This window comes from Rheinheimera muenzenbergensis (genome assembly GCF_036984005.1).
In the GTDB taxonomy this organism is placed as follows: Bacteria; Pseudomonadota; Gammaproteobacteria; order Enterobacterales; family Alteromonadaceae; genus Alishewanella; species Alishewanella muenzenbergensis.
The window spans coordinates 1-52133 of record NZ_JALAAR010000023.1 but is presented as its reverse complement, the minus strand read 5'-3'; the positions used below and the strand labels follow the sequence as shown (position 1 = coordinate 52133).

At 49.8% G+C, this 52133-nt stretch carries 42 protein-coding genes and 4 tRNA genes; 30 read left to right on the top strand and 16 right to left on the bottom strand.

What is annotated here, in order from left to right:
- Positions 1-115: 115 nt before the first annotated feature.
- A complete protein-coding gene (locus MN202_RS18940) occupies positions 116-859 on the bottom strand; it encodes a YciK family oxidoreductase (RefSeq protein WP_335737711.1) in 744 nt (247 codons plus the stop codon).
- Between the two features lie 225 nt (positions 860-1084).
- Between MN202_RS18940 and MN202_RS18935 the strand changes: the two genes are divergently transcribed.
- The 3 genes from MN202_RS18935 (at position 1085) to MN202_RS18925 (ending at position 5171) form a co-directional block, all read left to right on the top strand.
- Complete coding sequence (locus MN202_RS18935) at positions 1085-3430, top strand: VolA/Pla-1 family phospholipase (RefSeq protein ID WP_335737710.1); 2346 nt, start codon at positions 1085-1087, stop codon at positions 3428-3430.
- Positions 3431-3528: 98 nt separating this feature from the next.
- On the top strand, positions 3529-4524 hold the full coding sequence (gene sohB / locus MN202_RS18930) for a protease SohB (protein ID WP_335737709.1): 996 nt from the start codon (positions 3529-3531) through the stop codon (positions 4522-4524).
- Positions 4485-5171: a thiopurine S-methyltransferase gene (locus MN202_RS18925; RefSeq protein WP_335737708.1), complete on the top strand. Its 687-nt coding sequence runs from the start codon at positions 4485-4487 to the stop codon at positions 5169-5171. Before sohB ends, MN202_RS18925 begins: the two co-directional genes overlap by 40 nt.
- 18 nt (positions 5172-5189) lie before the next feature.
- Here MN202_RS18925 and MN202_RS18920 read toward each other — a convergent pair whose 3' ends face one another.
- On the bottom strand, positions 5190-6524 hold the full coding sequence (locus MN202_RS18920) for a dicarboxylate/amino acid:cation symporter (RefSeq protein WP_335737707.1): 1335 nt from the start codon (positions 6522-6524) through the stop codon (positions 5190-5192).
- Positions 6525-6696: 172 nt separating this feature from the next.
- Between MN202_RS18920 and MN202_RS18915 the strand changes: the two genes are divergently transcribed.
- The gene (locus MN202_RS18915) at positions 6697-8940 is read left to right on the top strand and encodes an Ig-like domain-containing protein (RefSeq protein ID WP_335737706.1); all 2244 of its coding nucleotides are present in this window, start codon (positions 6697-6699) and stop codon (positions 8938-8940) included.
- Between the two features lie 61 nt (positions 8941-9001).
- Here MN202_RS18915 and astB read toward each other — a convergent pair whose 3' ends face one another.
- Complete coding sequence (gene astB / locus MN202_RS18910) at positions 9002-10345, bottom strand: N-succinylarginine dihydrolase (protein ID WP_335737705.1); 1344 nt, start codon at positions 10343-10345, stop codon at positions 9002-9004.
- Positions 10346-10570: 225 nt separating this feature from the next.
- Here astB and topA point away from each other — a divergent pair, with 225 nt between their 5' ends.
- On the top strand, positions 10571-13153 hold the full coding sequence (gene topA, locus MN202_RS18905; RefSeq protein ID WP_335737704.1) for a type I DNA topoisomerase: 2583 nt from the start codon (positions 10571-10573) through the stop codon (positions 13151-13153).
- 53 nt (positions 13154-13206) lie between these two features.
- Here the strand turns inward: topA and MN202_RS18900 are convergent, their stop codons facing one another.
- Positions 13207-13971, bottom strand: a complete 765-nt coding sequence (locus MN202_RS18900) for a hypothetical protein (protein WP_335737703.1) — start codon at positions 13969-13971, stop codon at positions 13207-13209.
- A gap of 75 nt (positions 13972-14046) precedes the next feature.
- On the bottom strand, positions 14047-14739 hold the full coding sequence (locus MN202_RS18895; protein ID WP_335737702.1) for a sensor histidine kinase: 693 nt from the start codon (positions 14737-14739) through the stop codon (positions 14047-14049).
- 166 nt (positions 14740-14905) lie between these two features.
- Between MN202_RS18895 and cysB the strand changes: the two genes are divergently transcribed.
- From cysB to purF, 13 genes are all read left to right on the top strand, one after another.
- Positions 14906-15883 (top strand): HTH-type transcriptional regulator CysB, encoded by a 978-nt coding sequence (gene cysB, locus MN202_RS18890; RefSeq protein ID WP_335737701.1) that lies wholly within the window; start codon positions 14906-14908, stop codon positions 15881-15883.
- 107 nt (positions 15884-15990) lie between these two features.
- Complete coding sequence (locus MN202_RS18885; RefSeq protein WP_335737700.1) at positions 15991-16620, top strand: PepSY-associated TM helix domain-containing protein; 630 nt, start codon at positions 15991-15993, stop codon at positions 16618-16620.
- A 34-nt stretch (positions 16621-16654) separates the two neighbouring features.
- A complete protein-coding gene (locus MN202_RS18880) occupies positions 16655-17140 on the top strand; it encodes a DUF2271 domain-containing protein (protein ID WP_335737699.1) in 486 nt (161 codons plus the stop codon).
- Between the two features lie 44 nt (positions 17141-17184).
- Entirely contained in the window at positions 17185-17985 is an 801-nt protein-coding gene (locus MN202_RS18875) for a DUF4198 domain-containing protein (protein WP_335737698.1), read from the top strand.
- A 104-nt stretch (positions 17986-18089) separates the two neighbouring features.
- Positions 18090-19211, top strand: a complete 1122-nt coding sequence (locus MN202_RS18870; protein ID WP_335737697.1) for a 4-phosphoerythronate dehydrogenase — start codon at positions 18090-18092, stop codon at positions 19209-19211.
- 14 nt (positions 19212-19225) lie between these two features.
- Complete coding sequence (locus MN202_RS18865) at positions 19226-20245, top strand: aspartate-semialdehyde dehydrogenase (protein ID WP_335737696.1); 1020 nt, start codon at positions 19226-19228, stop codon at positions 20243-20245.
- A gap of 351 nt (positions 20246-20596) precedes the next feature.
- Positions 20597-23173 (top strand): FimV/HubP family polar landmark protein, encoded by a 2577-nt coding sequence (locus tag MN202_RS18860; RefSeq protein WP_335737695.1) that lies wholly within the window; start codon positions 20597-20599, stop codon positions 23171-23173.
- Between the two features lie 60 nt (positions 23174-23233).
- The gene (gene truA, locus MN202_RS18855) at positions 23234-24019 is read left to right on the top strand and encodes a tRNA pseudouridine(38-40) synthase TruA (protein WP_335737694.1); all 786 of its coding nucleotides are present in this window, start codon (positions 23234-23236) and stop codon (positions 24017-24019) included.
- Between the two features lie 141 nt (positions 24020-24160).
- On the top strand, positions 24161-25036 hold the full coding sequence (gene accD / locus MN202_RS18850) for an acetyl-CoA carboxylase, carboxyltransferase subunit beta (RefSeq protein ID WP_335737693.1): 876 nt from the start codon (positions 24161-24163) through the stop codon (positions 25034-25036).
- A gap of 7 nt (positions 25037-25043) precedes the next feature.
- Positions 25044-26321: a bifunctional tetrahydrofolate synthase/dihydrofolate synthase gene (gene folC, locus MN202_RS18845; protein WP_335737692.1), complete on the top strand. Its 1278-nt coding sequence runs from the start codon at positions 25044-25046 to the stop codon at positions 26319-26321.
- Entirely contained in the window at positions 26318-26908 is a 591-nt protein-coding gene (locus MN202_RS18840) for an SPOR domain-containing protein (protein WP_335737691.1), read from the top strand. Before folC ends, MN202_RS18840 begins: the two co-directional genes overlap by 4 nt.
- 59 nt (positions 26909-26967) lie before the next feature.
- Complete coding sequence (locus tag MN202_RS18835; RefSeq protein ID WP_335737690.1) at positions 26968-27456, top strand: CvpA family protein; 489 nt, start codon at positions 26968-26970, stop codon at positions 27454-27456.
- 21 nt (positions 27457-27477) lie between these two features.
- Positions 27478-28989 (top strand): amidophosphoribosyltransferase, encoded by a 1512-nt coding sequence (purF, locus tag MN202_RS18830; RefSeq protein WP_335737689.1) that lies wholly within the window; start codon positions 27478-27480, stop codon positions 28987-28989.
- Between the two features lie 53 nt (positions 28990-29042).
- On the opposite strand, the gene MN202_RS18825 is transcribed toward purF, so the two are convergent.
- Positions 29043-29642 carry a Yip1 family protein gene (locus MN202_RS18825; RefSeq protein ID WP_335737688.1) on the bottom strand — a complete coding sequence of 200 codons (600 nt, stop codon included), beginning with the start codon at positions 29640-29642 and terminating at the stop codon, positions 29043-29045.
- A gap of 199 nt (positions 29643-29841) precedes the next feature.
- On the opposite strand from MN202_RS18825, the gene miaE reads away from it, so the two are divergent.
- On the top strand, positions 29842-30612 hold the full coding sequence (gene miaE / locus MN202_RS18820) for a tRNA isopentenyl-2-thiomethyl-A-37 hydroxylase MiaE (protein WP_335737687.1): 771 nt from the start codon (positions 29842-29844) through the stop codon (positions 30610-30612).
- A 46-nt stretch (positions 30613-30658) separates the two neighbouring features.
- Here the strand turns inward: miaE and MN202_RS18815 are convergent, their stop codons facing one another.
- The 5 genes from MN202_RS18815 to MN202_RS18795 all read right to left on the bottom strand — a co-directional run bounded on the left by MN202_RS18815 (position 30659) and on the right by MN202_RS18795 (position 37477).
- Positions 30659-33805 (bottom strand): efflux RND transporter permease subunit, encoded by a 3147-nt coding sequence (locus tag MN202_RS18815; RefSeq protein ID WP_335737686.1) that lies wholly within the window; start codon positions 33803-33805, stop codon positions 30659-30661.
- Between the two features lie 9 nt (positions 33806-33814).
- Complete coding sequence (locus tag MN202_RS18810) at positions 33815-34759, bottom strand: efflux RND transporter periplasmic adaptor subunit (protein WP_335737685.1); 945 nt, start codon at positions 34757-34759, stop codon at positions 33815-33817.
- Positions 34752-36044 (bottom strand): TolC family protein, encoded by a 1293-nt coding sequence (locus MN202_RS18805; protein ID WP_335737684.1) that lies wholly within the window; start codon positions 36042-36044, stop codon positions 34752-34754. Before MN202_RS18805 ends, MN202_RS18810 begins: the two co-directional genes overlap by 8 nt.
- A gap of 52 nt (positions 36045-36096) precedes the next feature.
- Entirely contained in the window at positions 36097-36444 is a 348-nt protein-coding gene (locus MN202_RS18800) for a cobalt transporter (protein WP_335737683.1), read from the bottom strand.
- A gap of 97 nt (positions 36445-36541) precedes the next feature.
- The gene (locus MN202_RS18795; protein ID WP_335737682.1) at positions 36542-37477 is read right to left on the bottom strand and encodes a GGDEF domain-containing protein; all 936 of its coding nucleotides are present in this window, start codon (positions 37475-37477) and stop codon (positions 36542-36544) included.
- Between MN202_RS18795 and MN202_RS18790 the strand changes: the two genes are divergently transcribed.
- Positions 37476-39278, top strand: a complete 1803-nt coding sequence (locus tag MN202_RS18790; protein WP_335737681.1) for a lipase family alpha/beta hydrolase — start codon at positions 37476-37478, stop codon at positions 39276-39278. The genes MN202_RS18795 and MN202_RS18790 overlap by 2 nt on opposite strands.
- A 39-nt stretch (positions 39279-39317) precedes the next feature.
- Here MN202_RS18790 and MN202_RS18785 read toward each other — a convergent pair whose 3' ends face one another.
- Positions 39318-40319, bottom strand: coding sequence for a LacI family DNA-binding transcriptional regulator (locus tag MN202_RS18785; protein WP_335737680.1), 1002 nt, complete (start codon positions 40317-40319; stop codon positions 39318-39320).
- A gap of 127 nt (positions 40320-40446) precedes the next feature.
- Here MN202_RS18785 and MN202_RS18780 point away from each other — a divergent pair, with 127 nt between their 5' ends.
- From MN202_RS18780 to MN202_RS18770, 3 genes are all read left to right on the top strand, one after another.
- Positions 40447-40968 carry a gluconokinase gene (locus tag MN202_RS18780; protein ID WP_335737679.1) on the top strand — a complete coding sequence of 174 codons (522 nt, stop codon included), beginning with the start codon at positions 40447-40449 and terminating at the stop codon, positions 40966-40968.
- Positions 40969-41032: 64 nt separating this feature from the next.
- A complete protein-coding gene (locus MN202_RS18775; protein ID WP_335737678.1) occupies positions 41033-42457 on the top strand; it encodes an MFS transporter in 1425 nt (474 codons plus the stop codon).
- A 20-nt stretch (positions 42458-42477) separates the two neighbouring features.
- Positions 42478-44874, top strand: a complete 2397-nt coding sequence (locus MN202_RS18770; RefSeq protein WP_335737677.1) for a GH36-type glycosyl hydrolase domain-containing protein — start codon at positions 42478-42480, stop codon at positions 44872-44874.
- Positions 44875-44919: 45 nt separating this feature from the next.
- Here the strand turns inward: MN202_RS18770 and MN202_RS18765 are convergent, their stop codons facing one another.
- On the bottom strand, positions 44920-45678 hold the full coding sequence (locus MN202_RS18765; RefSeq protein ID WP_335737676.1) for a UDP-2,3-diacylglucosamine diphosphatase: 759 nt from the start codon (positions 45676-45678) through the stop codon (positions 44920-44922).
- Positions 45679-45699: 21 nt separating this feature from the next.
- Positions 45700-46194 carry a peptidylprolyl isomerase gene (locus MN202_RS18760; protein ID WP_335737675.1) on the bottom strand — a complete coding sequence of 165 codons (495 nt, stop codon included), beginning with the start codon at positions 46192-46194 and terminating at the stop codon, positions 45700-45702.
- Between the two features lie 153 nt (positions 46195-46347).
- Here MN202_RS18760 and cysS point away from each other — a divergent pair, with 153 nt between their 5' ends.
- The 3 genes from cysS (at position 46348) to MN202_RS18745 (ending at position 50089) form a co-directional block, all read left to right on the top strand.
- The gene (cysS, locus tag MN202_RS18755) at positions 46348-47727 is read left to right on the top strand and encodes a cysteine--tRNA ligase (protein WP_335737674.1); all 1380 of its coding nucleotides are present in this window, start codon (positions 46348-46350) and stop codon (positions 47725-47727) included.
- A 482-nt stretch (positions 47728-48209) separates the two neighbouring features.
- Positions 48210-48932, top strand: coding sequence for a DUF6795 domain-containing protein (locus MN202_RS18750; RefSeq protein WP_335737673.1), 723 nt, complete (start codon positions 48210-48212; stop codon positions 48930-48932).
- Positions 48929-50089 (top strand): lipase family protein, encoded by a 1161-nt coding sequence (locus MN202_RS18745; protein WP_335737672.1) that lies wholly within the window; start codon positions 48929-48931, stop codon positions 50087-50089. Before MN202_RS18750 ends, MN202_RS18745 begins: the two co-directional genes overlap by 4 nt.
- A 121-nt stretch (positions 50090-50210) precedes the next feature.
- Here the strand turns inward: MN202_RS18745 and MN202_RS18740 are convergent, their stop codons facing one another.
- Both MN202_RS18740 and folD read right to left on the bottom strand, forming a co-directional pair.
- Complete coding sequence (locus tag MN202_RS18740; protein ID WP_335737671.1) at positions 50211-50561, bottom strand: hypothetical protein; 351 nt, start codon at positions 50559-50561, stop codon at positions 50211-50213.
- Between the two features lie 60 nt (positions 50562-50621).
- Positions 50622-51482 (bottom strand): bifunctional methylenetetrahydrofolate dehydrogenase/methenyltetrahydrofolate cyclohydrolase FolD, encoded by an 861-nt coding sequence (gene folD / locus MN202_RS18735; protein ID WP_335737670.1) that lies wholly within the window; start codon positions 51480-51482, stop codon positions 50622-50624.
- 189 nt (positions 51483-51671) lie between these two features.
- Here folD and MN202_RS18730 point away from each other — a divergent pair.
- The 4 genes from MN202_RS18730 to MN202_RS18715 all read left to right on the top strand — a co-directional run bounded on the left by MN202_RS18730 (position 51672) and on the right by MN202_RS18715 (position 52133).
- Positions 51672-51748 (top strand) — tRNA-Pro (locus MN202_RS18730).
- 111 nt (positions 51749-51859) lie between these two features.
- A tRNA-Arg gene (locus MN202_RS18725) sits at positions 51860-51936 on the top strand.
- A gap of 25 nt (positions 51937-51961) precedes the next feature.
- Positions 51962-52037: transfer RNA gene (locus tag MN202_RS18720), tRNA-His, on the top strand.
- A 22-nt stretch (positions 52038-52059) separates the two neighbouring features.
- Positions 52060-52133 (top strand) — tRNA-Pro (locus tag MN202_RS18715).

Here is a 52133-nt window from a genome sequence, read left to right as displayed (position 1 = left end):
TATTCTGTAGGCCTTTATATACCAGCCTCTGGATCGGTCAACTGATCTGAAAAATTCTTATCTGATCGGCATTAGGCATGGCCGGGTTTTTTGTTTATTGCAGCAACTGGCAAACTTATTTGCGCTGTGCATCAATTGACTGGCCATTGACCGTCAGGCTGCTATCGCTCATTAAATACAGATACAGCCACATTAGCTCGGCTGGCGTTTTTAACTGGTTGACGTCTTCCCCCGGATAAGCTCTGGCGCGCATGTTGGTGCGGGTAGCTCCGGGGTTAATGCAGTTAACTCTGAGCGTGCTGTTAGCATACTCATCTGCCATTACCTGCATTAAACCTTCAGTGGCAAATTTAGATACTGCATAAGGGCCCCAGTAAGCACGGCCGGTACGGCCAACACCGGAGGAGGTAAATACTACTGAGGCATGCTGTGCCTGTTTAAGCACCGGGATCAACGCCTGAGTCATTAACATGGCGCCGGTGACATTAACCTGCATAATGTCTTGCCAGGTAGGCAAATCGATATGCTCAAATGGGCTTAGCACGCCCAAAATACCGGCATTATGTAACACGCCATCAAGACGGCCAAATTCCGCCTGAATAGTTGCCGCCATATCCTTATAATGTTTTGCGGTTGCACCTTTTAAATCTAATGGCACTATGGCGGGTTCGGCGCCACCTTCGGCAATGATTTGATCATACACAGCAGAAAGTTTGCTAACTGTTTTACCGAGCAAAATTACGGTCGCACCATAACGGGCGTAACTGAGCGCGGCTTCTTTGCCGATACCGTCACCGGCGCCGGTGACCAGTATCACTTTGTCTTTTAGTTCATCTTGTGCTGGTTGAAAATTATGCATAGATCCTCAGCTGTCGGCGCAAAAACGGCGCCAGCATACGCGCAAATAGCTAACTTTGCATCTTTCTTCGTGGATTCTGCATATTTCAGCTAGCGCTTTCTTTTGGTTTGAGTTAACTTTAACTGGTCGTAGCTGTTGCAGGCTATATGAACAACAGATTTCTAAAAAGCAAGCTAAGCAATTGCTTTGCATATAAAAAATAAGAGTCAGGATAGGGGAGAAACTATGAACAAGCTTGCACTAAGTGTGGCTGTTGCACTGGCGTTAGGTTTGGCCGGCTGTGGTGGCGAATCGTTAGATGATATTAAGCAAGAGACAGGTAACAACACGTTAAAGCCTTATTCGCGCGTGGTATTTGATCCGGGTGCCACGGTTCCGCGCTTGTCAGTGCCAAACGATTTATTATTTCAGGGTACGACCGACGGCACGTTAACTACCGATGCCGGCAGTGCGCCTGACTACACTAACCCTCAGGTTGCGCTTGGTGCGCTGGATGGTTGGTCGACGCAAAATCCTTTCACATTGGCGGTAGATTTAGCCCCCGGCGCAGCGTTAGTCGCCAGCTCAGTACAGCAACCCGGCGCCGTGCGTCTGTTTGAAATGGTAATGCAGGACCCACTGTCAACTGATACTGAATGTGCAACCGCTAACCGTGGTTTTGCCTGTAAAGTGGTGTCTGAGCTGACGTTTGGCCAGGATTTTATTGCTTCTGTTAGCGGTAACAATATTGTAGTCGTGCCGCTGCGGCCATTAAAAGCGGCTACGACTTATATGACAGTGCTGACCTCACTGATCGAAGATGACAATGGTAATGCCCTGGCACCGTCGACAACTTATGAGCTGGTAAAACAAGATGATGACTCGCTGCCACTGAGCTTACCTTCGCAAATTGCACTGCAAAAACTGATTAATAGTTTTGAAGATGCCGTGTCCGCAGACGGTGTGGATAGAGATTCAATTGTTTATACCGCGGCGATGACAACGCAATCGGTTGGGGCTGTGCTGTCTACACTGAAAAGCCTGATGGCGTCGCCAACACCAACCGGCTACGGTCCGGCAAATTTTGTGGTGCAGGATACCGGCATGACGGTGTCTCAGTTGGGTGAAAGTTTTAGTAATCCGCTGTTTGGCCTGGCACGTTTGTATCAGGGCTCGGTTACCTTGCCATATTATCTTGGCGCTGCCACAGCAGAAAACCCAACCGCACCTTTGGCTGGGCGTTGGACAGCTCGTTGTGACAGCGGTGCAATTATTGCAGCTTTACCTGGCAGCATGAAACCAGACACTCCGGTGTCAGCGAACGACGGTTTCTGTATGCAGGCAAGTAGTGGCGCATTACGTGATTTAGGTGTCGACGCTGCCCGCCATTTAACCAAGTTCAATACGATCCCTAAAATTGATAGCTATCAACAGGTTGCGGTGCAGATGACAGTGCCGGACGCTAACATGGTCGCAATGCCTGCCAGTGGCTGGCCGGTGGTGATCCTGCAGCACGGTATCACTTCCTGTAAAGAAAATATGCTGGCACTGACCGGTGCGTTGTCGGCACGTGGTTTTGCTACTGTCGCAATCGATCATCCGCTGCATGGTTCACGTGGTTTTGGGCCTATCAATGCATCGGGCGCAAGTTGTAATAAGTCGGGTACCGCTACCGCTTATATGAACCTGCAAAACCTGTTGGTTACCCGCGACAACCTGCGGCAGAGTATTGCCGATATGTTAGCGCTGCGTTTGGGCTTGAATTTTGTCCAGGGTGTACAGTTGGATGTTTCCAACGTACAGGTATTAGGTCATTCACTGGGTGCAATAGCCAGTACTTCTATGGTAGCGCTGGCTAATATGCCGTCAGGCAATACAGATCTAGATAATCTTTATAACGTGAAGAGCACTGTGCTGGCTATGCCAGGTGGTGCCGTAGCCAACTTCCTGTTTGATTCGCCGTCTTTTGGCCCGCTGGTAAAAGCCAGCATATTGTTAGGCGCGGGTGGCAGCACGGCTGAAAGTTACGTTACTTTTGCTACGCAAAGCCAGGGTTGTGGTGGCCCGGTAGCTGCACCTTTTGCTGCTTGTTTTACACCTTTCACGGAGTATCTGGCGCAAACCGGTAATACTGCCGCGCTGACAGCGCTAAGCTCTGCATTTTCGCAGTTTGCTTTTGCAGCGCAAACGGTAACCGACGCCGGTGATCCAAACAATTATGCTCAGAGCCTGGTGGTAAGCGAAACGCCTACCTACGTTATTGAAGTGGTAGGTAACGCAGATAATTTGCCGGATCAGGTTATTCCAAATGGTTATGCTAATCCGCAACTTGCTTTGGCTGCAGGTAAAATGCCACTGGCCGGTACCGAACCATTGCTGCGTTTGCTTAACGCTTCAGCTGTTAGCGCTGTAGCTGGCCCACAAGCGCTGGCCGGAAACGCCGTGGCCCGCTTTACAGAGGGTGATCACAGTTCTATTCTGAGCCCGGCTGCAAGTGGTGCCGCAACTACTGAAATGCAGATGCAGGCAGTTAGCGTGTTTATGACGCAAGGCGCCGCTGTAGCAGTGACTGATCCCACTGTATTGCAGTAACACCGGCGTTTATCGCTGTTATTTAAAGCCCGCTAAGCGGGCTTTTTCTTTTTTGAATTATCGCTACAATGCGTGAGACAGCGGCAGAGGAGAAAGCCTTGGAATTTTTATATCAATATGGTCTGTTTTTGGCTAAGGCCGTTACTATAGTACTAGCCGTTGCAGTTATTATTGGCTTAGTTGCCGGTGCTGCGGTTAGCCGGGCTAAGCCGAAAAAAGGCCAGTTGGAATTCACTGATTTAACTGCTGAATACCAGCAGCAAACCAAAGAGTTGCAGCAACATTTATTTGATAAAAAAGCCTTTAAGCAGTGGCAAAAAACTGAAAAAGCTAAACCGTTGGAAAACAAAGCCCGGCTGTTTGTTGTCGAGTTTCACGGCAGTATGGATGCACGCGAAGCCGATGCCCTGCGTGAAGAAGTCAGTGCTATTTTAGCGGTAGCCGGCCGTGACGACGAAGTGTTATTGCGGCTGGAAAGTGGCGGCGGCATGGTGCACGGTTATGGCTTGGCAGCATCACAACTGGACCGGCTACGTCAGCAAAATATCGCTTTGACCGTGGCCGTGGATAAAGTGGCTGCTAGTGGTGGTTACATGATGGCGTGTATCGGCAATAAAATCATTGCTGCACCTTTTGCTTTCATTGGCTCTATTGGCGTTATTGCTCAATTACCTAACTTTAACCGCTTGCTAAAACAACATAATGTTGATTTTGAACAGTTTACTGCCGGTGAATATAAGCGCACCGTGACCTTGTTCGGCGAAAACACCGATAAAGGGCGGCAAAAATTTCAACAAGAACTGGAGCAGACACATCAGTTGTTCAAACGTTTTGTTACTGAGCACCGGCCACAATTGGATATAGATAAAGTTGCCAGCGGTGAGCACTGGTTTGGCTATCAGGCAGTGGAATTACAATTAATCGACAAAATTCAAACCAGTGACGACTATATTATGGCAAGTTTGCCGCAACGTCGTGTGGTGCAGGTTAAATATGAACTACGCAAAGGCATAGCTGAAAAAGTGGGTCTTGGCTCGGCCAGCATATTTAGCCAATGGTGGCAAAAGTTGTCGCAACAACACTGGTTGCGCTGATGGACGCAGCGTTCTGGCACGCCCGCTGGCAACATAATGAATTGGGCTTCCAGCTGGAACAACCACATCCTTTGTTATGCCAGTGCCTGCCGCCACTATTGCAAGGGCAACAGCAGGTACTGGTGCCGCTGTGTGGTAAGTCTCCTGATATGGTGTATCTGGCGCAATATCTAACGGTAATAGGGGCAGAATTATCTGCAATTGCCTGCGATGCTTTTTTTAGCGAGCAGCAGTTAGATTATCAGCGTTTTCAGCAAGCTGGCTTTGTGCACTACTACAGTGATCCTATTCAGATCTGGCAGGGCGATTTTTTTCAGCTTAGGCCGGAGCAGTTGCAAGGCTGCAAGCTGGTGTATGACCGAGCGGCACTTATCGCGCTGCCAATACAAATGCGCCAGCGATATGTGGCCAAATTAAAAGCCTTGTTGCCCGCTGGCACACAGATTTTGCTGTTAAGTGTAGAGTATCCGCTGCATGAAAAAGCCGGGCCGCCTTTTAGTGTTGACTATGCTGAAGTTGCCCGGTTATTTGCTGGTGATAACATTGAGTTAGTCGCAGAGCTTGATCAAACCGGCAAAGGCTTTGCCCGGCGACGTTTTGCCACCGGGTATTTGCTGGAACGGGCCTACCGCATCACACTGTGCTGAGCCCGCTGGCGGTTATATTCAGCGCAGGTGCTGAAAATCAATGGTTTCATCCTTGGTGCCTGCAGCCGGGTCGTTAAATACATCGGGATCGAATTCTTTTTCGCTCTTGGCGACGATACAGGAAACCATTGCATCGCCGGTAACGTTCACTGCTGTGCGTGTCATATCCAACAAGCGGTCAACACCTATAATTAAGGCAATGCCTTCAACCGGCAGACCTACTTGCTGTAATACCATTGCCAGCATGATCAAACCGACACCCGGTACGCCTGCGGTGCCAACCGAAGCCAGTGTTGCAGTAAGTATTACCATCAGGTAGTCGGCCAAGGTTAAATCGACGCCAAACACCTGAGCAATAAATACCGTTGCAACACCCTGCATAATGGCGGTGCCGTCCATATTTATTGTGGCACCCAGTGGCACGGTAAACGAGGCGATGCTGTTTTTGACGCCCAGTTTTTTGGTTACGGCTTCCATGGTTACCGGCATAGTGGCGTTGCTGCTTGAGGTGCTAAAACCAAATAGTGCGGCGTCGCGCATTTTTCTGAAAAACATCAACGGGTTTAAGCCCGTCAACAGCTTCAGGATTACACCGTAACTTAGCAGGCCGTGCAAAATTAAAACGGTTAATACTACGGCAAAGTATTTTGCCAGGCTGGCAATAGTCTCAAAACCAAGCGTGGTAAACAGCTTTGCCATCAGGAAGAAAACACCATAGGGCGCCAGGTTCATTAACAGTGTAACCAGACGCATAATGACTTCGCTCAGATCATTAAATACCAGCGTCAGACGTTCGCCTGCCTTGCCACTCATCGCCATCGCCAGACCAAACAAGACTGCAAAAACAATGATTTGCAGCATGTTGCCCTTCGCCATCGATTCGATAGGGTTGCTTGGGAAAATATTAATAAACACCTGTGACAACGGTGGAGCTTCGGCCAGGCTAAAATTGGCATCAGACTGCATTTGCACGCCTTCGCCCGGGCTGAATAACAGCGCAGCAAATATCGCCAGGCTTATTGCCATGGCGGTGGTAATAAGATACAACCCTATGGTTTTTCCGCCAAGCCGGCCAAGGCTGCTGGTATCGGATAACGAGCAAGTACCACAAACCAGCGAAACAAACACCAAGGGCACAACCAGCATTTTTAAGCTGGCAATAAAAATTTCACCGCCGATGTGCAACAAGCCATTGACGAAGAAGGCTTTAAGCGGTATTTCCAGAGAAAGAAAATGCAGTATGCGTTCTTCCTGGCCTGCCAGCAGCCATTTGAAGAAAAAACCGACCAAAATACCGGCTACCATACCAATAACAATGCGCGCTGTTAAACCCAGCTTTTTATTTTGCGTCATAATGAATATAAGCGTTACAGGATTCAGAATATTGCGTAGCCTATCAGTTTAGGCTGTGGAAAGGCAGATAAGGTGGTTTTTTTTTTCAAAATAGCTGTGACGTTTGCCAGTTTAATGGTTTAAGATACAGAATTAACAAAAACTATATAAAAATCAGCTTGGGAGAGTTTTCATGAGAAACATCCAGCAACTTATTGTTGCGCTTATCGTTACTGCGCTTGCAGCCTGTGGCGGCGGCGGGACACTTGACAACGGCGGTACTGATGGCGGTGGCAATACCACGCCGGTATATACACTTAATGTGGCGCTTACTGACAGCAATGGTCAGGCAGCAACTGCTTTGTCGCAGGCTGTACCGCTTACCATTACTGCAACACTGACGGCCACTAATAGTGGCAATGTAGCCAACCAGGTTATTGAGTTAAGCCTGAGCAATGAAAGTCTGGCCAGTTTTAGTAATAGCTCTGGCACTGCGTTGACCAATGCCAGTGGTGTAGCAACCTTGACGTTATTGGTAGGTAACCAAAGTGGCGCAGGCCAGTTAACGGCCAGCTACGGTACTGTCAGCTCTACCGCGGGCTTTAATTCAGCCGGTGATGGTGGCGACCAGGTTGATGTTACTGTGGGCTCGGTATCATTAATTGCTGACACTTTGTTATTGGGTTCTGGTGCCGGTGCCAAAGTTGAGTTAAGTGCCTTAGTACGTGATAGCAACAACGTGGTACTGCCTGGTATTCCGGTAAGCTTTTCCAGCGACTCCGGCGAGCTGGTGCAGATTGATGCCGAAACCGGCACTAATGGTGTGGCCACAGCATCACTGACCACGCAAACTGACAAAAATGTCCGTGATATTGCCGTTACGGCCCGGGTGCAGCAGCAAAGCTCTGTATTGACCGTCTCGGTAGTTGGTACAACTCTTGAGTTAGCGGCACCGGCTTCCGTAGTGCTGGGTGATACCGCAACGATAGATGTGTTTTTAACTGACTCCAATGATACAGGTATCCAGGGGGTTGAGGTTGAGGTTAGCTCGGCGCTGGGCAATACCATCAGCGATACCACACCACAAACCGTCGGTTCTGCCGGTAAAGCTTCATTTACTTATACTGCAGTAAACAGCGGTGCCGATGTTATTAGGGTAACCGCTCTTGGAGTGAGCAACACAGCCAATGTAGCAATTAGTGCCGACGCCTTTGCTTTTACGCAAGCAGCAAGCGAAGCTGACCAGGTGTTGGAAGTTAATCTGAATACCCCACAACAGCTAGGCGTGGAGTGGTTGGTAAACAATACGCCAAACGTCGGCGAAACTGTTACGTTTAATACTACCCGCGGTGAAATTGCGGCTACTGCAGCGGGCTTAAGCGGTGGCGTTACTTCACAAGGCACTACCGATGCAGATGGCAAAGCCGTTGCAGTCGTTCGTTCACAATTTGCCGGTTTATCTACCATTGGGGCTACCGGCGGCACTGGAGTAAATGCAGTAAGTGCGAAAAAGGTGATTGAGTTTGTTGCGGTTAACCCAAGCAAGGTTGAAACCCAGGCTTTTCCTGCTCAGGTAGGCGCTGGGGAATCCAGCGCTATTCGCGCTATAGTGCGTGATGCCAATAACAACCCGGTTAAAAACCAGACTGTCGTCTTTACTCTGGACAATTCTGCCGGCGGTGTTATTAGTACCGGTACTGCAGTGACCAATTCGCAGGGGATTGCCTCAACCGTATTTACTGCTGATGCCAATACCGGAGCCGGTGTCGAAGGTGAAAACCTGATTATCAGAGCAGCACTGCAAAGCAATAACAGTATTTTTGACGAAACTGATATCGCGGTTGGCAAAAGAACGCTGTTTTTCCGCTTTGGTACCGGTAATACACTTACTGCGCCGTCAATTAGTACTTTTGCTAAAGAGTTCTCTATTATTGTTACCGACAGCTCCGGCAACCCGGTCGCTAACCAACAACTTAATGTAGCCGTGGTGTCTGTTAACTACAGTAAAGGTTTCTGGGTTAAATCACCTCCAGCACCTGAAACCTTTAAACAGTGGGATACATCAGGAACTCCAGCTCCATTAGCACCTACTGATCCAGTTAACTGTGTCAGTGAAGATGCTAATTTCAATGGTATTTTAGATGGCGGTGAAGATATTAACATTGATGGCCAACTTACTCCGGGGAATATCGCGGTAGTTGAGCGCACGGTAACCTCTGATGATGCCGGTATCGCGGTATTTAATGTCACTTACCCGCAGGACGCAGGTGGTTGGTTGACGATACGGCTGCAAGTGTCTGGTCAAGCTGTCGGTACCGAAAACGTGGCTTATCGTAATTATGGTCTGCCAATGTCTGCTGCCGTTTTAACCAATGAGAATGCCAATCCACCGGCTAATCCATTTGGTGTTAATCAGAACTGTAGTGAGAAAGGCTGATTACTTCGAAATCTAAACTAAAAAGGGAGCCATTGGCTCCCTTTGTTTTTCGTAGGTTAAATTAAGCTTGTTGGAACGGATACACCGAACCCAGTTGCAGGATTTGCGTTAACTCGTCCAGCGCGCTGCGTGATTCTTGCAATAATTGCGGGTCAGCTAAATCAGCTTCGCTGATTTCATCGCGGTAGTGCTTATCTACCCAGCTATTTAACGTGGCAAATAGCGTATCGCTCATTAGCACGTTAGGGTTTACCGCCTGCCGCTCTTGCTCGCTCATGGCGACGCGCAGACGTAAACAGGCCGGACCGCCACCGTTGCGCATGCTCTGTTTCACATCATAGTAATGAATTTGCTTAATTGGTGTATTGCGCTCTGTAAGGGCCGCCAGATAGGCCGATACAGCCGGGCTATCCTTGCACTCGGTTGGCGCAATAATGGCCATATTGCCATCTGGTAGCGCGATAAGCTGGGTATTAAACAAATAGGTCTTAATGGCCTCGGCAACACTGACCTCAGTGTCTTTGACTTCAATCAGGTGCAGCTGGGTGTCATGGCCAAATTTACGTTGTAATTCCGCCAATTTTGCAGTGCTGTCGACAAAGGCTTGTTGGTGATAAAACAGCACATTCTGGTTGCCCACTGCAATTACGTCGTTGTGAAATACGCCCTGATCGATCACATCAGGGTTTTGCTGCATATACACCACATGCTTGTCGTCTAAACCGTGCAGGCGAGCTACGGCTTCACAGGCTTCTAAGGTATGGCGGGCAGGGTAGCGTTTTGGGACCGGCTTAGTATTGTCAAAGGCATAGCGGCCAAAGACAAAGAGTTCAACACCGCGTTTACCATAAGCACTGCAAAGTCTGGTATGATTCGCCGCGCCTTCATCGCCGAAGTGATCATTATCAGGTAAATGTGTATGATGCGCGAAATATTCCGGGTTACTAAACATTGCCCGTAAAATTTTGCCGGTGGTCACAGGCTCCAGTGAGCGGTGAAATTTGTTCGTCAGGTTGGCCGGCGTAAAATGTATTTTGCCATCGGCCGTATCGGCACTGGGAGAAATAGTGGCGGCGTTTGCCGTCCACATGCTGGAGGCAGAGCAGACTGCGCGAAATACTGCTGGTGCCTGCTTGGCTGCAGTAGCAATAACCTGAGCATCCGAACCGGTAAAGCCTAAACGGCGCAGCGTGTATACATCCGGACGCTCTTGCGGGGCTAATACCCCCTGCACCAGGCCAAGATCGTGCAAGGCTTTCATTTTACTCAGGCCCTGCTTGGCAGCCTGACGCGGGCTGGAGCTGTTTTTAGCGTTAGAAAGCGAGGCAACATTGCCGACAGATAAACCGGCATAGTTATGGGTTGGTCCTACCAGACCATCAAAGTTTGCTTCAAAGAATTTCATTTTTGCTTTATATCCTTTATTTGGATTGGGCACTGTTTTTATTATTTTTACGGCCACTGAGGATGCTTCATTTGATCTGGTGAAGGTTTCACCAGCTAGCTCTTAAAATGAGCTGATTGGCATAATAATGAAGTTATTCACTTGTCACAACTGCGGTTTGCGGATATACGTTAAAAAAGCAGCGCTTGGTACAGGCTTAAAAATTAAGTTATCTCAGGATTTAAGATGGCAAAATCACTGGTAATCGTCGAATCACCGGCAAAAGCAAAAACGATCAACAAATATCTTGGCAACGACTTTGTCGTTAAATCCAGCGTGGGGCATATACGTGATTTGCCCACCAGTAGCAGCAAAGAAAAAGGCAGCGCTAAATCAACGCTGAGCAAAGAAGAAAAGGAATATCAGGCGCTGGTTGACCGCATGGGTATTGATCCGGCCAATGGTTGGAAGGCCCGCTATGAAATTTTGCCCGGCAAAGAAAAAGTCGTCAAAGAGCTGAAAACCCTGGCCGACAAAGCTGACACCGTTTATCTGGCAACGGACTTAGACCGTGAGGGAGAGGCCATAGCCTGGCACCTGCAACAAATTATCGGTGGCGAACAGCAAAAGTTTAAACGGGTAGTGTTTAACGAAATCACCAAAAATGCTATTCAGGCGGCGTTTCAGCAGCCTGGCGAAGTAAATCAGGACCGGGTAGATGCACAGCAAGCACGGCGTTTTCTCGACCGCGTAGTTGGCTTTATGGTTTCGCCGTTATTGTGGAAAAAAGTTGCCCGCGGTTTATCTGCCGGGCGGGTGCAGTCTGTCGCAGTGCGGCTGGTGGTTGAGCGTGAGCGCGAAATTAAGGCTTTTGTACCGGAAGAGTACTGGACCATAGATGCCGATACCCAAACCTCAGCGGCACAGGCATTGCAACTTGAAGTTGTCCGCCAGCAAGGCAAGGCCTTCAGGCCGGTAAATAAAGCCCAGGCCGATGTTGCTGAAGCCCAGTTACAACAAGCAAGCTACAAAGTTATTGAACGTGAAGACAAGCCCAGCAGCAGTAAGGCGCAGGCACCGTTTATTACCTCTACCTTGCAACAGGCTGCCAGCACACGTCTTGGCTATGGCGTTAAGAAAACCATGATGTTGGCCCAGCGGTTGTATGAGGCGGGCCACATCACCTACATGCGTACTGACTCGACCAACCTGAGTGCCGATGCTGTTGCTGCTTGCCGTGACTATATCGTTAAACAGTTTGGTAAAGACTACCTGCCGGAACAAGTGGTAAGCTTTGGTAGCAAAGCCAATGCGCAGGAAGCGCATGAAGCTATCCGGCCGTCTGAAGTCACCGTATTGGCCAGCAGCCTGGCAGATATGGAAGCCGACGCCCGTAAGTTGTACGAATTGATCTGGCGTCAGTTTGTCGCTTGTCAGATGCCACCTGCACTGTATGACGTTACCAATATTACTGTGCAGGCAGCTGATTTTGAGTTAAAGGCCAAGGGGCGCATTTTACGCTTTGATGGCTGGACCAAAGTGCAGCCAGCCGTAAAACGCAAAGATGACGAAGATAATGTACTGCCAAATGTAAAACCGGGCGATATGTTGCAGCTGGAACAACTACACAGTGCTCAGCACTTTACCAAGCCACCGGCCCGTTTTAGTGAAGCCAGCCTGGTAAAAGAGCTGGAGAAGCGGGGTATTGGCCGGCCTTCTACCTATGCTGCTATTATTTCGACTATTCAGGACCGCGGTTACGTGCGGGTTGAGAATAAGCGTTTTTATGCCGAGAAAATGGGTGAGATTGTCACAGATCGCTTAGTTGAAAACTTCAATGATCTGATGAATTACGATTTCACCGCCAATATGGAATTAAAACTGGACGATATCGCCAACGGTAGTGCGAAGTGGCGCACTGCGCTGGATAATTTTTATGGCGATTTCTCCGGCAAGTTAAAAACGGCAGAGTTGGCGCCCGAACTTGGCGGCATGCGGGTAAACCAATTTGTGCTAACCGATATCAGCTGCCCTACCTGCGGCCGGCCTATGGGTATTCGCACAGCGTCAACCGGCGTATTTCTTGGCTGCTCGGGCTATAATCTGCCGCCGAAAGAGCGCTGCACCACCACCATGAACCTGGTATCTGGTGATGAAGCTGTAAACGTCAGTGATGACGAGCTGGAAACTGAAGCACTGCGCCAGAAAAAGCGTTGTGCTAAATGCGGCACTGCAATGGACAGTTATCTGATTGATGAGCAGCGCAAATTGCATGTTTGTGGTAATAACCCGGCCTGTGATGGCTATCAGATAGAGCAGGGCAGTTTTAAAATTAAAGGCTATGAAGGCCCATTAATCGAGTGTGATAAATGCGGCAGTGATATGCAGCTAAAGTCAGGCCGTTTTGGTAAATACTTCGGTTGTACCAATACTGACTGTAAAAATACCCGTAAACTGTTGCGTAGTGGTGAAGCGGCACCGCCAAAAGAAGATCCTGTGCATTTACCGGATTTAAAATGCGAAAAATCAGATGCTTATTTTGTATTACGTGACGGTGCTGCCGGCTTATTTCTGGCTGCTTCTACCTTTCCCAAGTCGCGCGAAACCCGGGCACCGCTGGTGGCTGAATTAGCGAAGTACCGGGCGCAGTTGTCGCCAAAGTTTTATTACCTGGCTGACGCACCGGCAAAAGATCCGGACGGTAACCCTGCCATAGTGCGCTGGAGCAGAAAAACCAAGCAGCAATATGTAATGTCCGAGCGTGATGGTAAAGCTACCGGTTGGTCGCTGTGGTACGATAAAGGCAAATGGGCCAGTCAGAAAGACTAATCCAGATAAAAGAACGGGCCCTATCAAGGGCCCGTTCTTTTTGAGTATTCACACTACCATTTACGTTTAGGCGCAAATAACTCGTCTAAATCTTTGTTTTCTTTTTCTTCTTTCTTCTCGCGGTCGCGCAGATTGCCTTCTTTTAGCTGAACGACAATATCTTCCAGCGCCTGGATCACTTCTGATTTTCGTGTTGTAACGTAGTCATCCTGATGTGGCGAGCTGCTAAGCGAGGTCAGCGCCTTTTCAAAGTACTGCCGGGCCGACCCTAGCATATTATTACTGCGGGCCTGGTTACCACGTTTAATCTGGCTTTCAACATTGATGCGCAGCTGCAACACTTCCAGTCTTTTGTCTTCCTGGATCACAACTTGCGTATCGACATTACCTCGGGCATGTTCTGCTCTGAGTACCGTTCTGAGTTTTTTAATGCCTTTTATCATACCAATCAACTGCTGGTCATTATCCGGCAGGGTAACCGTTTCTGAAGGGAAGGTAGCTGCTTCGCCGGTATCATTCAGCCGTTTTTCAGTCTCCTGCAAGCGCTGTTTAATATCTTTGGCACCAGGTTCCAGTTCAACCATGGCGCGCAAACTAAAAGCAATACGTTTTAACAGCATTTTACTGATGGCGCCAGACATCGGCACATTGGCTGAATTGACCATCAGCTCTTCAGTTTCTTCTAAAATAGTGCGAAGCTTACTAAACTCAGCCCGCTTTAACGTAGCTAAGCGCTCTTTATGTTGTTGAATGGCATTCACAATCACGGCGATTACAACCAGTGCAATGACCAGTGTTATGATCAAGGTTAACAGCATTTAAACCTCATCCGGGTTAGACCTCAGTTAGCATATTAATCACAAAATTACTGAAATAACAGTAATCTGTCGCTATTAAGGCAGAGTAAGCCGAAATACGCCACCGCCAAAGCGTCCACCGTTACTTAATGTAACCCGGCCTGACTGGCCTTTATTACTGTGAGCGCTGGCTATTAGTTTAGCAAAAAATATTCCAAGTCCGGTGTGGTTGTTGGCTAAATCAGGGCTGTTCATGTCTATGGCGTCGTGTTGTAGCATAAATTCCGGAAAGCCTTCACCGTCATCGTGTACCTCTATAACTAAGCTGTGGTTATCGGTGAACACGTGCAGCAGGATCTGCTGACGGCAATAGCGCAGTGCATTGGCAACCGCATCATTGAGTAAATTGATAATCAGGTCATAATCAAAAAACCAATATAATTCAGCCGGTTGTTGCACATTAACACTGACTTTACGCTGCTGGCTAAAGTACTCATTTTTTAACAGTACTTCTTCAATCACGTCAGACAGATAGTATTCGTCAATTTGCACCGGTAGTTGGTTACGCTCCAGCCGGTATAACGATAACAACTGCAGTAAATTTGAGTTCAGCCGGTTTGCTTCATAACTTAATCTGGCCAGCTCATCCTTGGCTGGCTCAGATAACTGACGGCTTTCCTGCTGGATTAATTCTGCAGACTGGATCAACATACACAGTGAGTTCTTCATATCGTGTACGGTAGAGGCCAATACAGAAGCAAAATCTATCGTACGGGGCAGTTGGCTCATAACATCTCCTGAAATAACAGCTGAAGTAGCGACAGCATTTGCTGCTGGCAGTCAGGCTGTTTTTAGCTACTATTTGTTATAGCATTTTCCAAATTAAAAATAAGTTGGAATATCTGGCCAGACAGGTATATTGAGCAATGATATGCCATAAACGGAACTGTGACACATGAAATTGCAGCAGCTGCGTTACATAGTTGAAGTGTTGAACCATAACCTGAATGTGTCATCTACCGCTGAGAGTTTGTATACCTCACAGCCGGGGATCAGCAAACAGGTGAGAATGCTTGAGGATGAACTGGGTATTCAGGTGTTCGGCCGCAGTGGTAAACACCTTACCCATGTTACGCCGGCCGGGCGTGATGTAATCGATATCGCCAGACAGATCCTGGCCAAAGTTGAAAGCATCAAAGCCGTTGCCAAAGAACATACGCTGCCGGATCAGGGTAAGCTGAATATCGCCACTACCCATACACAGGCGCGGTACGCGCTACCTGCGGTGATCAGTGGCTTTATGCAAAAGTATCCGAAAGTGTCGTTACATATGCATCAGGGCACACCGCAGCAAATATCTGAAGCGGCCTCTCGCGGTGATGCCGATTTTGCTATCGCTACTGAAGCCCTGCATTTATACAATGATCTGGTGATGTTGCCATGTTATCACTGGAATCGTAGCGTCATCGTGCGCCACGATCATCCATTGCTGCAACTGGGGCACAAAATAAGCGTTGAAGATGTCGCTCAGCACCCAATTGTTACTTATGTATTTGGGTTTACCGGCCGCTCCGAGCTAGACCGGGCCTTTGCTGCGAAAGGGCTGGAGCCTAAAATTGTGTTTACCGCTACCGACGCCGATGTGATCAAAACCTATGTGCGCCTTGGGCTTGGGGTTGGAGTAATCGCGTCGATGGCGATGGACAAACAGCTGGATAAAGATTTAGTCGCCATTGATGCCAGTCATTTATTTGACGCGTCGACGACAAAAATTGGTTTTCGCAAAGGGGCTTTCCTTCGCACCTATATGTACGACTTTATTGAGCGTTTTGCCCCGCACCTCACTAAAGACGTGGTAGAAAAAGCCAATATGCTGCGTAATCAGGAAGAAATTGATCGAATGTTTGCCAGTTTCGACTTACCAATCCGCTAACTTTTAGCCTTTTAAGTTTAGTGCCCGCAATGGGCACTAATTAATGTTGCAAATAAGAATAGTTATCAGTATCATGCCCAGCCATACTTTGGTCTGAAACTGTTGTTATGAGCCAACCATTACGCGCCCCGCAATTACCCAAATTTATGCGTTTATTACACAGCTACAGTTCCATGCTGGTGTTGGTGTTGCTGTTATTCTTTGCCATTACCGGTATTACGCTTAACCACCCAGAGTTGATATACAGTGCCGCCGGTAAACAAAGCGTACAACGCAGCCTGGCCTTACCTGAAGCTTTACAATACTCAGAGCTACCACACAGCGCCGAGCAGCAAGCGCAAATAGCGGAACAGTTTCGCGACTGGTTAAGCAGCGAACATCAGGTTAAAGCCTCAGTGTTCAGTTATGTATTTGAACCGGACGACATGTTGCTGGAACTCGACTTTAAGCGCCCTGCTGGTTATGCCTCAGTTATTGTTGATTTTTCTGCTAATAACGCAGAGCTGGAGCTGGAGTTTAACGGCTATCTGGCGCTGCTGAATGACTTACATAAAGGCCGCAACGCCGGCACCAGCTGGATAGTGCTGATTGATGTTACCGCTATAGCCTGTGTGTTGTTTGCCCTGACCGGCTTTTATCTGATTTTAAAACAAAGCTCGCGCCGCAGTATCGGCAATAGCCTGGCCATGCTGGGCGTGTTTTTAACGTTACTGGCTTATGTGCTGTCTTTGCATTAATGCAACCTGACAGGATGTTGATTGAGGAAAAATAATGAAATTACGCCACCTTGCCTGTTGTATGTTTGCGGTGTCTTGGGTAGCAAGTGCGCAACCGTCTGAAATTGCTTTAGAAATACCGGTAATAGAAACCAGCCAATATCACCGGCCTTATGTTGCGGTGTGGGTAGAAGATGCGCAGCAACAACCGGTAAAACTAATAGCCCTATGGGTTGAAAAACCAGACTGGTTAAAGGATTTACGCCGTTTTTGGCGCAAAATTGGCCGCAGCAACACGACTTTGGTCGACGCAGTAAGCGGTGCCACGCAAAAACCTGGCAACTATACCCTGCAATGGGATGGTAAAGATGACAGTGGTGCAACGTTAAGTACGGGTCGTTACACACTGTTTGTTGAGGCTGCACGTGAGCAGGGTGGGCGCAGCCTGGTTAAGCATGAATTTGACCTGCCAGCTCAGGGTGCCGTTATTGAAATGGCAGCTGAGGGGGAGTTAGGCGTCGTTAAAGCTACGATTCGTTAAGCGCGGTCAGGCCGCATTTCAGAGTTTAAAAAGGACAGGATATTATGCTAAAAAAAACCGCAGTTGTACTATCGACATTGTTGCTGAGCAATAGTCTCAGTGCCCACACTTTATGGCTGCTGCCAAGCCATTATGTGCTGTCAAAACAGGATAGCTGGATCAGCGTGGACGCCTCTGCCGCTAATATGACGTTTGTTCCGGACAAGGGTATAAGCTTGGCCAGCCTGAAACTGCATTTACCGGATGGTAAAGTACAACAGGTAACGTCAGTGCATCAGGGCAAGCGTAAATCGATGGCCGACATACAACTGGCCGGCGATGGCACCTACAAGCTGGAAATGGCCAATCCACTGCGCTTTTTTACCAGCTATGAGCTTAACGGTGAGCGTAAACGGTTGATGGCCAATAAGCAGGAGCGCGCGACGCAGCTGCCTGCCGGTGCCAGCAAAGTAGAAACTACCCAAATGCGCAGCCGCAATTTTGCTTATATCACGGTAAATAGCCCAACTAATACCCTGGTAAAGCTGCAGGGCGAGGGCCTGGAGATCAGCAGCAAGGTGCATCCGGCTGATGTAGTGGCAGAAGAGCCGTTGCACTTGGTATTTAACCTTGATGGTAAACCGCAGGCTGGCGTGAAAGGTGTGCTGTCCTATGAAGGCGAGTTGTACCGCAATGACGCCGGCCGGATTGAATTTGAAACCGGTGCTGATGGTGCTTTTAGTTTTACACCTGCTACAGCAGGGCGTTATTTAATTGAAGCGTCCTACTCTGCCGACAGTGATTCGGCGTTGGCTGACAAGGTGCGTGAATCTGTTACTTACACTTTTGAAGTAGCACTGCCTTAACTCATATCGCGTCAAAATAACAAAGCCAGCCAAATTCAATAGGCTGGCTTTGTGCTATTTGTTACACTGCCGGCCATCTTTTAAAGCCTAAGCAGGGCCGGATAATGCGCATTTTTGCCGATGAAAATATGCCGTTGGTGCAACAGTTTTTTAATCAGTTTGGTGACGTTAACCTGTTTAACGGCCGACATGTCAGTGCCGCGCAGTTGCAGGATGCAGACATTTTATTGGTACGCTCTGTCAGTAATGTGAATGCGCAGTTGCTGCAGCACAACACTAAGCTGCGTTTTGTAGGTACTGCCACTATAGGCATGGACCATATTGACCAAACTTATCTGGCCGCACGCAATGTTGCCTTTGCCAGTGCCCCCGGCTGCAATGCCCAGTCCGTGGTAGAGTATGTGCTAAGCAGTTTGTGGTGCTTAGCAGACAAATATCAGTGGCCGTTAGCTGAAAAAACCATCGGTATTGTCGGTGTGGGTAATATAGGCAGCCGGCTGGCCCAAGCGCTGCAGGCGCTGAATATTCGTGTGTTACTCTGTGATCCTGTGCGTGCCCGTAACGAAATCGGGTTTAACCATACCGATTTTACCACGCTGTGCCAACAGGCCGATATTATCAGCTTTCACACACCGCTGATTAGCAGCGGTAATGATGCCACCAAACACTTACTGAACGCTGACACCCTGGCGCTGTTAAAGCCGGATTGTGCACTGATTAATGCTTCCCGCGGAGCTGTGATAGATAACCAGGCTTTATTACAGGATTTAAGCCGGGCTGCTAAGCGCCGCGCTGTGGTACTGGATGTATGGGAGCAGGAGCCGGACATTCTGACGGCGCTGTTACCTTATGTTGATATCGCCACGGCGCATATTGCCGGCCACAGCATTGAAGGCAAAGCCCGCGGTACTGAAATGCTGTATCAACGCTGCGCAGCCTTGCTGCAACAGCCGCTGCAACAACAGCTGCAGCAGTTACTGCCGGTACCAGCGATGGAAAAACTGCAAATTAGTGCAAATTTTGGGCTTCCGGATGTCCAAAACATAGCAAGACTGTTATATGATGTGCGGCGTGACGATGCCTTACTGCGGCATTATTTGCATGGCAAGGGCTTTGACTGGCTTCGTAAGTCATACCCGCCGCGGCGTGAATTCAGCTCGTTACAATTGTGTGGCAAGGTCATACCCGACTTTTTGCCACAATTAGGTTTTAGCCTCGCACAATAACAAGAGGAACTGTCATGGCTTCGCAATACAATGTTGCCGTTTTGGGTGCAACAGGTTTGGTAGGACAACATTTAATTGAATTTCTGGAACAGCGTGATTTCCCGGTAGGGCAGTTGTTTCCTCTGGCCAGCAGCCGTTCTGCCGGCGGTACCGTGACATTTAAAGGCAAGAAAATTAAGGTTATTGATGCCGAAACCTTTGACTGGTCACAGGCGCAAATTGGTTTGTTTTCTGCCGGTGGCAGCGTGTCGGCTATTTATGCGCCTAAAGCCGCCGATGCTGGCTGTGTGGTAATCGATAACACCTCACATTACCGCTACGAGCCTGATATTCCGCTGGTGGTGCCGGAAGTTAATGCGCATGCTATTGCCGATTACCGTAACCGCAACATTATTGCTAATCCGAATTGCTCTACCATTCAAATGCTGGTAGCGCTAAAACCAATTCATGATGCGGTGGGTATCAGCCGGATTAATGTCGCGACTTATCAATCTGTCAGCGGCGCCGGTCAGGACGCAGTAGAAGCGCTGGCCCATGAAGCAGCGCAGCTGATGAATGGTCGGCCGATCGAGAAAGAGGGCCAGTTTGCCCGCCAGATCGCTTTTAATGTGATCCCGCAAATTGATGTGTTTTTGGATAATGGCTACACCAAAGAAGAAATGAAAATGCACTGGGAAACGCAGAAGATTTTCGGTGACGACAGTATTTCCGTCAACGCAACTGCCGTGCGGGTGCCGGTGTTTTTCGGCCATGCCGAAGCGGTGCACATAGAAACCCGGATGCCTATCAGCGTTGAACAGGTAAAAGCGCTGCTGGCCGATGCGCCGGGTGTGGTATTACTGGAAAACAACGCCGATTTCCCTACCCAGGTGTGCAGTGCTGCCGGTAAAGACGAGGTTTTTGTTGGCCGGATCCGCCAGGATTTGTCGCATGAAAACGGCATTAACCTCTGGGTCGTGGCGGATAATATCCGCAAAGGCGCCGCTACCAACAGCATCCAGATTGCTGAACATTTAATCCGCGATTATTTATAATTAACGGGCCCGGCAGGGCCCGTTTTATTTTGTCTTATAGTCTATAAATTTCAATGCGTTGCTTTAAGTACTGGTTATAATTGTCCGGGTGCTTTATATTTTAATTACACCAGCACCAGTGAAAACTGGAATATAGTTTGCAATGCGGCTAAAGACAGGCTGTTATGCCGCCGACATCTTGATGTAATTGTGCCTGAACCTGGGTAGGGACCTTTAATGCCTTTGCTATTCGTTGTTTTTATTATTGTGTTTGTCAATTTTTCGTCGTCAGTCTTGGCGCAGGAAACGACAATCAAACTTCGCGGACCGCGCAGTACTGATACCTTGCCTGCTCCGGAGACGCTTGGGCCTTTGGCACCATCGGACACACTGTGGCGGGTAGCCGAGCGTATCAGGCCGCAGCCGGATATTAGCCTGTATCAGGTGATGTATGCACTCTACCTGAAAAATCCGACCGCCTTTCTCGACAATAATCTGAATCATCTGCGGCCAGGTGCCGTGCTGTTGCTACCAACTGCTAATGAAATGCGCCAGGTCGATTTGGCGTTAGCCCGGCAAAAGTCTGAGCAGGACGATGTGCGCTGGGCAGAGCGGCAAAAAATTGCCACTGACCAGCCTGCTGCAGACAAGGCCGGCTCTGGCCAGCTAACTAAAAGTAGTACCACAGCGCAGTGGCGGGCAGAACTGGACCAATTAAGTCAGCAGCAGCGTCAGGACCTGGACAGCTTACGTAGTCAATTTGCTGACTCAATGCAATTGGTTGAGACCATGGTAGGTGAGAACCTGCAACTTAAAACCAGCCTTGGCAGGGTGCAGCACGAGCTTGAACTGTTAAAAGCGCAATTAGGTGAAGATAGCGAAATTCAGCAGCAGTTGCGGCAGTTATTACAGCAACAGCAGCAATTGTTGCAGGAAAAAGCCGAACAGCAAGCCAAAGAAGCCGAATCGTCCTGGTCTAACTGGCTAACGCACCCGCTAATGTGGATTTTGGCCGCCTGTATTCCGGCTCTGTTGGTGCTGCTGGGCGTATTATTCTGGGTGAAAAAGCGTGGTAAACATACTGAGCAGGTAGTGAATGCTGCAACAACAGAGCCGGCGGCTAATCCGTCATATCAGTCGCCTTTACCACCGCTAGATGATAACGATGATGTTGATGAGAGTCTGTTTGAGATCGACGATGCCTTGCTGGAAGACGCCTTTACTGACACGCCAGCAGCAGAGCCGCAGGCACTGCATGACGATCTGTTAGAGTTTGATGACGCTCTGTCATTTGACGATGATGACAGCTTGTTACCGCCGGACAGCACGCCATTGCAGGCGGATACCACAGACGACGCCTCAACAGATGAATTCGACCCGGAAAATATTTTATCAGACGATGATCTGTCAGCGCTGCTGGCTGCCGCTGATGACGACGACGATGTTATTGAACTGGCCGATGACAGCCTGCAACAAGATGACTTGAACAGCATAGCAGAGCAGGACGATGAACTGTTGGCCACTGCCGATGATGAATTGTTGCCCGAGGCTGACGAAGAGCTACTTGCGGCGACTGACGAATTGTTGCCAGAAGCAGACGATGAGCTACAGATCGAAGCTGATGATGACCTGTTATCAGAAGTTGGCGCTGAACAGCTAACAGAAACAGTTGACGATCTGATGGCCGGTGCTGACGATGATCTGCTGGCGGCAGCTGACGACGACAGTAGTTTTGATATAGATGAGCTGATTGAGGAGATCGATTTAGATCAACCGGATGTCCTCGAACCAGATGAACCATCACAGGCTGAGCAATTATCCGCGGCACTAAACCAGACACTTACCACAGACACTACGCCGGCGGCTGAGCCTGCGGTACAAACAGAGCCTGCTGCACAAACGGCAGATGATATTATTGCCGAAACCGAGCAACTTGCCAGCGAGTCTGAACAGTACAACCCGGATCGAACCGAATTAGATGACTTTGCAGAGAGTCTGGCCGGTGAACTGACTCAGAGCGAGCCAGAGCAACCGGAGGCCGACAGCGAAATCAATCCGGACACAGAGCTGGCCGACAATGAAACTATGCTCAGTGCCGAACTTTCTGAGCTGTTAGAGCAAGCCAGCGAATTTATGCCGCAGGTTGACAGCGATGCAACAGAGGCAGCTGCTGACACTGCTCCAACTGATAACGATACCGCTTTGCTGCCCGACGACGATATTTTGTTGCTGGATGATATCGGCGCTGAGGTGGACGATGATAAAACACTGACAGCGTTAGATTTAACCAGCTCAGAAGATGATAGCGTACCACGTATTTCTGAGGCCTCACTGTCGGTTGAAAACCCCAGCAAGATGTTGGATCAGTATCCGGAGTTGGAATTGACCGATGATGAGCTGCTGTCAGAAGTGTCAGCTGATATGTTGTTAGACGAGCTAACAGATGTATCTGCCGACGATGAAACTGACAGCGTGCCCGAACTGGAATTAGACCCGGTCCCCGAAGCACAATTTGATACGCTGATGTCGGAACTTGAAGCCATGGCCGACAATCTTGAGCAAGCCGAACATAATAGCAGTGCACAACAGGCTAATGCCGAGTTACTGGCCGAGCTGGAGCAGCATACTGAGCCTGGTCATAACTTTGGTGATGACGACTTTGTTGAAATTGACAGCCTGCTAGCTGGTGCAGGGTCGTATCAGGACGATGCGCAGCGGTTTGATAGCCTGAACGTCAACGTCGGGCTGGAAGACTACGCTGATATTATCGGCGAACACGAACAGCGCGACGTTGATACTGAAGATAACGGTTACTCCGCTAAACTGGACCTGGTGCGGGCTTACATTGAAATGGATGATAGCGAAAGTGCAGAACTGATACTGGATGAGATCCTGGCATCGGATGCGCCTGAGCATGTTAAAACCGAAGCGCAGCGACTAAGAAGCTGAATACTGCTAAATGCTGGCGGCTTCAGGTATAATCGCCGCCGTTTAGTAAGAGGGTAAGGCATGCGCATCGCATTAGGTGTTGAATACGACGGAACCGCGTTTTATGGCTGGCAACGCCAGCGTGAAGTTAACAGCGTACAGCAAGAGCTGGAAACGGCCTTGTCCAGCGTGGCAAACCACAGTGTCGAGTTATTTTGTGCCGGCCGCACAGACGCCGGTGTGCATGCCACAGGCCAGGTGGTGCACTTTGATACCAGCGCAGTACGCGATGTTAAAGCCTGGGTTATGGGGACTAACGCCCGTTTGCCAGACGCTGTTGCTGTACGCTGGGCGAAACCGGTTCCGGATGACTTTCATGCCCGTTTCAGCGCGACAGCCCGTCGTTATCGCTACATTATTTATAACCATAAGTATCGGCCCGCTATATTACGCAGTGGTTTAAGCCATTACCATCAACAGCTTGATATTGAGCTGATGCAACAAGCGGCACCTTATCTGCTGGGCGAACAGGATTTCACCTCTTTTCGCGCTATTCAGTGTCAATCGCACAGTCCTAATCGCAACATTCATCATCTGCATATACAGCGACAAGGCGATTACATCATACTGGACATTAAGGCTAATGCTTTCCTGCATCATATGGTGCGCAATATTACCGGCAGTTTACTGGAGGTCGGCATGAAGCGGCGGCCGCCGCAATGGATAGCGCAATTGCTGGCGGCAAAGGATCGAAATCTGGCCGCAGCAACAGCTAAAGCTGGCGGTTTGTACCTGGTAGAGGTTGACTATCCCGAGCACTTTGCGTTGCCCTCGGTTGCCGCTGGCCCATTGTTCATCAGCGGTTAGGCCATACTACTAAGACCAGTTTTCTGTATTCGCCGTACTGTGTTTTATGCTTTAATAGCGCCGGTTTACTGAATTTCGGCGTTTTTTAACGTATTTTCGCCATAGCCTTAGTCGCTGTGGCGTTAGCAATAGGACATATTTATGAGTTGGTTAGAAAAGATCCTGCCCAGAACATCCTCTTCTTCCGCGCGTCGAAATATCCCGGAAGGTGTCTGGACAAAATGTACGTCTTGCGAGGCGGTATTATATAAGGCTGACTTAGATCGTAATTTAGGTGTCTGTCCAAAATGCGATCACCATATGCGGGTGTCGGCCCGTGCCCGTCTGCACAGTTTTCTTGATACCAATACAGGTAAAGAGTTGGCAGCCGAGCTGGAGCCGCAAGATTTATTAAAGTTCAAAGACAGCAAGCGCTATAAAGATCGCATATCCGCTGCGCAAAAGCAGACCAACGAAAAAGACGCTATGGTGGTAATGCACGGCACTTTGCAAGGCATGCCGATAGTCGCCGCATCATTTGAGTTTGAATTTATGGGCGGCTCTATGGCGTCAGTAGTGGGCGCCAAGTTTGTTGCCGGTGTTGAACACGCATTAAAGCACAAGGTGCCTTTTGTCTGTTTTTCAGCCAGTGGTGGTGCCCGGATGCAGGAAGCGCTGTTTTCACTGATGCAGATGGCGAAAACCAGTGCTGCGCTGGCAAAATTGAGCGAAGCAGGCTTGCCGTATATTTCCGTGTTAACCGATCCGACTATGGGCGGAGTGTCAGCCAGCCTGGCAATGCTTGGCGATGTTAATATTGGTGAACCCAAAGCGCTTATTGGTTTTGCCGGCCCACGGGTAATAGAACAGACAGTGCGGGAAAAACTGCCTGAAGGCTTTCAGCGTAGCGAATTTTTATTAGAACATGGCGCCATTGATATGATTGTTGACCGGCGCAAAATGCGCGATACAATTGCGCGACTTGTTGCTAAGTTTATGCAGCTGCCTGCTCCGCAATCGGAGCACAGCGCCGCTTAAGGGTTAAATGTCAACATCAACTCCTGCTAGCCAATCGTGTCAGACACTGACCGATTGGCTTTGTTATATCGAACAAAGTCATCCTATTCATCAAATTGAGCTTGGTCTTGACCGGGTGCTGCAGGTAGCGCAGCGTGCTGATTTACAGCATTTACCCGGGCGCAGCATTTTAATTGGTGGCACTAATGGCAAAGGCACTACTGCGCGCTGTCTGGAACAGCTATTGCTGGCTCAGGGCTATAGTGTTGGTGTCTACAGTTCGCCGCATTTACTGCATTTTAATGAACGTTTGCGTATCAATGGTGCTGATGTTGCTGATGAGCTCTGGCTATCCGGCTTTGCGTTTGTTGAGCAACTGCGTGCAGATATAGCGCTGACATACTTTGAATTTACCACACTGGTGGCTTTTTATCTGTTACGCCAGCAGCAGTGTGATTTTTGCCTGATAGAGGTAGGCCTGGGCGGCAGATTGGATGCCACCAATATTATCTCACCCGACATCAGTGTTATAACAACAGTCGATTTAGATCATCAGGATTGGCTGGGGGATACCCGAGAGGCGATTGGTTTTGAAAAAGCCGGTATTTTTCGACCGGGTAAAACCGCCGTAATAGGTGAGCTTGAGCCACCCGCCACAGTTTTAACGCAAGCTGAAAAGCTGGGTTGCAACACGGTAGTGGTTAATCAGCAGTATTCTTACCAGCAAGAGACAAACCATTGGCATTGGCGCGGCCAGCACAACCAGCTTGAGGCACTGCCTTACCCGGCGATGCCGGTGCAAAATGCAGCCTGCGCACTGGCAATACTTGAGCAGCTAAACTGCCTGCCTGTCGCCGAGAAGACAGTAGCTGTACTGTCCACGCTGACCCTGGCAGGGCGTATGCAATGGTTGCAACAAAGCCCGGCTATAATAGTGGATGTGGCGCATAATCCGCAGTCTGCGCGTTATCTGGCGCAGCAGCTACAAAGCTTAAAGCCGCGCTTTAGCAAGGTTGTAGCGCTGGTGGGGATGCTCAAAGATAAGGATATTAGCCAGACGCTGGCACCCTTGACGTCACTGTTTGATCAATGGCATCTTGTGTCTTTAGCTGGAGTCAGGGGAGCACCTGCACAACAGTTAGTCAGATCTCTGCCAGATACTGTCAGTGATGTTACACTGCATGATGATGTGTTAACGGCGTTTAATCATGTCAGCTCAACATTAGAGACCGATCAGTTGTTAGTGGTATTTGGTTCGTTTTTCACCGTGTCTGCCGTACTGGCAGATCATCAGGAGGCAAGGTGACAGCCGCATTTAAACATCGTTTACTGGGCACAGCGATACTGGTCATGGCCGGTATTATATTTCTGCCAGATCTGCTGGACGGTGAGAAGCAGGTAGTGAAAGATGATTTTAAGGTGATCCCAGACCGGCCAGAATTTAAAGGTGTGCAGCAACAGCAGGTAATTGACGGCACTAAACTAACCGAGCTGCAGCAGCAACTGCAGCCGGCAGCGGTTGATGAGCAACCACTGGACCAGCCAGCAGCCGAAGCCGAGTTGCCGCCACAGCAGGTGGTGCAGGTAACCGTTGAGTCTGAAGCCGTAAAAAGCCAGGCTAACCCGGCCCTGGCACAGGCTGGTTGGGTTGTCCGGGTGGGCAGTTTTAGCAAAGTACAAAATGCCAATGCCCTGGTAGCCAAGCTACGTCAGGCTGGCTTTGTGACGTTCACCCGTAATATTACCAATACCCAGGGGTTGCAGCTAACCAGTGTACTGGTAGGGCCGGAATTGCGTAAAGAAAAGTTGGAGCAGCAACTGGCGAAACTGCAACAATTAACCGGGCTTGAGCGACTAACGGTAATGAGTTACCAGCCGGCTGAAAATAATTAGCCAAGCGGACGCTGTGTTTGGTAGAATGCGCGCCGTCATCAAACAACCTTTGGTAGCAAATGGTCTGGGTTGATTTTGCCATACTGGCAATCATAGCGTTATCTGCCGTTATCAGTCTGGTACGCGGCTTTGTTAAAGAAGCCATATCACTGGCTGTCTGGGTGCTGGCATTCTTTATTGCCAGCCAATACTATCCGCATTTAGCCGGGCTTTTTACGTCGATGCAGGATCAAACCCTGCGCAACGCTTCTGCTATCGCTATTCTGTTTCTTAGCAGCCTGATCCTCGGTGCATTAATTAATTTTGTTATCGGTAAATTAGTACAGTCTACCGGCCTGTCTGGTACTGACCGTGTGCTGGGGCTGGTATTTGGTGCACTGCGTGGTGTGCTGATTGTCAGCGCCGTATTATTTTTTCTGGATGCCTTTACGCCTGTTGCCAGCGCTGACTGGTGGCAGACTTCTATATTGATCCCCGAATTTGGTTTTATCATTGAATGGTTCTTCGAGTATTTGCAGAACCATTCCAGTTTTATGCAAAAGCCCTAGCGTTGGCGAGGAAGAAAATCCATGTGTGGTATTGTTGGTATTGTTGGAAAGTATCCGGTTAATCAGGCTCTGTATGACGGTTTAACGGTATTACAGCACCGGGGGCAGGATGCAGCGGGCATCGTAACCGTAGACAACAACACGCTGCGCCTGCGCAAAGCGAACGGTCTGGTTAAAGACGTGTTTGAGACAAGGCATATGCAGCGTCTGGCCGGTAATATTGGCCTTGGCCATGTGCGTTATCCGACTGCTGGCTCATCCAGCACGGCCGAAGCCCAGCCGTTTTATGTTAACAGTCCCTTTGGTATTGCGTTGGCACACAACGGTAACCTGACCAATTCACACCAGTTAAAAGAAGAAATTTTCCGCGTAGCACGCCGCCATGTAAATACCACATCAGATTCTGAAGTATTGCTAAACGTTCTGGCACATGAGCTGCACAACAGTGGTGTGATGGAATTGCAGGCCGAACATATTTTCCGCGCTGTCGCTAATGTGCATCGCAAGGTTAAAGGTGGTTATGCGGTAGTAGCGTTAATTATTGGCCATGGTTTACTGGCGTTTCGCGACCCTAACGGCATTCGGCCATTGGTAATGGGTAAGCGCGAAACTGAGCTTGGCACTGAATATATGGTGGCATCTGAGAGCGTGGCGTTAGACGCAGACGGCTTTACCGTATTACGTGATGTATCGCCGGGCGAAGCCGTTTATATTACAGAGCAGGGCGAATTGCACAGCTTTCAGTGTGCAGAAAATCCCAGTTACACGCCTTGTATTTTTGAATATGTTTATTTTGCCCGGCCAGATTCAACCATCGACAATATTTCAGTGTATGCCTCGCGTGTAGCTATGGGCACTATGCTGGGGCAAAAAATTAAGCGAGAGTGGGCACACCTGGATATCGACGTGGTAATTCCTATCCCGGAAACCAGTAATGACGCGGCGTTGCAAATTGCGACGGTACTGGGTTTACCTTATCGTCAGGGTTACGTAAAAAACCGCTATATCGGCCGTACTTTTATTATGCCTGGCCAGGAAGCGCGGAAAAAATCGGTAAAACGTAAGCTCAATGCTATTAAGCAGGAGTTTAAAGGCAAAAACGTTTTGCTGGTCGATGACTCTATAGTGCGTGGTACTACCTCAGAGCAAATTATCGATATGGCGCGTGAAGCGGGGGCAAAGAAGGTGTATTTTGCCTCAGCAGCGCCGGAAATCCGCTTCCCTAACGTGTACGGTATTGATATGCCATCGGCCAATGAGTTGATCGCCCATGGCCATGATGTCGACAGCATCTGCGATATTATTGGCGCTGATGGCTTAATTTTTCAGTCGCTGCCTGATTTGATAGAAGCGGTGCGGTCGGAAAACCCACAAATTAAGCGTTTTGAAACCTCGGTATTTGATGGTAACTATGTTACCAACGATATTGATCAGGATTATCTGAACCGGTTAGATCAAATGCGTAATGATGACAGCAAAGCCAAATCGCAGGCGGCTATGGCCACTAACCTGGAAACCTACAACGAAGGTTAATTGGCAGCAGACATAAAAAAGGGAGCCTTGGCTCCCTTTTGTTGTTTTTACGCTTAGTGGGTAAAGGTCGGGCCGAAACCTGAGCTCCACAATATCGCTGTTGCGGTCATCACACATACCAGCAATATCAACCCACAGGTTACTACCGAGCTGGCATAAATAAAACCACGCTCTTCAGGAATATGCATAAGGATCGGTACGCCGACATACAACAAATATACCGAATAGGCTAAGCCCGCCAGCCCTATGGTCATTACAACCCATAGCTCAGGGTACAAGCCGGCAAAGCCAACCATAAATAACGGCGTTGACGTGTAAGCGGCCAGCTCCAGGGTTTGGGTGTAGGTGGGTTCGGCACCAAAGGTATGAGCCATCCAATGCGCCAGTAACGCCAGCGCAAACACACCGGCTATCAGAGCAAAGTACATGGCTACTGACAGCATCAGGGCACTGTCGGCGGTTAACATAATGCGATCGCCGGCACCAATACTCCAGCCTAAATGCACTGCTGAGTAATAGGCGCATACCGACGGGATCAATGCCACCAGCAGTATGTGAATTAAGCTATAACGAAAACTTTCATGTCTTGCATCTATTGTATGCCACTCTTCTTTCGGGTGCGCATACAGTCCCCATAAGTGATTCAATATCATAATTATTATCCTTGTCACTACGTCTGCACAACTTTAGCTATTTTTGATAGCCGTTATATCAGTTATGGCCAATATAATGCGCTTCGTCAAGCAGATTGTTTGAAATTTGGCCGCCGTTTTATTGTGCATACTCAGCTGCTTGGTGTCGGCAGTGCTATTGGCTATAATGCGCGCCGGATTTAACAATAGAAGTACAGCCATGCTAAGCGCTGAAATCAGCCAGTTACTGAAGCCGGTGCAGCAGTTTTTACACTGCGCTACACCGCAAGAGTGGTTAACAATGGCCGCCAGGCCGGCACATTTAGCCGTATTGTTACAGGACCATATGATCTGTGAATTAAAAGCGGCGCAATCTGCTATGTATCTGATCCGTCGTTATGCCGCAGATGAACAAAGTGGCGAAGCGCTGTTGCAGTGGCTAAAACCCTATGAAGATTTTACCTACCGTCAGCAGGGCGACTGGCAGGCGCTGGCCGGGCTGAGCCTGAAAAAATCGATGCTGGCTAAAGCTGACAGCCCGCAGGCACAGCAGCTGATAGATAAAATGGTATTGCTGATTAAAGAAGAGCTACACCATTTTTATCAGGTACTGGAAGTCATGGCGAAGCACGGCATTAAATACGAGAAAATTAGTTCAAGCCGCTATGCTAAAGGCTTGCTGCGTCATGTGCGCACTTATGAACCTGCCGCGATGGTTGATAAGCTTATTTGTGGTGCCTATATTGAAGCGCGATCCTGCGAGCGCTTTGCCAAATTAGCACCGGATTTACCCGCTGATATTGCCGATTTTTATATCTCATTATTGCGCTCTGAGGCGCGGCATTATCAGGATTATCTGGCGCTGGCGACAGATATTGCCGCAGAGGACATCAGCGAACGGGTGCGCTTTTTTGGCCAGATTGAAGCCGACCTTATTTTAGCGCCGGACAGCGATTTTAAATTTCACAGCGGTGTACCGGTTAGCGCTTAATAAACACCAGCCAAAGCGGCTGGTGTTTATGCAGTGCTATGACTTATCAGGCCGGTTTTTTCTGTCGCTGATGTAGCAACCGGTACAGTGCCGGCAGTAATACCAGGGTTAACAGCGTGGCTGACACAATGCCGCCAATTACCACAGTCGCCAGCGGCCGTTGTACTTCAGCACCGGTGCCGCTGTTAAACGCCATCGGTAAAAAGCCCAGGCTGGCCACTAAGGCGGTCATGAGCACTGGCCGTAAGCGTTGCACGGCACCCTGCACAATAGCCTGCTGCAGCGCCATGCCCTGAGCGCGCAGCTGCGTAATCATCGCCAGTAATACCACGCCATTAAGTACGGCAATACCCGATAACGCAATAAAGCCGACAGCGGCAGATATCGACAATGGCATATCGCGCAGCAACAGCGCGGCAACGCCACCGGTTAATGCCAGCGGCACAGCGCTGAACACCAGCAACGCATCTTTGGCAGAATTAAGTGCACTGAACAACAAGCCAAATATCAGCAGTAAGGTCAGCGGTACTACCCACTTTAAGCGGTTAATCGCCGATTGCAGTTGCTCAAAGGTGCCGCCGTAACCCAGCCAGTAACCCGCTGGCAACGGCAGTTTATCGGCCATTAATTGTTGGCTTTCACTGATAAAGCTGCCAAGGTCACGACCGACGACATTGGCAGTTACCACCACATTGCGCTTGGTGTTTTGCCGGTTTATCTGGTTGGGAGCGTCAATTTCATTAAAATGCGCCACTTCACCCAGAGGTACATAGGTTAACTCGGGCGTATTGTTATGGCCGTCAGGCGCAGCGGTAAGGGGCAGGGGCAACTGTTTTAACTGCTGCGGATCGCTGCGTAGTGCTTCATCGGCCCGGATCATCAGTGCAAAGGCTTTGTCCCCCTCGTAAATAAGCCCGACTTGTTCACCGCCTACCAGGGTTTGAATATGATGTTGCACACTGGCGACATCTAACCCCAGTAGCGCCAGATGCTCGCGGTCAGGTTCAATCGACAGCATCGGTAAACCTGTGGCTTGCTCCATCCGCACATCAACTGCACCGGGCACGCTTGCCAGTAATCCGGTTGCGGTTTGCGCCAGTTGTGTCAGCACGTCTAAGTCATCGCCGTAAATACGCAGCGCCACGTCGCTGCGCACGCCGGCGATCAGCTCGTTAAAGCGCATTTCTATCGGCTGGGTAAATTCGTAGTTATTGCCGGGCAAAGCCTCTACTGTCTGGCGTAGCAATGTCAGTAATTCCGCCTTAGTCATGTCCGGGGACGGCCATTGGCTTGGCGGTTTTAACATCACAAAGGTGTCGGCGACATTGGGTGGCATAGGATCAGTGGCAATTTCTGCTGTGCCCAGTTTGCTGAAAACCGCTGCAACCTGTGGCAGGGCGGCAATTTCGCGCTCGAGCAATAATTGCATTTGCAGCGACTGGCTTAAACTGGTGCCGGGAATTCGCAGTGCATGTAAGGCAATATCACCCTCATCCAGCTGCGGCATAAACTCGGTACCCAGTTTACTGCCTTGCCAGAATATTGTTGCCATCAGTAGCAGCGCCGCATTGATAAACAGCACTGAGTAGCGCAAGCTCAGGTTCAGCAAAACGGCGTAGCCCTGTTTTAACCTGCGTAGCAGGGTAGAGTCATGCTCGTTAACTTTACCGCGGACAAAGATGGCAATGGCTGCCGGCACAAAGGTTATCGCCAGGATCACCGCGCCGCTCAGGGCGGCGATAACAGTAAAGGCCATCGGATGAAACATTTTGCCTTCAATGCCGCCAAGCGCAAAAATCGGCATAAACACCAACATGATAATCAGTACGCCAAACACCGCTGGGGTAAATACCTCGCGCGTTGCCTGATGCACTTCGCTCAAGCGCTCATCGAGAGTCAGTAAACGGCCCTGCTGTTGCTGCGCCAGGCCCAGGCGGCGCAGGCAGTTTTCTACCACGATAACGGCGCCATCGACCATTAAACCAAAGTCAATTGCGCCTAAGCTCATCAGGTTACCGCTGACCTTATTTATTGCCATGCCGCTGATGGCAAACAACATACTAAGCGGGATCACCAGCGCGGTGATCAGCGCCGCGCGTACATTGCCCAGAAATACAAACAGCACCACCACGACCAGCACGGCGCCTTCAAACAGGTTTTTTTGCACTGTCGCTATGGTTTTATCCACCAGGCTGGTGCGGTTGTACACCACCGTTGCGCTAACCCCTGCCGGCAAAGAGCGGTTAACCTGTTGCAGCTTTTCCGCCACGGCTTTGGCAACGGTACGGCTGTTTTCGCCCAGTAGCATAAAGACGGTACCCAGCACTGTTTCTTCGCCGTTTAAGCTGGCCGCGCCGCTGCGTAGCTCTTTGCCAAAATAGACATCTGCCACATCGCGTAACCGCACCGGTGCATCGTCGCGCTTGGCAATAATAAGTTCGCTGATATCGGTCAGGTTGCGCAATTGCCCGGGCGAACGTACCAGCCATTGTTCACCGCGCTGCTCAATATAACCGGCACCGACATTGTCGTTATTGCGTGACAGCGCGTTACTAATGTCTGTCAGCGTCAGGTTATACGCCAGCAATTTTGCCGGATCGGGCGCTACCTGATACTGACGCTGATAACCACCAATGGTATTTACCTCGGTTACACCGGCTACGGTAACCAACTGCGGTTTAATCAGCCAGTCCTGTAAGGTGCGCAAGTCTTCAGCGTTGTACGCTGTGCCATCGGCTTTTTGTGCGCCGGGCGCAGCGCTGACGCTGTACATAAAGATCTCACCCAGACCGGTAGTTATCGGGCCCAGACTGGGGTTGGTGTCCGATGGCAAGGTGGCCCTTATTGCCTGCAAGCGTTCTGTTACCTGCTGGCGGGCGCGATATATATCGGTGCCATCATTAAACACCAGTGTTACCTGAGACATGCCATAGCGTGACAGTGAGCGGCTGTATTGCAGTTGCGGCAAACCTGCCATGGCATTTTCAATTATCACGGTTAGCCGCTGTTCGGTTTCCAGTGGTGAATAACCGGCAGCCGCAGTATTTATTTGCACCTGCACATTGGTAATATCCGGTACGGCGTCCATCGGCAGACGTTTGGCGTGGTAAATACCCAGCAGCACCAGCAGCAGTGTCAGCCCCAGGATCAGATAGCGCCGGGCCAGAGCAAACTTTAACAGTACATCAATCATGACGCCCTCCTAGTGAGCATGGCTGGCGCCGGATTTAAGGGCATCGGCTTTTAGTACAAAGCTGTTGTCGCTGGCATATTCGCTACCTGCCGCTAAACCAGACACCACCTCAATGTAGCTTGCGTCCTCGCGGCCAAACTCTGGCTGGATGGCAGTAAAAACGTCGTTTTCCCGGACAAACAGCACAGCTTTACCCTCTATCCGCTGCAGAGCTTGCTTTTTAACTGCCAGCTCTACCGGTATTTCAGCCGTTTGCACCAGTGCTTTTACATGCATACCCGGGCGCCAGTAGCCGCTTTGGTTATCCAGCACGGCGCGCATCCGGGCAATATGGCCGGCGGTCATTTGCGGCGCGATATAACTGATATTGCTGTTGGCGCTTTGGTCATGATGCAGGCTGAATACGGTTAACGGCATACCGGTTTGCAACTGCTGGATGTCGTTTGGAAAGGCTGACAGCTCGACATAAACTTTGCTGTAATCGACCAGGCTTAGCAGCACGTCATCGCGAACCTGCTGCTGATCATTAAAATAGCGCTCTGCTATAACGCCGTCTGCCGGTGCGTGAATAGTATAGCTTTTTAACGTAGTGGCATTGGTTAGCCGGGCCAGCAGCTGGCCCTTGCTGACGCTGTCGCCCTGTTGCACCAATACCTGCTGCAGTGTACCGGCATAGGGTGCTCTGATCTGATATTGGGCGGTTGGGATGGCTTTGATCACACCAAACAGGGCAGTGTGCTGCACTAAAGTACGGCGGCCGGCTATCTCAGTACTAATACGATTAAGCTGCTGCATTTTGGCTGTTAAGCTAATCTGCACGTCGTCATGGTCATCGGCGTGGGCATGAGCGGCTTCATCATGGTTGTGGTCGTCGCCGGCAGCCGACACAGCGTTAGTTGGCAGTAGGCAGGCCAGGCTAAATAATAAGGCCGCCAACAATGTTGGGTTAGTCATGTTGCTTCTCCACAGTTATAACCGGCTTGGTGCTGTCAAGTGTCAGGGGCTGGCCGGTCAGGCGCTCCAACTGCAGTAAGTTCAGGTGAAAGTTACTTTGGCTTTCAATCAGCTCGCGCTCAGCCTGGGCCAGCTCCTCTTCAGCTGATAACACATTAAGTATGTCAATCTGGCCTTGCCGATAGCCAAGCAGGCTAAGCTGGCGCAGCGCGTTGGCTTCGGGCAGTAACTGGGTCTCGATAGCCTGCACAGTGTCACGCAATTGCTGCAGGTTCAGCCATTGTTGTTGCAGTAACAGCGTCAGTTGTGTCGCACTGAGTTGTTGCTGCGTTGCCAGCAACTGCTGCTCAGCCAGCTGTGCCTGGCGTTGGCCCTGGTTTGGATCCGTCAGGTTGAGCGGCAAGCTTACGCCTAGTAACAGCGAGGTCTCGTTACTGGCCTGATCACGTTTAAGCCCGGCAGACCAGCGCATATCAGCTTGACTGTTGGCTTCGGTTAAGCGCAGCTGACTTTGCGCAATACGTTGCAGTGTGACAAAGCGCTGCAACGTCGCGCTGCGCTGCAGTTGGCTTTGCAGCATCGACAGGGGCGGCAGTTGCGGTAGCACAGCAAGCTCGCCGTTTACCTGAGTAAAATCAGGTACCGCATGCCAACTGGCCGCCAGACGATAGCGCTGGCTTTCTGTGGCCTGATTAATATCGGCCTGGGTTATTTTGCTACGCAGCAGGCGTAGTTTAATCCGGCTGATATCAGCATCGAGCAGGGTGCCAGCGTTGCTGCGCAGTTGCGCGGTGTTTAACAGCGTTTGCTCGCGGCTGATTTTGGCGCTGGCCCATAACTGTAATTGCTGCAGCCGCAGCAGTTGCAGATAATGCCCGGCAGTATTAGCCAGTGCATCCAGCCGGGCCAGTTCGTAATTATCACGTTGCAATTGGCTTTGGCTAAGCGCCAGCTCCAGCCTGCGTTCACGCTTTTGCCCCAGCTCTATTTGCTGGCTTAGGCTAAGGCTTAGCTCAGCGCCGCTTAAACCCGGGTTGTCACCTGTGCCGGCGACATTCTCCAGCGTCACTGCCAACTCAGGGTTGGGTGTTACAGCGGCCTGCAATTGTGCCGCTTCTGCCATCCGCAGCTGATACGGAAAGGTTTGCAGCGTCGCGTCATGTTGTAAAGTGCGCTGCAAGGCTTGCGCCAGCGTGAGGGTTTGCCTCTCGGCTCCCAGCGCAAACGGCGCAGCCGAATAGCCCACGGCCACCAGTAATGCCGGCAGCATAAATGTCATACGCATAGGTATGCTCCTGTTAGTTAATCAGTAAAGTAATATTGAAAAACGGCCAGGATCAGGCGTTAGGGGGCGGTACCGGTGGTGAATAACTTAGCGGCGATAGCGCCGGTTGTAGGGCTAAACTGCGGCTTGCGCCCACAGCAATGGGCTTAACATTATGGATATAAGAGATAGCACAGGTGACGTGTGCGTGCGCAGAATGATGTTCATCGGCATCGGCATCGGCATCGCTGTCGGCGGTTTGCGTGCTGTGTTGGCTGCTTGCTGCATGGGCATCATAGATATAAGAGGTGTAGCTATGTTCGTGCTCAGGCATATGCACAACCAATGCATCACACGCCATTACAGCATGGTTTAGCATTACGGTTAGCAAAATAAACAGCTTTACGCTTTTAAGCCACATTGCATTTAAGCCACATAATATCTTTAGCAGTCAGCGGCTATGTTACAGCGCACACCGCTTAGCAACAAGCGAAAATATATCCGGCTGGTTGCCAGCATTACAGAATAACGCAGTACTCTGCAACCACCACTCTATTGCGCCCGCTGTGTTTCGCCTGGTACAGCGCCGCGTCAGCATCGGCGTACAGTTGCTCAAATTTAGCATTGTCGCGCGCCAGTGCTATACCAACAGACAATGTAATGCGCAATTCGCGACCATCAATATGCAGTTTTTCATCGGCGATCTGTTGGCGTAACCTTTCCGCTACTTCTATCGCTGTGTCGCGACTGGTTTGCGCCAAAAAGATACCAAACTCTTCACCGCCAATACGGCCAAAAATATCGTATTCCCGTAAAGTAGTTTTCACCAGCCGTGCAACCTGGCGCAGTACTTCATCGCCAGCCTGATGGCCGTAGGTGTCGTTAACATTTTTAAAGTGGTCAATATCCAGCAGAAAAAACGCCATGGCGCAGTGCTGGCGGCTGCAGCGGGTAATTTCAGCCTGCACTGAGGCAACAAAACTACGCCGGTTAGCAATTTGTGTCAGTTCATCAGTCAGCGCTAAATCGGTTAATTTGCGAGTGTGTTCGTTTAAATGCTGCTCGACAATTTTTTGCTTGGTAATGTCTTTGGTTTGCAACAGCATTTCACCATCAGGCAGGGTTTGCTCCGAGAATAAAAACCAGCGACCGTCGACTAAATCGACTTCAAACAGGCGAAAATCGCGTGAACGTCGCAGTTGTTGTACCCGGCTTAGCCAGGTTTCTATATTGTCGGCATCAATGCGCGGGCCTTTTTGCGTGCGAAAAGCGTTGCGCATAATAGCTGCGAAACTTTGGCCAATCAGCTCGGCTTCGGGGCGAAAAAACACGTCTAAAAACGCTTTATTGGCACAAAGCAGAATGTCATCGGCAGAAAAAATGGCATAGCCATCGCGGCTGGCATCGGCAAATTCAGCCAGTTTAGCGGCAAAATGGGTGAATGAGTTTTTCATGCAACACAACCTGTTACATAACAGTGCTATAGTGCTAAGCATAGCGGAATTTACCGACGATATTCAGTTTACTGCAGGAGATCAGATGCTGCAGCACGGTCACCCAAGCCGGCTTTGTCTGCTTGTTATATTGCTACTGTTTACCCTGCAGGGGTGCAGCCAGGGCAAACATATCTATTGGAAAAAATCTGCCGCTGCGCCGGTTGAAGTGGTAAACGGTTTGCTGGCTTATCAATACATAGCATTAAATCAGCAGTCTGATGCAGTGCTGGCAGACTATTGCCAGCAGCTTACTACCCAGCGCTCACCTGGTTATCAGCTATATCTGCTGCAGCTTAGTTGTGCCCAGCGCTGGTTGGCATTGCCGCTGAGCAGCGCAGAGCAGGCTGTTGCCATAAGCTATTACAACCGGGCATTGCTGCCGTTAGTGCGGGCAGCGATAACAGACCGTGACACCAGTGCACTGAATTTGCAGCTAAATATTGAATTAGATAGTGATGAAAGCGGCCAGGCGTTTGAGCAACTGTTTTTGGCGGCTGATCTACAGGCATACGACCCTTTTATATTACGCCAGCAGGATAATGGCTTAGGCATTACCGTGGTAGGGCAGCGTAAAAACAGCGGTTCTGAGCAGGATCGCTACTTTCCACCGGAGGGTATTTTCCGGCCGCTTACGGTAATGCCGGTTAAGCTGGATTTTAGTAACCCGGTAATGCCGCTGCTGACACTGCGCGGCATTTATATGCAACAGCAGCAACGCTGGCCTATAGCGCAGCAGCAGTATGGGCTGAATTATGATCCGGCGTCGGCCTATCTGTGTTTAGTGGAGTCGGCAGTGGCCGATCAGTTGGAAAAAGCCGGCTTATTTAATGCAGACAAAGTAGAAGACAAGCTGGGCATTTATGCTATAGAGCCGCTAAGCAAAGATAAAATTCCGCTATTGATGATCCACGGCTTAAATTCCAGCCCGTTAATATGGCGCCGTTTAAGCTGGGCGATATTCTCTAACCCGCAACTGGCGGCAAAATATCAGGTGTGGCATGCGTTTTATCCTACCGGCCCGCCGCCGTTTTTTAATGCTATGCGCCTGAGAAAACTGACCGATGAGCTATTACTGCATATTTCGCCGAATCTACAAGCGGTTGCCGCAAATAATATGTTACTGGTAGGGCACAGCATGGGCGGTATTATCAGTAAAACCTTTGTGCAGAACAGCGACAATACATTGTGGGACACCACCTTTTACCGCAGCCCGGCCGAACTAGCTGTAGATGACGATACCCGTCGCACCTTAGAGGATATTTTCATTTTCACTGCCAAGCCCTACGTTAAAGCGGTGATGTTTATCGATACACCACATCGCGGGGCAGCTACCGCCGATGGCTGGATTGGCCGGCTGGCATCGGCGATGATTACCTTGCCCAAGGCGATGAAAAGCGTGTTTAGTCAGATGTGGCAGGTGTTAACTCAAGACGATATTAAACCGGCGATGCGCGGCTATATGAGCGGCTCTGGCCCGAACAGTGTTGATGTGTTATCACCGCGCCACCCGCTGGTGCAGCAATTAACCCAGTTGCCACTGCAGGCGCCGGTGTATTCGGTTATCGGCAACGATGAGCCGGGCCGTTGCAAGGATGTCGTATCATGCCCTGGCTTAACCGACAGTGTGGTGCCTTATAACAGCGCGCATTTGGCTGCTGCGGCGGCTGAGATTGTCGTGCCGTCAGAACACAACTCTTACCAATCCCCGGCGGCAATCGAATTTATACTGCAAATTCTGTCTGCCAAAATCGTTTTATAGTGTCTAGCCAGCTGGCCTGCACCAACAGCAGCCAGGTGTTCAGGTTGAGCTGCGCACCCTAATACTGTATCCGACATCAACAGGTGCCACCGAGTGGCGGCCTTTGCCGGCAGCACTTAGTAACATTTCAACCGCCCGGCGGCCCATCTCAACGCGTGGTGAGGCCACTGACGTAATGGCCGGCTCGACTAACGCTGAGGCTTCGAAATCATTAAAGCCACAAATGGCAATATCTTTAGGTACGCTTAAATTCATCCGCTTGCATTCAAACAAGGCACCCAACGCCAGATCATCATTGCAGCAAAATACGGCATCGCACTGGTTGTCGGAGCCGGCAATCACGGCTTGTAATAACTGGCCTCCGAGTTTAATCGACGACGGCTGCGCTGTGGTTTGCACAAAACTGCGGCACGGCTCTGGCCAATCAGCTATGGCTTGTTTAAACCCTGCCAAGCGCTGCTGGGTACGCGGGTCCATGCGGGCGCCAACAAAGGCCGGAGCGCGATAGCCTTGTTGCAGCAAATGCTGCGTTATATCGTAAGCCGCCTGATAATGCGAAAAGCCGATATTCATATCTATCGGTTGGTCGGTCAGCTCCATGATCTGCACCAGCGGAATATCGGCCTGCAGCAGCAATTTTCGGGCGTAATCAGTTTGCGCCGTGCCGGTAATTACAATGCCTTCAGGTGCCTGACTTAGCAGGGTAGCAATCAGTTTTTCCTCCTGCAGAGGCGAGTAATGGCAGTCACCCAGCAAAATCTGCATATTACCGGCATTGGCGGCCTGATAGATGCCTTGCAGCACATCGTTAAAAACGATATTGGATAGCGATGGAATAATAACCGCCAGCACGCCAGACTTTTTTGATGCCAGCGCACTGGCCGCATGATTGCGGATATAACCAATATCCCGGATAGCGCTATCAACTTTTTGCCGGAGTAATGCAGATACTTTGTCAGGATCAGATAATACTCTTGATACAGTGATTGCGCTGACACCGGCAAGCTTGGCGACATCTTTTAAGTTTGGCTTTTTATTCATGATTTTATGTATAGATTGTAATGATGAAACAATACGTCATTGGCTCAATTTAGTCAAAATGATTGCGCAATCATTGTTGTTGATATAGGCTTAGATTCAAAGCGCCAGCTGACGGTAGCCGCTAAATATGTTGGGATGCATCAGAACTATTGTGATCATGGGCGTAGCAGGCAGTGGTAAGTCCACCGTCGGCAGTTTATTAGCGCAGCAGTTGGGCTGGCGTTTTGTTGAAGGTGATGAGTTTCACAGCCCACAGGCGAAACAAATGATGGCCAGTGGCATACCGCTGGCCGAGCAGTTGCGTGACAGCTGGGTGCGGGCACTTTGCGCTGAGCTTGATGCTTGCAAAGCAGCCAGGCAGCCTTGTGTGTTAAGTTACTCGGGCTTAATTGCCCAGCAGCGTCAGCAAATCCGCAGCAGTGCAGATAACGGCCATTTTTTTTATCTGCAGGGCGATGCCGCTGTACTGGCTAAGCGCCTGGCGCAGCGGCAAAATCATTTTATGCCAGCAGCGATGTTGCAAAGCCAACTGCGGACCATGCAAAGCTGTATCAACGAGAGCGATATCACCCTTCTGGACATCAGGCGGCCTGTTTCACGGCTGGTACAGCAGATTACCCGGTTTTTGGCGGCGCAAAATGCTAAGTGATTGCGCTAACATGTTTAGCCTCATAGCTGATGTCATAACAATGCATAACGGCGGATAACTACGTATGGCAGTTCCAGCTTCACAAAGCACAGCAACGTCAAATACAGCAACGCCAAACAGCACAGCGCAACAAAGCGCTACGCCGGTGCGGCTGCGGGAGAAAATCGGATACGGCCTTGGTGATATGGGCTTTAACTTCTATTGGGCCAATATTTCTGCATTTTTGCTGGTTTACTATACCGACGTGTTTGGTATCTCTGCCGCTGCGGCCGGTACTATGATGCTGGTAACAAAAATAGTTGATGCCTTTACCGATCCGTTAATGGGCGCTATTGCCGACCGCACCCGCAGCCGCTTTGGTAAGTTCCGGCCCTATTTGTTGTGGCTGGCATTGCCGCTGGCCGGGGCCGGCGTGCTGACCTATAGCACGCCGGATTTAGGCGAAACCGGTAAACTGCTGTGGGCCTATGGCAGCTATACCTTGTTAATGCTGGTGTATACCGCGATTAATATTCCTTACTCGGCACTGTCAGGCGTCATAACCAGTGACAGCCAGCTGCGTACAACGCTGGTAAGCTTTCGTTTTATCGGCGGTTTTAGCGGCGGCATTCTGGTCACTTATTTAACGCCCAAATTAGTGCCGCTGCTGGGGCAGGGCGATGATGTGCTGGGCTGGCAGCTGACGATGCTGGTATTTGGTATTGCCGCCGCATTAATGTTTTTAACCACATTTTTGACCACCAAAGAGCGCATCGCACCGCTTAGTCAGCATCCTAATGCCGTGCGGCAGGATTTAATTGATTTAAAAAATAATAAACCCTGGCTGGTGTTATTTGCGCTGGCACTGATCATTATGGTCACTATTACCATGCGTGCTGGCAGCGGCGTGTACTACTTTAAATACTATGTAGAGCGGCCGGATTTAGTCGGTGAGTTTTTATCTTCCTATATGCTGGCCTTGGCATCGGGGGCGGCCGCCACCCCGCTAATGACGCGCTTTATTGATAAAAAACAGCTGATGGTGCTACTGATGTCTTTGGCCGGGCTGCTTTCCATCGGTTTGTATTTTGTGCCGGCCGATGCGGTAGGTGTTATTTTTGCAATGAATCTGGCGATTGGTTTTGTGTTAGGGCCCAAATCACCGCTGGCGTTTTCGATGTATGCCGACACGGCCGATTACAACGAATGGCGCACCGGGCGCCGGGCTACGGCGATGACCTTTGCTGCTGCAACTTTTTCACAAAAACTCGGTGGTGCTATCGCATCGGCATTGATCGGTTGGTTGTTGGCGGCTATTGGTTATGTTGCTAACGAGCAGCAAAGCAGCGGCTCGCAAACGGGCATAGTGCTGCTGATTTCGGTGATCCCGGGGGTTATAGCATTGCTGGCGGCCTTTGTTATGCGCTTTTATAGTCTGGATAATCAGCAACTGGCAAAAATTCAGCTTGAACTGAGCGCGCGCAAAGCTGCCGCGTCCTCAGTACCTTAATACTAAGGATCATGCGCACTATGTCTTTATCAAAACCCGCTGCCATTATGCAACCTTGTGCCGACCGTTATCAGTTGTTCAGCCCGGTGCAAATGCCGCAGGCAGCGGCGTTTTTATGGAACAAGCAGTTAATGGTGCAACTAAACTGCCGCGGCTATGCTACTGCACAATTTATGCAGCCAGAACCGGCCAAATATGCCCATGCACCAGTGCTGGAAGCAAAAACCTTTATGCAGCCGGAGCAACCATATTACGCGCATCATCCGGGTCGTTTTGTATATATAAAAGATGAGCAAAGCGCTGAGCTGTTCTCGGTACCTTATGAGCCGGTGCGCAGCAAAGCCGACAGCTTTGTGTTTTCGGCCGGCAAAAGTGATATTCGCTGGCAACTGCAGCAGTTGGGATTGCAACTGGAATGGCAGCTATGTCTGAGTCCGGATCAGCCGCATGAGCTGTGGCAACTTACAGTGGCTAACCTGAGCGCACAACCACGGCAGCTGAGTATCTATCCGTATTTTCCGGTCGGTTATATGTCGTGGATGAATCAGTCAGCAAAGTTTGAACCGGCGCTAAACGCTATTGTGTGTTCCTCGGTCACGCCGTATCAAAAATACCCCGATTACTTTAAAAACAAGCTGTTAAAAGATAAAACCTTTTTACTGGCCGAACAGGAGCCCAGCAGTTGGCAATGTGCACAGCAAGCTTTTGAAGGCGAGGGCGGCCTGCATGCGCCCGACGCCATAAAACAGGTAGAACTTGATGGCGGCGATGCCCTATATGAAACCCCGGCCTGTGTCATGCAATACCGGCTGCAACTGGCTGCAGGTGCGCAGCACAGTTACCGCTTTGTGTTTGGCCCGGCGCTGGATGAAAGCGAAATTGCCGCGGCCCGCCGGCGTTATTTTTTAACGCCGGATGGCTTTACTAAGGCACAGCAACAGTACAGTGATTATATTGCCCAGGGTCAGGGTTGCTTGCAGATTGAAACACCGGATAGCGCGCTGGATAACTTTGTTAACCATTGGCTGGCGCGCCAGGTGTATTACCACGGCGATGTAAACCGGTTAACCACAGATCCGCAAACGCGCAATTATCTTCAGGATAATATGGGCATGAGCTATGTGCGGCCTCAAGCGTTTCGCACCGCATTACTAACGGCGCTGGCACAGCAACAATGCAGCGGCGAAATGCCAGACGGCATTTTGCTGCACCCAGACGCCGAGCTGAAATACATTAATCAGGTGCCGCATACCGACCAAGGTGTCTGGCTGCCGGTGTGTTTGGCGGCGTATCTGGCCGAAACCAACGACTATGCTTTATTGCAGCAACAGATTGCTTTTGCCGACAGCACAGAGCCAACCACGGCGTTTGAGCATATTTGTCGCGCTATGAGCTGGCTGCTGCATAAACGCGATGCGCGCGGCCTGAGTTTTATTGAGCAGGGCGACTGGTGCGATCCAATGAACATGGTTGGCTACAAAGGCCGTGGTGTGTCGGGCTGGTTATCACTGGCGGCGGCGTATGCGCTTAACTGCTGGGCAGATATTTGTCAGCAATTGGGCGAGCAAAATCTTGCTGAGCAATACCGCAACGATGCGCACAGTTTTAATCAGGCGGTTAATCAGCATCTGTGGGACGGTAAATGGTATGGCCGTGGCATTACTGACGACAATGTAGTATTTGGTGTTAGTAAAGATGCTGAAGGCCGTATTTATCTGAACCCACAAAGCTGGGCCATGCTAAGTGGTGCTGCTAATACAGAACAATTGCAATTGATGTTGGCCGAAATTGATGCTCAGCTTGCTACGCCTTACGGCGTGCAAATGCTGGCACCGGCTTATACTGCTATGCGCGACGATGTGGGCCGTGTTACGCAAAAGCACCCGGGTTCGGCTGAAAATGGCTCGGTATATAACCATGCGGCGGCGTTTTACCTGTATGCGCTGTATCAGATTAACCAGCCGGACAAAGCATTTCAGGTTTTACGCCAGATGCTGCCGGGCAACACAGCGCAAGACTACCTGCAGCGCGGCCAGTTACCGGTGTTTATACCTAATTACTATCGCGGTGCTTACCGGCAGTTTCCGCGTACAGCCGGGCGCTCCAGCCAATTATTTAATACCGGCACCGTGCACTGGGTGTATCGGGCATTAATTGAAGGGCTGTTTGGTGTCAAAGGGTGCCCGGCAGGCTTATTACTGCAACCGAAACTGCCATCGGACTGGCCGCAGGTAAAGCTGACAAGGCAGTTTCGCGGCGCAATATTTAGCATTGTCATGCGCCGGCAAAATGGTATTAGCAAGTTACAGCTAACTGTCGATGGCCACTTAATGCCACAGCCGCTTATTAGCAATATTGTCGCCGGTCGGCATTATCAGGTCGAACTGTTGCTGCCTGTTGCACCGCGGTTTAAGTAACGGCATAACGACCGTCGCTAAACTTTGCCGCTTTATAGACAGCGCCTAATCTGTCAGCGCATTAAAATACAGCTGCCACTGGCTGGCGCTGACTTTTAAATAACTGCTTTGCGTATACCAGTCGCCCAGTACATAGCGCTCAGCCGCTGTGCCGTTAACGTCCAGCTGATGCACAGCAGGGCGGTGGGTATGACCGTGGATCAGCTTTAATACGCCGTATTGCGCCATTACTTTGGCCACTTCGTCCGGGGTCACATCCATAATTTGTGGCTGTTGTTGCCCCTGCGGCGAAGAGGAATAACGGGCTTTATGCATCGCGCTTTTGCGCCGGGCTTTAGCTGCGATGCCTTGGCGAAAAGTTAACGGGGTTTTTAACAGTAACCACTGCCACCAGGGCTGGTTCCACCATTTACGGAATTTCTGGTAAGCAATATCCAGTGTACACAGGCTGTCGCCGTGCATAATAAGCGTTGGTGTGCCATATAAGTTGATAACCTGCTGCTGCGGCAGTAACTGCATACCGGCGCGGCTGGCGTAGCCCTGACGCAGCATAAAATCACGATTACCATGAATAAAGTACACCGGTACCTGAGGACTGAGTTCGGCTAAGGCCTTGGCGACAGTATCTAATAGTGGTTCGGGGTTGTCATCGCCGATCCAGACTTCAAATAAATCGCCAAGAATATACAAGGCATCAGCGTGGATGGCTTGCTCGCGCAAAAAACGCAAAAAGGCGGCGGTGATATCGGGCCGATCTGCAGCTAAGTGCAGATCGGCGATAAACAGGGTGTGCTGCTCAGACATCAGCTCTGGCATCAACAGCGTTTAAGCATGCAGCTCGGCTTTTTCGATGATCACCGGTTTTACCGGTACATCGGCATGCATACCACTGCGCCCAGTGGCCACTTTTTTAATTTCGTCTATTACGTCCATGCCTTCAGCTACTTCGCCAAATACGCAGTAACCCCAGCCAGAGCCGGTTTCAGAGCTAAAGTTTAAAAATTCATTGTCGGCCACGTTGATAAAAAACTGGCAGGTGGCAGAGTGCGGGTCATTAGTGCGCGCCATAGCAATAGTGCCTTTTTTATTTGGCACTTTGTTATTCGCTTCGTTTTTAATCTGACCTTTGGTTTCTTTTTGCTCCATATCGACAGTAAAACCACCGCCCTGGATCATAAAACCGTTAATCACACGGTGAAAAATGGTGTTGTCATAAAAGCCATCTTTTACGTAGCTGATAAAATTTTCTACAGTAGCCGGGGCTTTGTCGGCAAACAGGTTTAATTTAATTACGCCGTAATTGGTGTGCAAGCTAATCATAATAAGGTGTCCTTAGTTCAAAGTGTTGGCATTCTACCGCAGCTGTGGCAAATCATAAAGCAAGGATAGCGGCGCTAAACCGCCGGTGATACACTAACGGGCTGTCGCAACAACAGGACTAACAGGCCGCTAACGGTCATTTTTGAGGACGCCATGTTACATATTTATAATACCTTAAGCAGAAAAAAAGAATTGTTCACGCCAATCGAAGCCGGTAAAGCCGGGCTCTATGTCTGCGGTATTACTATTTATGATTACTGTCACGTTGGCCATGCCCGTACCTATGTTGCCTTTGATGTGATAAATCGCTATCTGCGCTTTTTGGGATATGACGTAACGTACGTGCGTAATATTACCGACGTCGACGACAAAATTATTAAGCGCGCGGCAGAGAACAACGAAAGTTGCGACGCCTTAACTGAACGCTTTACCAAAGCCATGCACGATGATTTTGCTGCGCTGGGCTTAATGCCGGCCGATATCGAGCCGCGCGTTACTACCCATATGGCCGAGATTATTCAGATGATTGAACAGTTGGTCGCCAAAGGCTATGCCTATATCGCGGCCGATGGCGATGTGCTGTTTGATGTCAGTAAATACGAAGCCTACGGTGAGCTTAGCCAGCAAAACCTGGAAATGCTGCAATCCGGCTCACGGGTAGAAGTCGCTGATAACAAAGACGATCCGCTGGATTTCGTGTTATGGAAAAGCGCCAAGCCTGGCGAGCCGTTCTGGCAATCGCCGTGGGGTAATGGCCGGCCGGGCTGGCATATTGAATGCTCCGCAATGAGCGCTAAACATTTAGGCGAGCATTTTGATATTCACGGCGGCGGCTCTGACTTACAGTTCCCGCACCACGAAAACGAAATTGCTCAGTCTACCTGTGCCCATGGCCACAAGTACGTTAATACCTGGATCCACACTGGTATGGTGCAGGTAGATAAAGAAAAAATGTCTAAATCTTTAGGCAATTTCTTTACGGTAAAAGACGTGCTGGCAGAATACAACGCCGAGGCAGTGCGCTACTTTTTATTATCCAGCCAATACCGCAGTCAGCTGAACTACTCGGCAGAGAACTTAACACAGGCGCATGCAGCCTTAGGCCGGTTATATACTGCGCTGCGCAATGTAACGCCTTCTGTCAGTGTGGATATGCAAAGCGATTATATTGCCCGTTTTAAAGCGGCTATGGATGACGACTTTAATACCCCGGAAGCCTTACCGGTATTGTTTGAACTGGCGCGTGAAGTAAACCGCTTTAAAGAAACCGAACCGGCCAAGGCCGCCGAACTGGCCGGCATATTAAGTTTATTAGCCGGCGTGCTGGGTTTACTGCAAGGCGATGCTGAGCAGTTTTTGCAATCGGGTGCATCAGATGACGATGTCGCTGAAATAGAAGCATTAATAGCCCAGCGCAACACCGCCCGCGCCAACAAAGACTGGGCAGCAGCAGACGCCGCCCGCGATGCGTTAACGGCAAAAGGTATTATCGTAGAAGATAAAAACGGCGTAACCAGCTGGCGCAAAGGCTGATTAAGCTAGCTTGATAAAAAAAACCGCCTGTTGGCGGTTTTTTTATGCCTTAACATTGCAGTTTTCAGCAACTGGCTATGGTTATGCCCCATCAGCAAGATAAACTATTTTTCTGTCATTGTGGATGCTAGGGATAGCCTACAACACACAGATCGGACCCTGTTACCTCAGACTCAATTAGCACCTGCTGATTTCATCCTCCTTGCTGATTGCGAAGATGAAACCGTAACGACAACACCACAGGTCTAACTGGTATTGCAGGTAAGCTTTCGTGCCCTCTGTGATTCCACACTTCGATTTTACATTACAGCTCTACAGAAAGTGCAAATGTTGCTTTTTGGTTGATTAATCGTTTATCAAAGATACAATGGTATAAAATTTTCAACAAAGGATGTTTTGTGTGGGGCTTGCAGCGCAGCACCTTAAAGTGCATTTGGGGGGGGCTATTTGTCTTGCTTATAAACAACTCTGCGGAGGCTGGTGTGTTTGGTTGGTTTAAACGAATAGATGTGCAGGTTTCGCCGGAAATTAAGGGCGCTATTGCCCTGGAGGGTAAGCCGCAAGCGGATATGGTTATAAAGCGTGGCACCTTCTTTGATGACAGCTGGAGCTGGGAGAGCACCAGCACCGATGCTGATGGTCACTTTTACTTTGCTGAGAAATTAGTCAAGGCACGCCCGGTATTGTACGAACGCCAAGTAGGGTTGCAGCTGCTTGCTGTGGATTACCCCAAAAAAGGCGATGAAGATCTGTTTTTTAGAATGGGAGAATCGCACGATTTTAAAAGCCCAACCCGCGATTTATTAACCGATGGAATGTACTGCGAGCTGAGTGCTGAGTACACCATGAGCTATTTAAAATTTATTGAGAACCCCAGCGCAGTATGGCGTGGCTTTGAATCAAAATGCCGCTTTTTGCATGCAGATAAAGTGGTGGTATCGCAAGCCGAACTGGATGTAGCAGAGCTTGAAAGGCGCTGGCGCACGATTCATCAGCTGTTATCTGCTTTAGAGCGCAGCGCTAAGGTGTTAGACACCGATCAATACGCCCGAGACGATATGCAAGAGTATATAGAAGGTGGTTTTGAAACCGTGCAAAGTATCCCGGAACTTGAAACCGACTCACAGAAGCTTAGCACCCTACCTGCGCTTAAACAGCAATTCCAAACTTATCAGGATTTATTGAACAAGGACGAGCAACAATGAATATTGAAACATTAACACCGCCAATAGCCGCAGCTTTGGCTGCCGACGTGTATGAAACTTTGAATATGCCAGCCGGAGCCACCTTTACCCCGCAAACTGAAGAATTAAAAAGTTTTTTTGATTTTAGCACTCAGGGTGGAGCAATACACGGTCGCAGCGGTGGCCTTCTATTTCGTCGTCAATCAGGCTTTGCCGTAGTTGGTAAAGGGAAAGCTGCGCCTTATAAAAATGCGGTTGCTATAGCCTTTCGCGGTACCCAAACTAGTTTTGACTGGCTAAGTAATAGCAACACCCGCACCGTATCAATAGAAAACCAAACCCAGGCCCATAAAGGCTTTTATGATATTTTCAACAGTATGCGCCCGGCATTAGAGCAACAGTTAAACCCACTGCTTCGAAGTAATAGCAGCGCTATTGTGCATTGCTCCGGCCATAGCCTGGGGGCTGCACTGGCTCAGTTGGCTGCTATATGGATAAAGAAATATTATGGCAACCGCGTAGCGCTTTATACCTTTGGCTCGCCCAGGGTTGGATTAAAAAACTTTGCTATACAGGCACCGGGTAGTATTGATGCCAGCTATCGCTGTATTCATGGTGATGATCCGGTGCCGTTGGCACCAGTTTGGCCCTATTACCATGCGCCATATAATGGGCAGGTGGTGCGTTTAACGTCCGACACCGGTATCCGTATCAGCTCACATGCAATGCGCAAGGCAAATCACTGCTACCAAAACAGTGCTCGAGGTGCATGGGCGAACTTAATTGGGGCAGAACGGCTGCCCAAACAAGTGTATTTAAAGTATGGCGAACAGCATAAAGTGACCTTTAGTGAATATTGGAAAAACCAAATTGAAGATGCGCTAACCACTATTTTACGGAAGTCAGGCATAGCGTCTGCCGCTATTTTAGGTGTGCAGAATTTGGGGGGCGGCGTGCATACCTTTTACGACAACCTAGCGATGGAGCTGGAGAAAAGTGCCAAAGTTTTCCCAAATGACGAACATGTAAAAGGCTTGTTGGCGCATATGTTGGTGTTTGCCGGAAGAGGGGCCCACGTGGCTATTAAACTAACCGCCCGTTTTATCCGCTGGGTGTTTGAACAAGTGTTGGCTGTATTAAGCCGGGCAGTTCGCTACGCAGTTTCGGGGTTAAGCTAAAGACAGTAGCTGGCTTTGCCGGAGTCAATAGATAGAACCTTTCTGCTGGCCGCGTTAGCGGCCAGTAAATTGTCCATAAGCAAGATATTTTGATTCATCTGTCATCAAGGCGGGCAAGTGCTCAGCGGGTTAGTACGTATTTTCCCAGCGGCGTTGCAAGTTCTAAACGATTAGTGGCTTCGCTGAATATTTGCCAGCTAATTTGCTCATCGCCTGCAGTTAACCTAAGCACCTTGTCTTGCCTGGTGTAGGGGTACTGTCGGTTGCCATAGCTCTTAATAACTTCTGTTATCGTATCAGCATTTATATCAACAAAATTACCGGCTTCCAGCTGATTAATACTGCCATCATCATAAACCACCTCGGTCATCACCCAGCGGCCTAGAATATCGTTTGCTTCACTGGCATCAGAACGGGTCATCAGACCGATAGCGACAACTGTAACAATGGCGAAGTTTACAATTTTCAGCATCTGTAAGTACTTTAAGCCGTATTTTTATTCAGTAGCGATTTTAGTCGCTGCTGATTCACCTTAATGCTTGTCGTGATACAGCTCGCAGGCTTCCAGCGTGTTTTCGACTAAGCTGGCCACTGTCATCGGGCCTACGCCGCCTGGTACCGGCGTAATATAACGCGCGTGTTTTACTGCGTTGCCGTATTCTACATCGCCTACCAGCTTGCCGCTGTCCAGCCGGTTAATGCCAACATCTATAACTAAAGCGCCTGATTTTACCCAATCGCCCGGAATAAATTCCGGCCGGCCAACGGCGACGACGAGTAGGTCGGCGCGGCGAACCTGGGCTTCCAGGTTGCGGGTAAACTTGTGACACACTGTCGTGGTGCAACCGGCCAGCAATAGCTCCAGCGCCATCGGCCGGCCAACAATGTTAGACGCACCTACTACTACTGCATCCATGCCTTTTACATTTACACCTGTGCTTTGCAGTAACGTCATAATGCCTTTAGGCGTACAGGAACGCAGCGCTGGCATACGCTGGGCTAAACGGCCGATATTGTACGGATGAAAGCCGTCGACGTCTTTGTGCGGGTTAATGCGTTCTAAAATAGCAGACGAATCTAAGCCGGCAGGTAACGGCAGTTGCACTAAGATTCCGTCGACGGTGTTGTCATTATTCAGCTTATCAATTAATTCGAGCAGTTGTTGTTCGCTGGTATCAGAGGGCAGGTCGTATGACACTGAGTGAAAGCCGACTTCTTCACAGGCTTTGCGTTTACTGCCAACATATACCTGTGACGCTGAGTCTGAACCTACCAGCACAACGGCCAGCCCCGGAGCTCTTTTACCCGCTGCAACCCGGGCGCGAACCTGGGCCGCTACTTTATCTTTTGTTGCCTGAGCAACGGCTTTGCCATCAATAATTTGTGCTGTCATCTGCTTACGTCTCTGCCTTGATTTTACTGCGGTATATTTTCGCACAGCTACCGGCTGAACGCCATCTTGCAGTGCTTGCTGCACAATAGGTTCAAATAATAGGCAATCAGTTGTTTTGTGCAAAAAAAGGTTTGACGCTATAGCTGGGCGGCTGTAATATTCCGCCCCGTTGCAGCAGTGCAGCAAAGTCGGTGATTGGCGCAGCTTGGTAGCGCACTTGGTTTGGGTCCAAGGGGTCGCAGGTTCAAATCCTGCATCACCGACCAATTTTAGAAAGGTCTGGTATACACGTGGTTTGGCTATTCTTAATCCACGGGTCGCAGGTTAAATCCTGTATCACCGACCACTATCTAAATGCTTGGTAGGGTTTCGATTGTGCGCCCGTAGCTCAGTTGGATAGAGCAACGGCCTTCTAAGCCGTGGGTCATAGGTTCGAATCCTATCGGGCGCGCCATAACAAGCGCAAAACAGTTTCAGTGGTGGTTGTAGCTCAGTTGGTAGAGCCCCGGATTGTGATTCCGGTTGTCGTGGGTTCGAACCCCATCATCCACCCCATCTTTTCCAGTGTTTTTATAGTCGGTGATTGGCGCAGCTTGGTAGCGCACTTGGTTTGGGTCCAAGGGGTCGCAGGTTCAAATCCTGCATCACCGA

Coding starts and splice junctions, on each gene's coding strand:
- MN202_RS18765 (WP_335737676.1), bottom strand. CDS start 45,678: ATGTCTGAGCAGCACACCCTGTTTATCGCCGATCTGCACTTAGCTGCA.
- MN202_RS18770 (WP_335737677.1), top strand. CDS start 42,478: ATGTCTTTATCAAAACCCGCTGCCATTATGCAACCTTGTGCCGACCGT.
- MN202_RS18875 (WP_335737698.1), top strand. CDS start 17,185: ATGCTAAAAAAAACCGCAGTTGTACTATCGACATTGTTGCTGAGCAAT.
- MN202_RS18915 (WP_335737706.1), top strand. CDS start 6,697: ATGAGAAACATCCAGCAACTTATTGTTGCGCTTATCGTTACTGCGCTT.
- MN202_RS18745 (WP_335737672.1), top strand. CDS start 48,929: ATGAATATTGAAACATTAACACCGCCAATAGCCGCAGCTTTGGCTGCC.
- cysB (WP_335737701.1), top strand. CDS start 14,906: ATGAAATTGCAGCAGCTGCGTTACATAGTTGAAGTGTTGAACCATAAC.
- MN202_RS18785 (WP_335737680.1), bottom strand. CDS start 40,319: ATGAATAAAAAGCCAAACTTAAAAGATGTCGCCAAGCTTGCCGGTGTC.
- MN202_RS18865 (WP_335737696.1), top strand. CDS start 19,226: ATGGCTTCGCAATACAATGTTGCCGTTTTGGGTGCAACAGGTTTGGTA.
- accD (WP_335737693.1), top strand. CDS start 24,161: ATGAGTTGGTTAGAAAAGATCCTGCCCAGAACATCCTCTTCTTCCGCG.
- truA (WP_335737694.1), top strand. CDS start 23,234: ATGCGCATCGCATTAGGTGTTGAATACGACGGAACCGCGTTTTATGGC.
- MN202_RS18780 (WP_335737679.1), top strand. CDS start 40,447: ATGTTGGGATGCATCAGAACTATTGTGATCATGGGCGTAGCAGGCAGT.
- MN202_RS18940 (WP_335737711.1), bottom strand. CDS start 859: ATGCATAATTTTCAACCAGCACAAGATGAACTAAAAGACAAAGTGATA.
- MN202_RS18885 (WP_335737700.1), top strand. CDS start 15,991: ATGAGCCAACCATTACGCGCCCCGCAATTACCCAAATTTATGCGTTTA.
- MN202_RS18900 (WP_335737703.1), bottom strand. CDS start 13,971: ATGCTGTTAACCTTGATCATAACACTGGTCATTGCACTGGTTGTAATC.
- folC (WP_335737692.1), top strand. CDS start 25,044: ATGTCAACATCAACTCCTGCTAGCCAATCGTGTCAGACACTGACCGAT.
- MN202_RS18800 (WP_335737683.1), bottom strand. CDS start 36,444: ATGTGGCTTAAAAGCGTAAAGCTGTTTATTTTGCTAACCGTAATGCTA.
- MN202_RS18810 (WP_335737685.1), bottom strand. CDS start 34,759: ATGACTAACCCAACATTGTTGGCGGCCTTATTATTTAGCCTGGCCTGC.
- purF (WP_335737689.1), top strand. CDS start 27,478: ATGTGTGGTATTGTTGGTATTGTTGGAAAGTATCCGGTTAATCAGGCT.
- MN202_RS18920 (WP_335737707.1), bottom strand. CDS start 6,524: ATGACGCAAAATAAAAAGCTGGGTTTAACAGCGCGCATTGTTATTGGT.
- MN202_RS18740 (WP_335737671.1), bottom strand. CDS start 50,561: ATGCTGAAAATTGTAAACTTCGCCATTGTTACAGTTGTCGCTATCGGT.
- MN202_RS18805 (WP_335737684.1), bottom strand. CDS start 36,044: ATGCGTATGACATTTATGCTGCCGGCATTACTGGTGGCCGTGGGCTAT.
- MN202_RS18880 (WP_335737699.1), top strand. CDS start 16,655: ATGAAATTACGCCACCTTGCCTGTTGTATGTTTGCGGTGTCTTGGGTA.
- astB (WP_335737705.1), bottom strand. CDS start 10,345: ATGAAATTCTTTGAAGCAAACTTTGATGGTCTGGTAGGACCAACCCAT.
- MN202_RS18935 (WP_335737710.1), top strand. CDS start 1,085: ATGAACAAGCTTGCACTAAGTGTGGCTGTTGCACTGGCGTTAGGTTTG.
- MN202_RS18870 (WP_335737697.1), top strand. CDS start 18,090: ATGCGCATTTTTGCCGATGAAAATATGCCGTTGGTGCAACAGTTTTTT.
- MN202_RS18760 (WP_335737675.1), bottom strand. CDS start 46,194: ATGATTAGCTTGCACACCAATTACGGCGTAATTAAATTAAACCTGTTT.
- miaE (WP_335737687.1), top strand. CDS start 29,842: ATGCTAAGCGCTGAAATCAGCCAGTTACTGAAGCCGGTGCAGCAGTTT.
- MN202_RS18925 (WP_335737708.1), top strand. CDS start 4,485: ATGGTGGCAAAAGTTGTCGCAACAACACTGGTTGCGCTGATGGACGCA.
- MN202_RS18825 (WP_335737688.1), bottom strand. CDS start 29,642: ATGATATTGAATCACTTATGGGGACTGTATGCGCACCCGAAAGAAGAG.
- folD (WP_335737670.1), bottom strand. CDS start 51,482: ATGACAGCACAAATTATTGATGGCAAAGCCGTTGCTCAGGCAACAAAA.
- MN202_RS18835 (WP_335737690.1), top strand. CDS start 26,968: ATGGTCTGGGTTGATTTTGCCATACTGGCAATCATAGCGTTATCTGCC.
- MN202_RS18795 (WP_335737682.1), bottom strand. CDS start 37,477: ATGAAAAACTCATTCACCCATTTTGCCGCTAAACTGGCTGAATTTGCC.
- MN202_RS18775 (WP_335737678.1), top strand. CDS start 41,033: ATGGCAGTTCCAGCTTCACAAAGCACAGCAACGTCAAATACAGCAACG.
- cysS (WP_335737674.1), top strand. CDS start 46,348: ATGTTACATATTTATAATACCTTAAGCAGAAAAAAAGAATTGTTCACG.
- MN202_RS18790 (WP_335737681.1), top strand. CDS start 37,476: ATGCAACACAACCTGTTACATAACAGTGCTATAGTGCTAAGCATAGCG.
- MN202_RS18815 (WP_335737686.1), bottom strand. CDS start 33,805: ATGATTGATGTACTGTTAAAGTTTGCTCTGGCCCGGCGCTATCTGATC.
- MN202_RS18895 (WP_335737702.1), bottom strand. CDS start 14,739: ATGAGCCAACTGCCCCGTACGATAGATTTTGCTTCTGTATTGGCCTCT.
- topA (WP_335737704.1), top strand. CDS start 10,571: ATGGCAAAATCACTGGTAATCGTCGAATCACCGGCAAAAGCAAAAACG.